This window comes from Psychrobacter sp. NG254 (genome assembly GCF_015277735.1).
GTDB lineage: Bacteria > Pseudomonadota > Gammaproteobacteria > Pseudomonadales > Moraxellaceae > Psychrobacter.
The window spans coordinates 346,028-403,698 of sequence record NZ_JADHDA010000001.1; the positions used below are offsets into that span (position 1 = coordinate 346,028).

The window sequence follows — 57,671 nt, forward strand, 5'->3', positions numbered from 1 at the left end:
ACAAGCTGCCAACTGATAAAGCATTAAATAGCATCACCAGTGGTACTTTTCACTCATTCTGCAATATGCTATTGCGCCAGTATTCAGGGCTGCTCGGTATCAATCCGCGATTTACGATTTTAGACACGGGCGATAGTGAAGATGCCATCGACTTAATTCATAAAGAAAAAAAGTATCCTGCGCAAACCAAAAGCCAGGCCTTTCCACGTAAGAAAACATTGCAAAATATTATTTCTAGCTCTCGGAATAGACGTATTCATATCCGCGATTTAATCGAAAGCAGTTATCCTGATATCGCTGTGCATATTCCTATTATCGAACAATTGGCAGTCGATTTTCATGAGTATAAGCGTGCCAATCATCTCTACGATTTTGATGATATTATTAGTCAGGTCGTGCGCCACTTAAAAACCAATGATACCTTTCGCCAAATGCTACAAAACCAATATCGCTATATCATGGTTGATGAATATCAAGACACCAATATTCCGCAAAAGCAGCTGATAGATTTGATTTGTGAGCCTGAGTCGGTATCGCTGATGGTGGTCGGTGATGACAATCAAAGTATTTATGCTTTCCGCGGTGCCAATTACGAAAACATTCTGTTATTTGGTGAGACCTATCCCGATGCTAAGCTGATTAAGCTCGAACAAAACTATCGTAGTACGCCCGCTGTTTTAGATTATATCAACGCCTTGTCTGAGCAAATCACGCTAGGCTATCAAAAGCAGCTGTACTCTGGCGCATCGATAAGTGGGCATAAGCCAATATTTAGCCGCCTAACCAATGAGACAAAAGAAGCCAAATATATCGCCGATAAAATCATCGAGCTAAAGTCAGATCATGATTACAATGATTTTGCGGTACTGTGCCGCACATCGTTTCAGTCTAACTATGTCCAGCTAGAGTTTATGGAGCGTCATATTCCATTCATCGTAGTAGGTGGTATTAAGTTCGTCGAAAGGCGACATATCAAAGACGTTTTGGCCTTTATTAAAATTCTTTATAACCCCAATGATACGATTGCATGGCATCGTATTTTAACCTTGTTCCAAGGCGTTGGGACAGTCACCGCGACGCGTTTGACCCAAGCGATTAATGCCGATAACAACTCCTTTGAGCCACTACTCACGGCGAAGTTTGCTAAAAAAAGTGCACAGCTTGAGCCTTTATACAATACGCTGACTAAGGCAAATCAGGCTGAATCAGTCGAGACGGTCATTGAGCATATTTTAGATTTCTATATTCCTGTCTTAAAAACGATTGAAGAGAATTGGCGAGAGCGTAACGAGGATTTCCGTGTGCTCAAAAACTTGGCAACAGAACACAGCAGCCTTGATAACTTCTTAGAAAATTTGGCACTCGACCCACCCAATGACTCGGTAGCAACAACCAGTAAACCAGATAATAATGACAGTGATAAAGTCACTATTTCGACCATTCATAGTGCTAAAGGGCTAGAGTGGCCAGTGGTGTTTATTAATTCATTGGTCGATGGTATCACGCCGCATCATCGCTCGTTGGATGACTTTGAGGAGTTAGAAGAAGAGCGTAAATTATTCTATGTTGCTTGTAGTCGAGCAAAGACTAGACTTTACCTAACGGCACCTGATTACTTCGCCAGTTATTCAGGGTATTTTGACAAACCATCACGCTTTATCGCGGAGCTGTCTGCGAATGAGGTCACCGTCAAAGCTTCTAAACAGGTGAGAGAGGAGAATGATGATCCAGTATGGTGGTAATTTTCTTTGTTCATCGATGACATGGCTGAGTCAGGTTTTCTACGACATTACTTAGCGTTGTAATTAGTACGTTACTATAAGAAGAGAAATCAAGAAGAGAAACTCGTGCAGGATTTCAGCCTGTTTTCCTCATTTTTGCTGCCAAGTTACTGCTAAATGCTTTAGCTATTCCTTTTGAAAATACGTTACTACTAAAGGGATAACCAAAAGTATTTAATAGCAAAAATATTTATAAGATTGGGGTTTCATATTTAGCTCAATGCGTTACTATTACCACCTTATTCCGTTAGACCCTCGTATTTGATACTCTGTATTAACACCCTAAGAAAAGGATAGGTTATGCGCTATGAAGTGATCGTTATCGGTGCAGGTATGGTTGGCACGTCAGTTGCGTGGCATTTACAAAAAAACAATTCACAAGTATTGATGCTAGACAAGAAGCTGCCAGGGTCAGAGACCTCATATGGTAATGCTGGATTGATTCAGCGCGAAGCCATTCATACCCATCCTTTTCCTCGTCAATTGACTGAGATGATCAGAGTATTACCGAACCAAGGTACTGATATTCGCTATCGCATCCCAGCGATTCTGCGTTACCATCAAGCGCTGCTACAGTACTGGAAATACTCTGTACCTGCGACTGTCAAGCAAATCGAATCAGAGTGGCAGACACTGATTGAGCATTGCACCAGTGAACATCAAACGATGATTGAAGCATCTGGTGCTGACGAGCTAATCACGCGTGACGGCTGGTTACAGCTGCATCGTTCTGAAGAGACGTTTAAAGAAGCGCAAGTAGCAGCCATTGATGCACGCAACCAAGGTGTTGAGCACAACGTATTAAATCTTGAAGCACTAAAAGCCATGGAGCCTAGTGCCAATTTCGAAGGTTTCGTTGGTGCGATTCATTGGAAAAACTCTTGGCAAGTATCGAACCCAAGCTCGCTAGTCAAAGCGTATGCAAAAAATTTCCAAGAGATGGGTGGCACGATCAAAGAGAGCGATGTAAAAGAAATCGCACAAGACGGCGAAGGCTGGAAAATCATCACTGATAATGACACTTACTATAGTGATAAGTTGGTCATTGCAGCGGGTCCATGGTCGAACGACTTGATCAGACCGCTAGGCTATAACCTGCCATTGTTCCCAATGCGTGGTTATCATCAGCATTTCAAAGTGACGGAAAAAAACACCATCAATCACAGTATGTTCGACATGGACAAAGGCTTTGTGATGGGTCCAATGCAGCAAGGTATCCGTATTACGACTGGTGCTGAGATGACCACCATGGATGCGCCAAAGAACTTTGGTCAATTAAAAACCGTTCTGAAGCTGGCTCGCAAAATCTTACCATTAGAAGACGCAGTAGAATCTGAAGCTTGGGCAGGATCACGTCCTTGTATGCCTGATATGAAGCCAGTTATTGGTCCTGCGGATAAGCATGACAAACTATGGTTCGCATTTGGTCATAGCCATCAGGGTTTCACCTTAGGGCCTATGACAGGGCGTCTGGTTGAAGAAATGATTCATGAAAAGCCATCATTAGTAAACCTTGCACCATTTAGTGCTCAGCGTTTTTCAAAATAAGCGCATATCTGCTAGATTTAGCACAGACTTAAATTAATAAACTGAAGGTATATAATATGATAAAGAAGCTACACAGCACTCAACGTATGAGCAAAACCGTAATTCATAACCAGACTATCTATTTATGTGGTCAGGTAGGTAATGCAGAAGACGATATCAAAGCACAAACCTTGACTTGCTTAGAAAAAATCCAAACCTTGCTAGAAGAAGTGGGTAGTGACAAATCAAAACTACTATCAGTAACGGTTTGGATCAAAGATATGGCAGATTTTGCTGCTATGAATGAAGTCTATGACAAATTTTTTGAAGGCATTCAACCACCAGCACGTGCTTGTGGCGAATCAGCATTGGCACGCCCTGAGCTATTGGTTGAGATGATTGCCATCGCTGCTGAATAATAATTTGTTCGTAGCACCTGTGTTAAATAAAAAGGCTATGATAGCGATATCATGGCCTTTTTATATGAGAGTTAGTATCCTTTCCACACGGCTTGGCGCTTCTCAATAAAAGCATCAATACCTTCGCTCACATCGTTCGCCATCATATTGCAGGTCATCACGTCACTGGCATAGTCATAAGCATCTTCGAGGCTCATATTCAGTTGCTTATAAAACATGTCTTTACCAGTTCTTACCGCTACCGAAGACTTGGCAGTGATCGCCGTTACTAAGGACTGCAAGACTTGCTCTAATTGTTCTGCTGGCGCTACTCGATTGATCAAGCCATATTTTAAGGCAGTATGCGCGTCGATAAACTCACCAGTAATCAGCATCTCAAACGCTTGCTTACGAGGTAAGTTACGGCTGACTGCAACAGCAGGTGTGGAGCAGAAAAGTCCAACGTTTATCCCAGAGGTGGCAAACTTTGCATCATCAGCGGCTATTGCCAAATCACAAGCTGCGACTAGCTGACACCCTGCAGCGGTGGCAATGCCTTGCACTTTTGCAATGACGACTTGCGGCATTTGATTAATGGTTAGCATCATATGACTACATTGCTGGAATAGGGCACGATGAAATGCTTCATCTGAGTGCGCGTGCATTTGCTTTAGATTATGACCAGCGCAGAATGCCTTGCCTGTCGCTTGAATAACCACAACTCTGACTGTAGCGTCTTGAGCGATGTGGTCTAGCTCTGTTTGCATGGCAGACAGTACTTCAACGGATAATGCATTAAATTGTTTTGGGCGATTCAGTGTGAGTGTGACCACGCCACTCTCTTTATTGTCTTCTCTAATAACAAGAAGATCATCTATATCTAGAGTAATGTCAGATTGTGTCATTTATCATCCTTGATAATGGGTAGTTGGGTTTGGTAAGTGATATATACAGCTATCTAAATAGTAGCATGGCTTATAGTCTATACAATAGTTTATTAATATAGAGTGCTCAAAAACAAAAATAGCGCACTCAGGTGATGAGTACGCTATTGGTTTGTCAGTCAGATTTAAGCTAAGACCATACTAAGCTGTATTTATCTTGAGATTAGTATGCGCCTTCGCTATAGATAAGCTCATAGCTGTGGCTATATATTTCAACGATGTTACCGAACGGGTCTTCCATATAAATCATGCGATATGGCTTTTCACCAGGGTAGTAGTAGCGTGGTTTTTCCATACGTTTTTTACCGCCTGCTGCAACCATACGCTCAGCCAACTCTTCAACATTTGGATCTTGAACGCAGAAGTGAAAGATACCAGTTTTCCAGTATTCAAAATTGTTTTCAGGGTTCTCTTGATTCTTAAATTCAAAAATCTCAACACCGATACGGTCGCCAGTCGAGAGGTGAGCGATACGGAAGCTTCCCCAACCTGAACCGAATACTTCAGTACACATCTCGCCAATAGGGCTGTCATCTTCGACAATCTCAGTAGGTTCCATGATGGTATACCAACCCATTACTTCAGTATAGAATTTCACGGCTGCATCTAGGTCAGGGACTGAAAGACCGATGTGCGAAAAGCTTCTTGGATAAACGTTGTTCATGGCTTGTGCTCCTGTTTGCTGTACTCTTGTTTAACGTGAGGCCAGTATACAAATGCACTGCCATTATGTAAAATTATCAAATATTATATAAATAAGTATGAAACGTAATGATAAATATTACATGGCTACGAACTTTCTGTACGCTTGCTGAAGTTGGGCACTTTACTCGTACGGCTGAACGCCTATATATGACGCAGTCCGGTGTGAGCCAGCACATAAGTAAGTTAGAGGAGCAACTAGAGATTGACTTGCTGATTCGACAAGGAAAGCAGTTCTCATTGACCAATGCAGGTGAGCAGCTTTATAAAGAAGCAGGCGAGATATTGCAGCGCTTATCAAATTTAGAACAGCGTATCGGTGAGGATCCACCTTATGAAGGATTGGTGCGACTGATGTCACCGGGTAGCGTGGGGCTTAAGCTGTATCCGCAGCTGTTGACACTACAGCAGCAGCATCCTAATCTAGTGATTGATTATCGCTTTGCACCCAATACTGATATCGAACGAGCACTGGCAAATCATGAGATTGATATTGGTTTTATGACGGATATCTCAGGGGATGAGACAGTTAGCTACAAACCCGTGGCGCAAGAATCACTGATACTAGTGACACCTGCGGCTACAGTAGAGCCAAGTTGGGAGCAGCTCATGGAGCTTGGATTTATTGATCATCCAGATGGTGCACATCATGCAGGTATGCTACTGACCGCCAATTACGAGCAATTCCAGCATATCAATGACTTTGAGAAAAAAGGCTTTTCCAATCAGATAGGTCTGATTTTAGAGCCCGTCAGTAGAGGAATAGGCTTCACCGTGCTACCTGCACACGCAGTGGCTGCTTATCCAAAGCCTGAGCTTATTCACAGTCACTATCTGCCCGTTGCCGTTAGCGAGACGCTATATCTTGCCATAAGACGACAGCGGGCACTCTCTAATAGAATACATACTGTCATTAATGAAGTAAAAAAATGGTTATAGAAATAGAGCAAGGTCAATATAGTATTGATGGATACATGCGCTGACTATAAATTATAAATCTGCATTATGCCATTGATTGACCTAATTTGATGGCCGCCGCAATATTGGCTGCTGTCGTTTCGATATTGTCATAAGCCTGACTCAGCACATTATCGAGAGTATCTATCTTTTGAATACTTGGCATAATGACATCGAACTGGCTGGTTTGCGCAGGTTTTAAACCGTCTACACTGCCGCAGATGGCGATGACAGGCGTATTATTGGCTTTAGCGATATGACTGATACCGCCTGCCACTTTACCCATGGCAGTCTGTACGTCTAGTTTGCCTTCGCCTGTGATGACCAGATCAGCCTCAGCGATATGCTCTGACAAATGAGCCACTTCGGCGACGGTGTTAAACCCTGATTTTAACTGCGCGTTAAAAAACGTCATCATCGCATAGCCAAGACCACCAGCGGCTCCTGCGCCTTCGATATTTTGACACTCATCATAGCCTTGCTGGTCGCACACAGCCGCAAAGTGACTCAGTGCCTTATCCAGTTCGTTGACTTGCTCTGGATAAGCGCCTTTTTGCGGCCCGAACACGGCACTCGCGCCCAATAGTCCGCATAATGGGTTGGTCACATCACAAGCGACTTCAAACACCGTATCGAGAATCCTTGCATTAAGATGACGATTATCAATCCTATGCAGCTGGGCAAGTGCGCCACCACCATGAGTGAGCAAGCTGTCATTGACATCATGAAATGTCATACCCAGTGACATGAGCATGCCAAGACCTGCGTCATTGGTTCCACTACCACCCAGACCGATGATAATACGCTTGGCGCCTTCATCTAAAGCATCCGCAATCAATTCACCGACACCATAACTACTGGTAGTAACAGGATTGCGTTCTGTCGCCTTTAACAAATGTAATCCGCAAGCTTGAGCAATCTCGATAACGGCAGTATTATCCGGTAATAGCAAATATTTAGCCGTGATCGGTCGCATTAAAGGATCATGTACTCTAACGTCTTTCCAACGACCGCCCAATACATAAGACAATACCGCAGAGGTGCCTTCACCGCCATCGGCCATTGGCAATAGCGTATAGTCAGCATCAGGAAATACCTGACTAAAACCAGATTGAATGGCGCGGCAAACATCCAGTGCTTCTAAGCTTTCTTTGAACGAGTCGGGGGCGATTAAAATCTTCATGAATGTCTCTCTGGGTATTTTTGAACGTCTTTCTGGATATTTCAGCGAATGTGTTAAATGAACACTGTTAAATGAATACTAAGGTCAACAGCCAGATAAACACAATACTGGTCACGCCTTGAATACCAGTTGCCATCGAGTGGGCTTTGTATGCCTGTGACACACTCATGCGGCTAAACTGACTGACAATCCAAAAGAAGCTGTCATTGGCATGTGAGATAGTCATAGCACCGGCACCAATGGCCATCACACAAAATACACGACCTAGCTCACTGTCTAGACCAATTTGATCCAATAACGGTGCAACCATTGCAGAGGTAGTGACTAGCGCTACGGTGGTTGAGCCTTGCGCCGTCTTTAGTGCAGCAGAGACGATGAATGGCATAAAGATACCAAGTCCTAATGCAGACAATGTCGTACCTAAATAGTCACCGATTGGTGTCACTTTTAGCATGGCACCAAATGCACCACCAGCACCAGTAATCAATAAGATAGGAGCGGCAACGACCAAACCTTGTGAGATGCTGTCACTGATCTGCTGTGTTTTTTGCTCGGTATTGATCAGTAAAAATGACAAGAACAAACCGATGAGCAAGGCCGTTAACGGATTACCAATAAATACCAAGATATCGGTTACCATACCACTACCAAACGGCGCGCTTGGGAAGTTAGCAACAGACGATAAGCAGATCAATACGATAGGAACGATAATAGGTAAAAACGCCATCGTTGCTGACGGCATATTGCTATAGTCGTCACGCATTTTCATGTTTTCAGGTAATGTTGCTGCTGGTGCATCCAGCGCATCTATATTATCAGGCGTCACATTCAGAAAACGATTAGACCACCACCAGCCCGCCAATACAGCAACGGCTGTCACGACCACACCGACCATAATGACCAAACCTAGATTGGATTCTAATCCTAGATTACCTGCCGCTGCAATCGGACCTGGTGTCGGTGGTACGAAAGTATGTGTTGCGTACAAGCCAGTGGCTAAGGCAATGCTCATCGCCACACTAGATACTTTTAAACGTTCAGCTAAGGTCTCTTTTAAAGAGTTTAAGATGATGTAGCCTGAGTCACAGAATACAGGTACTGACACGACTGCACCGACGATAGACATGGTCAGAGTAGGGAAGCGCGGCCCCAACACTTTGATAACGGTTTCTGCCATGACAATGGCTGCACCAGTTTTCTCAAGTATTAAGCCGATAATAGTACCGAATACAATCACTAGACCGATATAACCTAAGATACCACCAAAGCCATCAGAGATGGTCTTAGCGACAGTATTGAGCGGTACTTGGTAAAAGAGTGCAACCAAGAAAGCAGATAAAATCAACACTAAAAAAGGATGCCACTTTAATTTTGCAGTAGCGAAAATAATAAAAAGAATGGTCAGCACAAGCCAAAATACAATCATCACTGTCTCAATATGGTTTATATCTTAATGAATTATTCATGCGAACAGGCATCAATAACGATACGAAATTTTAAAGGGGCATATTTTATAGTAAATAGACGCGACTAGGAAATAAATTTAAGGAAGAGACGCTGTTATCGGCCATTTTCCAAGCGTATCTGAGGTTCTTTGTGAGACCGTTCTATATGCTGTATCGTTACTTCTATCATTCTTAAACCAAAAAAAACTGGTCATTTATAATGACCAGTTTTAACCGAGCTATGAGTACTAATATCTAAATTATTATTGTTATCAAGATAGTATTTTTAGTGAGGTCTATTTTTAAGCAATCTTATCAAAAAATGCTTTATTATCTCCGGCTATCAAAGTACCAAAACTAACATAGATGCCATGATCATCTAATGTGGCGTACCAATGGTCATCATTGCCACTGGTCAGCAGTTGAAAGTATTTGTCGTTGACGATTCTACCAACCGTATAAACTTCGCCTTCGGCATAGTATTCATTACCTTGGGTACAGATGAGCCTATCATCAGTATGGATATCATTATTTTCTTTCATATTCTTGCGCCCTAGCAGTCCATAAAATAGCAGTAGATTATCAATCCTGCTAATGAGAATAAAGATGATTATATAGGCAGTATCTTGTTGTCTGGTATAGCATTTTTAAGTGAGTTGTTGCATTTAGTTACTACAATATTGCTTGGACAACATCGCTATCCAAGCAATAGGTTTTTTGATAATCCTAAGCTGTTTGGTGATATATAAAATCCTAATTTAGCGTGATAGAGCTGTATGCGTTAATAATATGAATAGCTTATATATAACTCTAAACCAAAAACAGCACGCATAAAAAAACCAGCGACATTGAGTCACTGGTTTTTTTAGAACTGAACCTAACTATCGAGAAGATTATTCTTCAGAATAGTCTTCGCCAGCTTCTTCTTCGTCAGCTAAATCTTCGTTGCTATCTTCAGAAAGAATAGTCACTAAGATGCTAGCAGTAACGTCATGGTGTAGCTGAATATCAACATTGTATTCGCCAACTTGACGTAAAGTGCCTTCAGGAAGCTTGATTTCAGCACGGTCTACTTCTAGACCTGAGTTAGTCAATGCTTCAGCGATATCGCGAGTACCGATAGAGCCGAATAGCTTGCCTTCGTCACCTGATTTAGCGCGCATGATGACATTAACGTCAGTCAATGCATCAGCACGTTCTTGAGCAATAGCTACTTCTTTCGCTTCTTCAGCTTCAAGTTCAGCACGACGTGCTTCGAACTTTTCAATGTTAGCTTTAGTAGCAGGTAGTGCTTTACCCAAAGGGATAAGAAAGTTACGTCCGTAACCTGGTTTCACATCGACGGTTTCACCGAGTTTACCAAGGTTGACGATACGCTGTAACAAAATAATTTGCATGAGTCATTCCTAGTTAATTAACGGTTAACCCTGATGGTTATCAGTGTATGGAAGTAGCGATAAATAACGAGCTTGCTTGATAGCAGTAGCTAGTTGACGCTGATATTTAGTAGATGTACCGGTAATGCGGCTTGGTACGATTTTACCATTATCACTGATATACTGTTTTAGCAATTCAACATCTTTATAATCGATGTGAGTGATGCCTTCAGCAGTGAAACGGCAGAATTTGCGACGGCGATAGAAACGTGCCATGAGTATTCTCCTTTAATTAGTCTTCACTGTTGTCGTTGTCGTCATTATCGTTTTCACGACTGTCTGGACGACGAGTAGTTGCTTTGCGTGCGCGTTTTTCATCGGCATTCTTGGCTAACTGCGACTCTTCAGTGACAGCGTCGTCACGGCGCATAACTAGACTACGAATGATCGCGTCGTTATAACGGAATAATTCTTCAAGTTCAGCTAAAGTTTCACCGTCAGTTTCAATGTTGAAAAGAACGTAATGAGCTTTGTGAATCTTGTTGATTGGATATGCCAATTGACGGCGGCCCCAATCTTCTAAACGATGGATAACACCGTTATTGTCTTGAACTAACTTGATATAGCGCTCAACCATGCCGACCACTTGGTCGCTTTGGTCTGGGTGTACAAGTAACACCAGTTCGTAATGTCGCATTATGACTCCTTACGGATTAGTAGCTATTAACCCTATGTTAATAGCAAGGAGATTTATAAGGTAAGCCCAAATCCTATCAAAAATAATGAGGAATAAGCTTAGTTTATAAAGCGCCGTATTATAACAGTACTTAACAATTAACACAAAGGTTAATCTCTACGGTACTGTCAATAAAATATAAAAAGAAAATACATAGGCTTTGCTCAATAAAAAAGCCGCGATAGTACGCAGCTTTTTTATAAGTATAACGAGCTATATGATTGATAACCGACACTACAGTTATTCAGACTTTGATTTTTTTACCAGTTGACTGCTGTCTGCTTTTACCACTAGGGTTTTGGCAAGTTTGTCATGCCAGCCAATGTTTTCAGGACTTTTCGATGCCATGTAATAGTGAATGGCAATAATCACAAAACCTAAAAAGCTGGTAAATGAAAATAGCAGGTTATAGATAATAAATAACAGTAGCGTACGCGTGCCAATCAGCTTAATAAACGAAGGCAGACGGTGCGTGGTTTGATCGACGACCCGAATACCAGTGATGACTTTACCTAGTGATTGACCACGCATGGTGATAAATACCAGCTGCAGTGCAAATAGACCAAAAACCATTACCTGTGACATCATCAATGTGCTACTAGGAAGGCTTTCCATGAGTGTCATTGAGTACTGGTAAGCGGCGTCCATATCTTGAATGTTTTGGAATTTACTATAATCCACATCCATTTTGGTCAATGCCATTACTAATGGCAGTATGGCCAATATGTACAATAGACCATTAAGCGCGGTTGCCAATATGCGTGACATGATAGGCGCAAGTACCACATTGCCGACGACTTTGTCTGCAGCAATTTTCTTGGCAGTAGTTTTGCTCAACGATACATTGTTATGCGGCGTTTGATGACGATTGGTCGTCATATCGGCTTTCACGTTTTTAGGACGTTCAGGCTTGCCATACAGTCTATCTAACGATACAGACTTATCATCTTTTGCTTTGTTTGTATCTTCAGGGAAGACGGTCACATTATTAATGATAGAGTCATTTACTTCAGGCGTGTTAGCACTGGTCGGTCTATAAACCGTTTGATTATTGGTTAAGTCACCGACGCGTTGCCACTGACCCAAACCATCATGCCACATCAAATCATCCAGAAACACTTCACCAGATGCCAGCATGATATTGAGCTGAGCCAAATCATATGGGCCAGCTTGTACGTTATTTCGAGCAAGGAAAATCTGCATAATTGCCTGCATAGTTAGTCATGTCTTGATACATTATATTAGGGTCTATTTGAAAAAATCAAATAGACCCTAATAGTGGTATCTTTAGTGACTGTGTGAATGACCGTTAGAACTCAATCTAATGGTTTACTTTGCTTCTTCACCAGCTAAGAAGAACCAAGTATCTAGTACAGAATCAGGGTTTAATGAAACTGAGCTGATACCTTGTTCCATGAGCCAGAACGCTAGATCTGGATGGTCTGATGGACCTTGACCACAGATACCGACATATTTGTTTTGCTTACGGCAAGCATCGATAGCCATAGATAACAGCTTCTTAACCGCAGGATCACGCTCATCAAATAGGTGAGAGACGATACCTGAATCACGATCTAGACCAAGCGTCAACTGAGTCAAATCGTTAGAGCCGATTGAGAAACCATCGAAGTATTCTAGGAATTCTTCTGCCAATAGGGCATTGGTTGGTAGTTCACACATCATGATGATGCGCAGACCGTTTTCACCACGTTTCAGACCATTTTTCTCAAGTAGCTCGATGACCTGTGCTGCTTCACCAACGGTACGTACGAAAGGAATCATAATCTCGACGTTGGTCAATCCCATCTCGTCACGTACGCGCTTCAGTGCTTTACACTCAAGCTCAAAGCAATCACGGAAGTTGTCAGACACATAACGACTTGCACCGCGGAAACCAAGCATTGGGTTTTCTTCTGATGGCTCGTATAACTTACCACCTAACAAGTTTGCGTATTCGTTAGATTTAAAATCTGACATACGAACGATGACTGGCTGATCCATAAAGGCAACGGCTAGGGTTGAGATACCTTCAACCAATTTATCAACATAGAAGTCAACAGGTGAGGCATAACCAGCGATACGCTCTTGGATAGCTTGTGCAATTTCACGTGGCAAGCTGTTCATGTTTAGCAAGGCTTTTGGATGCACACCAATCATACGGTTGATGATGAATTCTAGACGCGCAAGACCAATACCTTCGTTTGGCATTTGCGTGAATGAGAATGCACGATCTGGGTTACCGACGTTCATCATGACTTTGAATGCAAGATCTGGCATAGACTCAACAGAGTTGGTCTGTACTTCAAAGTCGATTTGGCTCTCATAAATGAAACCAGTATCACCTTCTGCACAAGAAGCGGTCACGTCTTGACCATCAACCAATAGCTCTGTTGCATTACCACAACCAACGATGGCTGGTACGCCTAGCTCACGCGCGATGATAGCTGCGTGACAGGTACGGCCACCACGGTTAGTGATGATAGCAGAAGCACGCTTCATGACTGGTTCCCAATCCGGATCAGTCATATCTGATACGAGTACGTCGCCTTCTTGTACTTTGTCCATCTCGTTTAGATTGCTAACGATACGTACTTTGCCTGAACCGATACGTTGACCGATTGAACGACCTTCACACAATACTTTTGCGTTGGTGGTGTCGATGATATAACGCTCCATGACATTGCTGTCTTGGCGACTCTTAACCGTTTCTGGACGTGCTTGAACGATAAAGATTTCGTTAGTATCACCGTCTTTAGCCCATTCGATATCCATCGCTTGGCCATAATGCTTTTCGATCGTTACGGCTTGCTTAGCAAGTGAGGTTAGCTCTTCAGTAGATAACGAGAACTGCATACGATCTTGTTTTTCAACATCGACAGTTTTGACTGATTTGGCAGTGCTGCCTTCATCGCCATAAACCATTTTCTTATGCTTGCTGCCTAGGTTACGGCGGATAACTGACGGTTTACCGTTGGCTAGCAATTGTTTTGAGATATAGAATTCATCTGGGTTAACCGCACCCTGTACGACCATTTCGCCTAGGCCGTAGCTTGATGTGATAAATACCACTTGATCAAAACCACTTTCGGTATCAAGTGTGAACATCACACCAGCTGCGCCAGTTTCTGAACGTACCATACGCTGTACGGCAGCAGACAATGCAACGCCTTCGTGCTCAAACCCTTTATGGACACGATAAGAGATAGCACGGTCATTATATAGTGACGCAAATACTTCTTTAATCGCAATCAGAACGTTATCAATACCGCGAATGTTTAGGAATGTCTCTTGCTGACCAGCAAACGAGGCATCTGGCAAATCTTCGGCAGTCGCAGAAGAACGTACGGCAACAGCGATGTCTTCGCCGCCACTCATGACTTCAAATGACTGACGCACTTCTTGCTCAAGATCTTTTGGCAGCTCTTGCTCAATAATCCAAGTACGAATCTTTTTACCTGTTTCTGCAAGTTTTTTGACATCGTCAACATCTAGCGTTTTTAGTTCGCTGTTGATCTTGTCAAGCAAGCCAGTTTCGTTCAAAAAACGGTTAAATGCATTTGAAGTGGTGGCAAAGCCGCCTGGAACACTAACACCCAAATCAGACAAATGGCTGATCATTTCACCTAATGAGGCGTTCTTACCGCCGACCATCTCAATGTCGTCTTTTCCTAGCTGATCAAGATTGATTACAAGTGCTGTAGATTGCGCTGCCATGATAACTCCAGAAAATAAGGTTATTTAGTAAGGATTATAACGGTGGATTATACCGCCATATTTAGAGAATTTCGAGGGGTTTGACCAAAAAACTTGTTAAAAATATACAAATTACGGGATTCGCTACATAATTTATAGCAGCTGTCTTAACATTTGGTTGTCTGAGTATGAGCAAAATACCAGTAATAGTAATAATTAGATAAGCAACTGACTAGGTATTGATGCAGAATTTAGCTGTTTATTAGACCATAATGTTAAGCAATAAATAGTCGTAAAACTGGTAGAGCATTTTTGGTACACCATCAGCATTGGGACTAGTATTGACACTTTTATCTGTCTTTCTGTCTTATCGTTATTTAGCTTATATAGTCAGTCAATCATTTGGTAAAGAACAAATAAAATAAGGTAACGAAACTAAAATCTGTGTTGGTTCTCACGTGTACACGGGTAACATTGATTTCTATTAGGGTGCTAATATGCGTATAATGTAGCGCATGGCTAGGCAGTATAAATGACTATACCTGTAGTATGTGAAAGCGTGCTAATTCCGAATATGCCAACCCTAAAATAAGACAGATTAATACTCAGTCAGAAATATTCCAGTGAAATGAAGATTATTATTGAGTTTTCAACCGAGGTGTCAACGTTATGTACTCAAGCAATCCGTCTGAACAAGTCAAGTCCACTATCCAAAATCGTCATGCACTGAATTTGGACAGCTCTCAAACGGTTAGAACAGCCTTTTTTATCTCAGATGGGACAGCCATTACGGCTGAGACACTTGGCCGTGCCATTTTGAGTCAGTTTGCTTCAATACCCTTTGAGACACGCGTATTGCCTTATGTAGACAGTATTGAGCGTGCAGAAGACGCCGTTGAGCAAATCAATATGGCCTATCAAAGGGACGGATTTTTGCCCTTAGTATTTGATACGATTGTTAACCCTGATATCCGTGAAAAAATTAATGCGGCACAAAGCTGTAATTTGGATATGTATGAAGGTTTGATTGGCCGCGTCGCAGAAGAGACAGGTGTAGAGCCAGATGGACATTCAGGCCATGCCCACGACAATGTCGATTCTGAGACCTATAAAGAGCGTATCGATGCGGTTCATTTCGCTTTGGACAATGATGATGGTGCGCGTACGCGTCATTATAATGCTGCAGATATTATTTTGGTTGGGGTATCACGCTCTGGCAAAACGCCAACATCACTATATTTAGCATTACAGTTCGGTATTCGAGCGGCCAACTATCCTTTGACCGAAGATGATCTGTATGACAACCAGCTACCAAAAGCCTTGCGTGAGCACAAAGACAAACTGTTTGGCTTACTGATCGATACCGATCGCTTAGTAAAAATCCGTCAAGAGCGCCGTGCAGGCAGCCGTTACTCTAGCTATCAGCAATGCCAACAAGAGCAGCGCGCGATACAGGGCATCTATATTACGCACGGTATTCCAAGCTTGGATGTGTCTGAGATGTCTGTTGAAGAGATCGCCACACGTATCTTACAGAAAACCGGTCTCAAGCGCCGTATTGGTTAATTGAGTATCAATAAAAACAGTAACGAAGACATGCTACTTAACACAACATCATTATGCAGAGAATCTTATGATTTCATTTTATCAATCTAGCAAGGCACCGTTATTATTGGCAGGCTTGTTGAGTGCGACCGCTTTATTGAGTGCTTGTCAAACGTCACCATTTGCAAAGGATCCAGTACCTGAGCCGCGTTATATACCAAGTGTGGTGTTGGGAGAGGCGCAGACGTTGACCATCATGCCAAACCGTGTAGCGTGCGAATCCGCATTACCGATGCAGTGCCTGCTTGCCAAATCGAGAGATGGCAGCGTGTTCCAAATCCCTTATGACTGGATTGATGACTTTGCCCCCAGCCTTGGTACAGAATATGTGATCAGCGCCCGCCCACAAATCGATGAAGGACAGCAAAGCGCTACTGGCCATTGGACATTGCAAAACATACTGTCACAACGTATGGTGGGCACGATTTAGTATAGTGAGTCTGATTCATATCTACATAGATTCATTTATTTGTCTCAATATCTATCTAATAAATACAAAGAGGGCATCATGGTAAGTAAAAGTGCAAGCGACGCGACCAATGATACGGGTAAAGACGTTCATACCGAAGTATCCAATAAAGAAAACGGCCGCACGCCCAACCCTGAGCATACCGAAGGCAAAGATAAAAAACAAAGAATTGAACAAACTCATGAGCAAGTCACCGATGATGTCATGCACCATCCTGACCTTATCAATCCGCTCGATGATACCCGTATTGATATCAAATCTGGTTTTGCCAAAGACTCTCGTCGTCTAAAAAGCGATGATCATAAGTATGAGTATGATGTAGTGATATTGGGAGCAGGGCCTGCTGGTGAAGCGGCTGCTATGAAACTCACCAAGTCTGGCAAGCGAGTCGTCGTCGTTGATCCGCGTGATCAGGTGGGCGGCAACTCGACTCACGTAGGAACCATTCCTAGTAAAGCACTGCGCCAGTCGGTCTTTAACTTGATTAACTTTCGCCGTGATCCAATGTTCACCAAAGCGATGGAATATAAACAAGTGCCGCTCAATAGAGTGCTTGCCAATGCGCGTCAAGTGATACGTCGTCAAGTCAATACGCACACGGGGTTTTATGAGCGTAACCGTATTGAAGTGATCCAAGGTTGGGGCAGCTTTGTCGATAAACACACCCTGCGTATTGAAACCGATGACAATGTGTTTGAGACCATCACCTTTAACAAAGCCATCGTAACGGTGGGTAGTCGTCCGTATCGTCCTGACATTTTAGACTTTAACCATCCACGCGTTTTTGATTCTGATAAAATTCTACAAATGGATTATATCGTTAAAAAAATCATCATTTATGGTGCTGGCGTGATTGGCTGTGAGTATGCTTCTATCTTTACGGGTCTTGGTTATAAGGTTGATTTAATTAACAACCAAGATCAGCTGCTCAACTATCTTGATAGTGAGATTAGTGATGCGATTGCACACGATTTTAGACAATTTGGTGTGCTTATTCGCAGTAATGAAGAGATCGATCATCTTGAAACCCATGATGACTGTGTCATTCTGCATCTCAAAAGTGGTAAAAAAATCAAATCAGATGCAATTCTGTGGTCAAACGGACGCTCAGGTAATACCGAAGGTCTAAACCTAGAAGCTATTGGCCTAAAGGCGAACAGCCGTGGTCAGCTAAAAGTTGATGACACTTATCGTACGGACGTCGATAACATCTATGCAGCAGGGGATGTGATCGGTTGGCCATCATTAGCATCAGCGGCTTATGACCAAGGACGCTGTGCAGCTGCCTTTATGGTTGGCGATAGCGATGCTGAACCCGTATCTAGCGTACCAACTGGTATCTATACGATTCCTGAAATCTCATGTATCGGCAAAACCGAGCAAGAGCTGACGGACGAAAAAGTCCCTTATGAAGTCGGGCAAGCATTCTTTAAGCATCTGGCACGCGCACAAATCATTGGTGAGCGTACGGGCGTACTCAAAATCCTATTCCATCGTGAGACGCTAGAGATTCTAGGGATTCACTGCTATGGTAATCACGCCTCAGAGATTATCCATATTGGACAGGCGGTCATGAAGTGTAACAACACGCTTGAGTATTTCGTCAATACGACCTTTAACTATCCAACGATGGCAGAAGCCTATCGTGTGGCGGCATTGAACGGTTTGAACCGAGTGTTTTAAACCGTAAAGATGATTGAATGTTTAGACTGATACGACCATATCAATAAAAAAGCGCCTGCTATTATTAGCAGGTGCTTTTTTGTGAGGTTACTAAGCGGATTTTTTTTGAGCGCTGTGAACTGCTCTTTTTTGCGGTATCCGCTCGCGTAAAAACAATAGGAGAATAAAGTAAAATAGCCATAAACCAGCGAGTGCATAAAACCCAATGGCGACTTGAGAAATACTGGCGCCCATTTGATTGAGCTGTACCGAGGTGTTGATCGCAGGCGTGGTTGGAAAGATCCAGCGGACCACTTGCAGCACTTGAGGCAATTGCTCAGCTGGCCACGGGTAGCCACTCAAGAAAAATATCGGCAGTGAGACAAATATTAAGATCTGCATGCTGCGCTCACGCTGCCTGAACCATAGCCCAAGCACACAGCCAAGGGTGGCCACCGTCGGACAAAAGAGTGCTAAAAACAGCAGTGTACCGAGCATATTTTGCCCGCGTGGATAATGGTGTAGCTCAAATGCCCAGCCATAATAAAAGCAACCAACGATAAAGCTCAACGAGCTCAGCGCTCCGATACGTCCGAGCCAACCACGTATACTCGCAGCATGACGGCGCTGCTCATACCATGTGCCAATCAGCATGGCTGTTGCCATCAAAAGCGTCTGTTGTAAAATAATAACCGAGACCGCTGGCACCACATAGGCGCCATAACCTTCGGTTTGATTATATAGCGGCATAATCCGTAATGGCACAGACTGAGTGTTCTGTGCTGCAGTGGATGCATAAGTCCCCTTAGCGATACTTTTCTTGACTTTAATGCCTGCCGAAACGGTGCCAACTGCTTTAGAGAATCCCAATTGTAGGTTCTTGTTCAAAATAAAGTAGCCGCCGTTGCCAAGCACGCTGACATGCGCCTGTTCTCCTGACAGTACTTGCTGCTCTAAGCCCGCCGGGATAACCATATAGCCTGCGATTTGATCGGACCATATGGCTTCTTTGGCTGCTTGCTCGTTAATCAGCTGCTTAGTATCTAGATAGGGACTGGCGCTTGCATACCGAATGATAGTGCGTGATAGGTTACTGCTGTCTTGGTCAATGATGCCAACTGGCACATGGTTAACTATTTCACTCGAGTAAGGCCAAGGGTAAAAAAAACCGTAAATAATAGGGGCGATAATCAACATCAAGAGTACGCCTTTGTCCCCAAAGACATCTTTAAACGTTTGGATAAAGCTTGTCCAAAACGATTGTGATGCTGGCGGAATGGCCGACTTGGTTGTTCGATGCTGAGTGTTTGATGGTTCAGACATTAGCGTGCCCCCCAGCGTTCAGGATGTGTCAATGCGCGTTTGGTCAATAATGTGGCAAGCAGTAGAGCCGTTATGGTGGCAAACCCTAGTCCATAGACGATGGGTAAGGATACGGCAATAGGCGCTTGCATCTGCAACTGTGCAATGTGAAGCTTAAGGTAATGCGTTAGTGGCAGGGCGTTTGACCAGTATTGTGCGCTGTCACTGATCGCAATATAAGGAAAAGTCACGCCAGCAAAGGCATAAGAAGGCGCTGAAATAAAACCGGTGGTCGATAGACCCATACGCAATGAAAAAGAGTTCAGAGTAAAAATAGCACCCAGCCAGAACGACAAGGTTATTAGACATAACAGGCCGATATAGACTGCGATGAGCGACGTAACGCTCGTGGTTTGATTCGGGTTTGCAAGCCATAATATCAACGCTGACCACAAGCTGTAAGCCAATATGGGCCAACAGTATTTTCCCAATAAACCAAATAGTAGCACCGAGATGCTGACAGAATCAGGCGCTGCGGAGCGTGCTGATAAGGCAGTAAGGTCTCCGCCACCTTGCTTGGTTTTCAGCACTGATGTTGTCCTAGACGAGGTCAAGTCAGGAGTGGCTGTATCGATAAACCGATACCAGCGACCAATATTCTTATCACGTAGCTCGCGACCGATGGTGGTCGCTCCCACGACCATTGCCAATATATGTAGCAGGGCAGGTATCACGGTGGATGCTAGAAACTGCTGATAATTGGTGGCCGCATTGAATAGACTGATACGTTGAATACTGATGGGTGCGTAAGCAGTCATGGCTTGTGATGGGGCAACCCCTTGCTTGACCAATCGTTTTATCTCAACCCCTGCCGATATTGTGCTGGCGACCGCTTGGACACCCGCTTGAATAATGCCAGAGTGCGTACCGTATTGCGCGTTTACTTGCAATATTAAGGGGGCAGGCCTATTGGATAAAATATTACGCGAAAAATCCTCAGGAATAATCACAACTGCATAAATATCACGTTGCAAGATGGCCGCCTCTGCTTCCGCTTGCGAATAGTAAAGCTGTCTAACTGTCAGCGTAGGGCTGGCTTCGAGATAGCGTACAGCCGTATTGGCCACCGTGCTGTTGTCCTGATCAATGACCCCAATAGGCAGATCAGTAATCTGAGTCTGTGAAAATATCCACCAAACCAGAAGCACCGTTGCCAGTGGTATCCATACCACCATGCTAAAGTCCCAATGATTTTTGGTCAGAAAGCGCCGCTCGTAGGCTGCACTGCGTACAAAAGCTTGACCCAATTGACCTAAATGCATGGCTTACTCTTGGTTTTGATTGATAGGCGTGGCATTGATGCGTACCACCACACTCATTCCTGAGCGAATACGGGCATCAGGCGTGGTCGGTCGAGCTTTTACCTCAAACGTACGTACATCAAAACCATCGTCGTTATTGGTTGGGCGCCAAGTAGCAAAGTCAGATAAGGTTGAGGTTGCATAGACAGTGAACGGTTTGCTATAAGGCTTGTCTGCTGACGATAATGCAGGGATTGTGCCCGTAAACGTTTGACCAATCGCGAACTGATTCAGATAAGACTCAGTGACGTTGAGCACCACCCATTGGTCATTGGTATCTACTAACGTTAAAAGCGGCACCCCTTGACCGATGACTTCTCCAGCGCTGACAATGACATTATCAACAACACCAGCGATAGGGCTTTTCAGATTGGCCTCTTTTTTAGCAGCCATTGCTTCATCTAGCTGGGCATCCACTTGCGCCACTTGTGCGGTGGCAGCTGACTTGTCTTCACTGCGTGCGCCTTCCAATGCCAAATCATACTGTAAGCGTGCCGCTTCTGTTTGATCTTGCGTAGCCAAGTATTGGGCATAAGCTTCATCACGCTTTTGCCGAGCCATCAAGCCTTCTTCATACAGGCGATTGACGCGTTGATAAGTGTTTTCTGCCAAGTCGGATGCGGCCTTATTGGCTTGCCAAGCGGCTTTCGCTTGCGCGATTTCCTGCGGGCGAGCCCCGTTTTCTGCTTTGTCCAATTGACTTTGCGCTATTTGCTTGCCAGCCTGTGCTTGATTGATCTTAGCGTTGATTTCAGGCGAGTCCATCTCAATCAATTGTTGACCTGCCGTTACGGTATCACCTTCTGTCACCATGATCTGAGCAATACGTCCGGGCACTTTTGCTGCGATTGATGTTTGCTGCATTTGCATCTGCCCTTGAAGCGTAATGACTTCTGGCTCGTTGTGCTGACTGCTTTTATACAGGCCATACGCAATTGCACCAAGGACCATCAATATAAACAGGGCAAGTAACGCCTTTTTTATACGGGCAGACTTATCAGCTTTAGAATCGCCGCGATTATAAGTAGGCGTAGGTTGCTCTGGTTCAGCAGCAGACACGTCCTCTACAGGATCGACTGAAGCCTGACCTTCCCGAGAGGACACTGACTCGGTTGAATCAGCAGGTTTTTTTGAGTCTTCTGATTCATGTGGAAATTCAGTCATGACAGTGATATTCCTAAAGCAGCAAAGTTGAGAATAAGGGGTTGGTGACTAGGTAGGGCGTGTCTTCAATTCACTCGATAGTCATCTCAATGAGCTAAAAATGGCTAAATCTTGCCAAACATCGTCAAATAGCTGGTTAATATCCCGATATTATCTGCGCTATTTTCCTTGTTTGACGGCAATTTATCTCATTTTTATAACCATTTTTGAATTGAAGACACGCCCTAGTACACTCGAACAGCATAAGGTTTAGTGTTTTCTAGGGCTTCAGAATTCAAAATCGCCCCAAAAGCGACGATAAATGCTGAATAGTATAGCCACAGCATAATGACAACCGCTGCTGAAAGCGCACCAAACTCAGCACTATAATTATTAAAGTTCTGTACATAAAACGAAAATAGTATGGACAAGACAATCCAAAAAACAGTCGCCAGAGCAGCACCTGGTGCCAGTTGTTTTAGTGCCACGCCGTCACGGTTTGGCGCTAGGCGATAGAGGCTCAAAAAGCTGAAAAATATGATAGCAGCCAATATGGGCCATCTGCTCCACAGCGCAATGCTCTTGGCTATTTGGGGGAAGGGAAAGTAGGCTGCCCCCAGAGGAATGATGGCGATAGAGGAGACCGCTATAATCAATACTACCACTGCCCCAAAGGTCAAACTCACTGCTCGAATAGTACCTTGTATAAAGCTGCGCTCTTGAGTGATATGAAAAGCAAGATTGATAAGGATAATCAACGATTTGATACCTTTTGAGCCCGCATAAAGAGCAAGGAAAGTCGATAAAATCAGACTAAAAGTAAGCGCAGATGCGGTACTAGAGACCAAGTCAGTTAGGCGTGAATTGAGAACGTCATAGACAGTATCAGGTATGAATGGCTGCAAAATAGCAATCTGTTCTTGCATTTCAGCGGGTGAAAACGCGAGACCATAAATCAGCACAAACACTGCCATCACTGGAAAAATGGATAAAAAACCAAAAAAACCGACGCTTGCGCAATGTGCCCAAACGTTAGAATTGTTTGCGATACGCCATGTCTCTAGCAAAGTCTTTAGCCAACTGCCTATTAATTTAGGGATCACTTTAGGCATTAGCTTAGGGGTCAGTTTTTTCATAAAACAGGTATTCACAATAGGGTAGATAAGAGTAATGATGTTTATATTAAATCATTGTTCAGTGTATAAAGTTGGCAGTTGAATGTCAGCGGCATTGAGGTACGCATTAAAAGCGAGCGGCGTCCCGCAGCTTTGCATCAGGGCGGCCAATGACTGTACGTAACTATTAGCTGCTTGAGCTTGTTCAGTCCGTGCTTTAAGCGATTGCGTTTGGGCTTGTACCACATCGACCGTGGTATTTATCCCTTCTTGTAGTCCTAAGCGGCGCAAGCGTAGCACTTCTGCTGCCAAATCAACATTGCTTTGTAATGCTTGATAACGTGACTGGGCATTATTGACATCGTGCCAGTTTTTTTCTACCAGCAGTAGCAGGTTGTCACTGACTTCTATCTCAGACAGATCGGCTTGGCGTATCTGAGCATTGCTTGACGCCAATGATGCGGTTTTGTCGAGCCCGCCCCACAGTTTCCAACTGGCAGAAATACCAGCGACCCAGCTCGGGTCTTTTTCAAGCTGACCATAACCATATAGCAATACCGTCGGCTTATAACCCGTATCTGATAGCGCGTGCAGTTGCTGTGCTTGAGCGCGTTTGGCGGCGACCTTCTGTAGACCTGGATGATTATTGAGTGCCAAGTCTTGAAAGTAGCTGACATCTGGTAGAGGGCGACTAGAGACAAACAAAGGCGTGGTCGGTTTAATACGGTAGTCGGTACGTAGCAGTCGTTGTAGCGCAATCATGGCTAGACGCGCGTCATTATTGGCATTGACCGATTCGCTTTTGGCATCAGCAAGCGCAGACTGCGCCTCCAATCTATCGACACGTGAGATAAAACCTTCTTCAAACAAACGCTCTGCCATATGGTCAGTCTGTTGTAATGTGTCATAAGCATCTTCGCGCAGATAAGCGGCAATAATGGCCAATTGTGCCTTAAAGTAGCGCTCTATTAACGTATTATAAAGCGTGTTTGTATCGAGTATGCTATCGGCCACTGCTTCTTGGGTACGTGCATCTGAGGCACCAGTTAAGGCTTCTGCTCGCCCAGCAGTATAAATGGGCCACGCCACGCCAATACCGGCACCTGTCGTTGACCCTGAACGTTTGATGTTATAAGAATCAGGTATCCGCTCACCGACCAGCTCACCAAAATTTGGTAAGTCTGGAATAGCAGGGGTAATACTGTCGACGGTATTATTGACCCCATTAACAACCCCATTTCTAAGAGAAGATAAGTCTATATCTTCGTCTAAATGGTAGGCGCTGGCTGATACACGAGCGAATACGAGCGGGTTATCGATGGTTCTGAGCGCGTCCGTTTGATATTCGCTGGCAGCGATGGCTGCTTGATTGGCTGCCATTTTGGGTGAGACTTGGACTAAAATCTTTTGCGCTTGTTCTAAGCTTAAAAAGCTCGAAACCTCTAATGGATAGCTATTATCGACGGCTTTATGGGTGATAGGGTCGATTAGAGTGTCTAAGGTTTGTTTTTTGGTCGTCTCGTAGCCATTGGGTGCTTGATGATTGGATGGCACCATTGCGTCATTATTGACTTGATTGTCCACATCCACGATTTGTGTGACAGCCATTGATGTCACTTTATCCTGCAACCCAGGGTGGTCTGCCTCAGTATTGGCATAAGTCGCTACAGGTACACTGATAAGCGCAGCGGTCATCATAGCAGTAGGCAGCACGGATAAAGTGAATTTCATAAGTCGTATAAGCCGTTAATTAGAATATCAGGTATGATGAAATAATGTTTAACATCAATCAATGTCACTGCTCACAATATCGAAATTTTTGCTATTACAAGCTGTTTAATAATTATAGGTCATTTCATAATCGCTAACTGACAGGTTTCATTGTCATTTACGCGCTAAGAGCAGTTCATGGATAATAAGGCGTACACTGTAGAGCCACAATGGTGACGGGTCAATGCTTAGTATTCTCACGTTTTCTATTGTGTCTTTAGCCACGCTATGATAGAGATTCGGTCATTTTTATAAATACTTGTTTATAAGTAATATGATAGTCACTATTTATCATGCCTTAAGATATTGGTTATCATGTCTTATGGGATTAGATAAAGCTGTTTTACTCAAATATTTTTATCGAAAATTGCGGTACTTTGTCCATCAATCACTATTCATAAGCAAATAATAAATCATCACTGGTTTGTCATCAAATAGAATAAACAATTTTAGTAAAGGATGCGTGTCATGGCAGGATATATTTTGGCGTTGGACCAAGGAACCACATCGAGTCGAGCAATACTATATGACGACCATGCGCGTCCTATCAAAATGGTGCAGCAGCCAACGACGCTGCAAACCCCAAGCGCTGGGTTTGTGGAGCAAGACGCGCAGCAGATATGGCAAACACAGATCAGCTGTGCTCAGGATGTGATCAATCAGGCAGGCTTGCTCGCTACTGATGTCAGTAGTATTGCAATTACCAATCAGCGCGAATCTATCGTGATGTGGGATAGGAACACCGGTAAGCCATTGGCACCAGCCATTATTTGGCAGGATAGGCGAACGGCCAGCTATTGTAAAACAATGGCCAATCAACACGTCGAAGGGAATGGTAAAGATTTCAGCGAACATCCTCGTAACAGCGCGAGCGTAGAGGATCATCAAACCAATATGGCACAAGACGTTCAGCGCATCACAGGGTTACGGTTAGATCCCTATTTTAGTGCCAGCAAGATTGCGTGGTTGCTCGAAAATGATCCCACGCTTAGAGTGCGTGCCAGTAAAGGTGAGATAGCAGTTGGCACCATTGATAGCTGGCTGATATATAAGCTCACGGGCGGGGAACACGTCATCGATGTGACCAATGCCTCTCGTACGCTGCTTTTTGACATTCATAAGCTGGCATGGTCAGAGTCGCTATGTGACCGCTTTGCTATACCCATGAATATACTGCCCAAAGTACTACCGTCTGACGGAGATTTTGGTAAAACCAAAAAAGGCTTGTTTGCAAAACAAATACCCATTCAGGCCGTACTCGGCGATCAGCAAGCAGCACTGTTTGGACAGGGTTGTCTAAAAGCTGGCATGGCCAAAAACACCTACGGTACAGGCTGTTTTATGCTCATGAATATCGGTCAGCAGCCAAAACTGAGTGAGCATAAGCTGCTAACCACCATTGCATGGCAACGGAAAACATCGCCAACGCGTCCAGACAATTTATCGTTTGATCAAATCGTGCAGTCAGGCAAACGAATGCTGCAACCACCCAAAAAAGAAGTGACTTATGCCTTAGAAGGCAGTGTGTTTATGGCAGGTGCTATCGTCCAATGGCTGCGGGATAATCTAGGCATGATTCAACAAAGCAGTGAGGTCGAGGACTTAGCACGGCAAGTGGACAGTAGTGAAGATGTGGTGCTGCTCCCTGCGTTTACGGGACTTGGCGCACCTTATTGGCGCTCTGATATTAGTGCTAGTATCACGGGAATGAGCCGCGGCACTACTAAAGCCCATATTGCCCGTGCCGCGTTGGAAGCAGTGGCCTATCAGACATATGATGTGCTCATTGCCATGCAAAAGGACAGCCCTCATCCTTTGACGGAACTCAGAGTAGATGGTGGCGCTGCAAATAATGATTTGCTTATGCAGTTTCAAGCGGATTTATTGGACGTTCCTGTGCTGCGTCCAAAAGACACAGAAATCACTGCTAAGGGTGCAGCATTGCTCGCTGGTTTAAAAACGGGACTGTACGATGACTCAACAATGCAGTCCTCATGGCAAGTAGATCGTATTTTTGAGCCAAGTATGTCGGCCGATGTCCGTGAGCAGCATCTTGATAAATGGCAACGTGCTATCGCAAGATCTTTGATGCCCATCTAGAAACAGTATATGTATTCACTGTTATGTCTAGAGAAATAACGCTGTACACCAATGGTTACCCAATGTATAACACCCTTATACAAGTAACGAATAAAGATACAGGCTGTAACGCAAAATAATCGCAATATGGACAGAGTTTACATTAGTAGACTATCTGTATCTGCTCATAAATTCTTATACTCTATTTGGATTCAACGATATAAATTTTTAGTTATAAAATAATTCAATAAATAATAAATAATAAATAATTAAGGATAATACTATGAACAACGACGGCCGCATTACAGATCCTAATAATCGTGTAGTTGATGAAGATTATCTTGAAGTAGGTGATAGAGAGCGAATCATTGACGATAATGAACGTAGATTAACTGGTAGCGATCATACGGTAGATAATAGAGTCATTAGACATGAAGAAGACAATATTATAGAAGATCATGACGCTATCGATCGCAGTGCAGTAAAACATATGTCAAAAGAGGCAAAAGAAGATCTGAACGCAGACATCATCACCGGTGAGCCAGGCTCGCATCCAGTTGGTACAGGTATAGGTGGCGTAGGCGGTGCAGCAGCAGGTGCAGCTATCGGTACGATGGCAGGCCCATTAGGAACGTTAATTGGTGGCGCTATTGGTGCTATCGTTGGTGGCAGTGCAGGGCATGCCGCAGCTGAAGCGATTGATCCGACACACGAGGAAGCCTATTGGCGTGCAGAGCATGCAAACGCTGATTATTATACAGAGGCTCATGACTTTGAGCGTGATCTACATCCAGCCTATGCAGTAGGGTATGCCAACCGCGCTCGTTATCCAGCAGATGCCCGCTTTGAAGATCATGAAGCAGATTTAGAGCGTTCATGGCATGAAGTGAAAGGCGAGTCACGCATGGAATGGAATGAAGCACGTCAAGCATCACGTGATGCATGGAACCGTATATCTTAACTGTTTATTGTCATCAAGTGAACGCTTTTAGCGGGTCGCTTCGGTGCAAAATACTTACATTATCTCAAAACCTTCAAGGCAAAACCTTGGAGGTTTTTTGGGTTATAACATTTACTGTGTATACATATAAATGAATATTATGTATTATAATACTAAAGGTAATAGGTGATCTATGAGTAATCGTACTGGTAGTAGCAAGCAATTTTATATAGCGACAGCCAATTTGCTGAATTTTGCCAATCCTAACAGAATCTATTACGAAAATGCACCAGCTTATGATGACAAAGCTTATAAGCATAAGCTGCACGGTATGACAGAATTGTTATCTAAGGCACATGCAGATATCATTGCAGTGCAAGAAGTGTGGGACAGTGAAGCACTTGAAGCCTTGGCGATATCATTAGGTTTTAAAGCAGAAAATGTCGTGATTCCATTGGCAAGTAATGATAGTGCAAGTCCATATACTCAAGGAAAGGGCGCACAGAATACACCAGCCGTTGGTATTATTAGCCGATTTGAGCGATTAGAGACCAGTATACTAGAGAGCATTGAGCCCAAAGCGGTAATCGATATTCCTGACATCGGCCCTTATCAACGTTTCAATCGTCCGCCGCTAGTAGTACGTGTAGATGCGTATGGTCAACCAATCACCATCGTGACAGCCCATCTGAAAAGTAAGCGTGCTTTTTTCTTACGAGATGAAAACGGTCACTTGTTAGAAGATATGGATGATCCAAATATACGAGTTCGTGCCAAGCTCCGCAGCTTATGTATGCGAGCTGCGGAAGCTGCTTCTATTCGGATGTCTATCATGGAGCGGTTGCACCACACACGTGAGCCACTGATCTTATTGGGTGATATGAACGATGTCACAAACAGTGTGACTACCCAGTTAATGACTGAGACGGGTGAGGTCAACTACGATAAAGGGTTGCGTGATGTCGCACTTTTTGATGCAGCTCGTATTCAGGCTCGTTATGGTTGGATGAAAGATGTAGCTTATACCCATATCTATCAAGGTATACCAGAAGTTATCGATCAGCTGTTTGTATCAGAAGAATTTTTGCCTGATAGCAAATTCTCGCTCGGTCAAGTTGAAAGAGTAGACTATTTTAATGACCATCTGAAGTGGGATTATGCAGATAGAGTGACTGATCATGGTATTATAAGAGCGAAAATCAAAATCAACGACTAACGGTCTATTGATAGAGTGTTAGTTGACGGAAATTATGACCCGATACTGTGTTTTTAACCCATTTATGCCCCTTGCTTGATAGTGTGCAAGCGTTTATTATGCCTCTTCTGTAAAAGTGGTGGTCATTATCCAAGCGATACATTTTGGCTTAGGATAGACACCATACAGTGAAGATTGTATTTATAACATAGGGCGCAACATTAAGAGACTTACAATGAGTGATAACAAAGACGAAAAAATTGAAGACGTGTTGGTAGATTCTGAATTGGCAAAAAAACTTGTACCTAATAAGTTTAAATTTACTAGCCAACAAGGTCGTGCTCGTCGTCAAAAGCTTTTGGCTGGTGCCAAAAAGTTGAGTGAAACACAAGCGATTAACGACATTACGTTAGCAGCTGTGTGTGAAGAGGCGGGTATACCAAGAGCTTCTGCTTATCACTTCTTTCCTAATATTGAAGCAATATTCTTAGCACTGCGTTTTTTGAATGCGATTGAAATATTAGAAATGGTAGAGACGGTCGATATTGGTAATTATGACAGATGGCAAGGGTATCTAACGGCACTGATTGATCATTGCATCACGATATTTCATAATGACAAGACCAAAGCCAAGCTGATCTATGACACTAATACGCCTGATTTTGAAGGTGACAGTTTTGGTGAAGATATGGATCATCAAATTATCAATCTGGTATACAAGCGTTTATCAGAGCGCTATGAGATGCCAAACTTCGATGACATCAAAAACACATTGTTGATTGCTTATAGCATTGTTAATGCGATATTTACCTTGTCTTATCGTCGTCATGAAACCATCACTGAAGACTACATTCAAGAAGCAAACACGGCGTTTATCGCTTATCTACGTTGCTATCTGCCAGAAAAATTACCGCGTAAAAACCGCTAGTTTTTACGATAGCAGACATAAAAAAGCCGACAGATTTGTCGGCTTTTTTATGTCTGCTGTTTAGGGCGTGTTGTACAAACAGTCAATGAGCATTTATGTGCGTTCGCTATCAGTATGATGACAGCTGTTCTAACGGTTAGGCGTTAAATCTTGTCCGCGGCACACATCATCATTTGGGTCTAAAGGTGCATATTTTTTATAGTAGCTAACTTTCAATGCTTCAAAATCAATATTGGCTTGTGAGTCATGTGTATTGACGTAAGTTTCGCGTGCTTGTTCCAGCCAGCGATCGGCCATGCGAAAGTGCATGGCTGATTCGCGCCAACCACGCACGCATTGGTTGGTTGCCGCCCAAATCAGCGCCACTTCACTAAAGGCCATTTCTCGCGGTGCTGACTCTATACCGCCACTGTCTTTTAGCGTACTCAAAACAGCCCACAGATCAGGGCGCATCAAAGCTGAGGTAGAGGGAATGTCTTGATGCAGGGCAATGTCTTGCGTTGTATCTGTCTCTAACGCCTGCAATATAGACTCAGCCCTCTCTATCGCCACAGTACCAGCCGATGACCGACTGTTCATGCTGTCTTGATGAATGGCATAGTTGAGCCATGCTTGCGCTTTATAAGCAAGATATCGCTGCTTTGCTGTCTTATCTGCTTGTTGATAGGGCTGTAGCTGTTCGACCATACAGTTGAGAGTACGTTGCTGTGTGCTTTGATGTTTATAAGAAGGTGCTTTAGCCTGATTGTCGTTGTGACAATAATCCATGATGCTTGTTTTATGGACAATCTGAGCGTCGTTTGTCTTCGCAGAAACAGGCGATACGATACTGAGTAATGTTATTGCCGATAGTGCAGCATATATTGGCGACTTATTAGAAATGGCGCTAATGGCGGATGTAAACATGAGGCAAGCCTTATATTAAGGTAATAAGTATTGATGTTTATTATCATTATGAATGACGTCATGGCTGATTGAGCGAAACACCATACAGCCATGAATACATTGCCATAAAATGCTTATGACAATGCTTATGTAGTGTCGCCAAATTATAAGGCAGAGGCGCTGGCTAGACGATTGTTTTTGCGTGGGTCTTCACGTTTGAATAAATCTTCATCAAACTTGAAGCGCAGTCTAAAGTAAGCGCCTTCTCGGGTGCTGTCATCATAAGCGATGTCTTCATCTTCAAAGCCCATAAAGTTATAGCCAAGAGACAACCATAGATTGGTCATTGGACTGTAGCCCACTTCGGCACCAAGCATATAAGACATATCATTGGCTTGTTCGTTCCAATAAGTACCTGCCTGCATGCCAACATCCCAGCGCTCGCTAATATCGTAGAGACCGCGACCATAAACAGCATGTGCTGTGTTATCACTAGAGATGCCATCTGCTGTATATTCTGTATATTTACCAGCATAACGCCCAGATAATGTCAGTGGACGCGTTGGATGATAGTTGCCATTCCATGACCAAATAGTCGTGTCTTTTTGATAGGTGTCATCGCCCGTATTGTTGTCGTCTAAACGATACTCAAGCTTTGCTAGCATATCCAATTGATTGCTATCATAGTCGCGATAAGCCGCGCCTAACTGAAAACGGTTGATGGTACGGTTACCATCATCATAGTCCACACGTGAATAGATGTCTTTGGCAAGTAAGGTAATCTCATCAGTATAACGATAAGCGATACCAGCGCTACCAAGCACTGTGTCGCTTGTCTCGCCCCAACGTTGCTCGAAACGTCCTGACGCTTTGTAGTTTTCTTTTGCAAGATATTCAACACCGATACCTGCTGCGGTTGCCGTGTTGTTTTCTTCACCTTCGAGCGATTCAACACGTTCGAACAAGGTGTTTAAGGTCAGACCTTCTTGGACATACCATTTGTTCTTTAGACCAATAGCCGCTTCAGCTTCGCGCGCGCTAATGGCATCATTCATGCGGTATTCGCTATATACTTTACCGTCTTTCATATAAGTAGCATCAAAACCAAAAACAGTACGCTGACGTTCATCCGTGTCATCAAGGCCGTAAGTGCCAGATAAACTGTTGATCAAGTCATGACGGGCATATAAGCGGCCCAAGCTGCCGAGTGGTGTTTCGCCACCGACAGACGTGGCGTTACGTGAGCTGTTTTCGATATCTTGCTCATATTCTGCAAATACTAAAGAGTCATTTAGCTTTGGCAAACGAGAAGTGATACGAGCACGAACCGTCGTACCTTCGATGTCTTCATCCGCACTGCTGATACTGCTTAATGCTGACTGATTGATGATGTCATCGTTGAACAAAGTATCGTCTGTGACATCTACAACATCAGTGACCGCTTGGGTGTTGCGTGAGGCCGCGGTAGCGTCTTGTTTGTAATAGCGTATACCAATTTCACCAACGACATTTTCAGTAAAGCGATGCTCGATACTGGCTTGTACGCCTTCACGGCTTGCTTCGGTGCTATGTTCTTCTGTACGTACGCCTTCTAAGGTTAACGCTGTTTTTTTACTGTTTAAAGTATGGGTAACTTCTACACCAGACTCAGTGCGTCCCGCAGTAAGCGGTGAGGCACCAGTGACAAAACCTTCGTCAGCATCATTGTAATAAGCTTTGGCGCGCGTGTTTTTCTTATTGTCAAAATCAAGCTCGATACGAAGTGCATTGCCTTCGACGTCGCTGTCATTTAACTCTGTGGTGTTGATTTGGTTACTTGCTTGAAAATTTGGGTTTTCAGCTTTGTTCATCGCATATTCTGCGACCAGCTTTAGCTTGTCATTGAATTTAATGACGCTATTCAAGCTAGCAAGCTCTTCTTTATTCAGTGGATCATCACTATTGACATAGCTACCGCCAATAGAGACTTTATCATTTAACTGCTGCTTGGCTGCGATACCACCAACCAGATAGTCTTCACCACCTTCATCCACTTCTACCGTGACACGGATATAGACAGGATTGCCTTCGATGTCTTGGCTGGCAATAGGACTCTTTAAATATAGGCTACGGCTAATCGGGTCAATCTCATAATCAGCAAAACGTGTCAGTGTCTCACGACTGACAATCAGTCCAGAGTTATTTGCGTCACGTGTGATGACTTCGATGGTTTCTGAATTTTCTAATACCGCGTCGAAGTTTTCAGCCAATGGGTAAGGGCCTGAGATGCCAAGACCACGAGTCTCATTAACACGCTGGCTGGTACTGGTCTCTGCCAAAAAAGCAGTAACGCGAGTATTACTGTCTTCAAACTGGGCTTTTAAACCTGTTAAGGTACGATTGTATTGACCGAGTTTGATGCCTTCATCATTATCAATCTGTGTCTTTAGATCGCCATACATGGCGAATGAGCGACCTTTATCCAAGCGCACATACAGCTTGCTGGTAGACTGAGCATCAAAACCTTTGGCTGATGAGTCACCGTAGACTGGATAGTATTCGCCAGGATCGATATCGCGGAACAGGCGCTCGCCTTTTTTATCACTGTCATATGCTAATGTCAGCAGATAGTCGCCGCGTACTTTGCCCTTGAGGAACATTGCAGCACGACCAGTCGCTGAATAGTTTTCATCGCCAGAAATCTCATTGAGCTCTTGCTCAAATGCGCCTTGAGCATCAGTGATGCTGCTGCCATCAAAGTCTTTTAGCGAGATAGCGCCTTCTACAATACCCACAGCAATTAATGGACGCAGCTGAGCGGTAAACTGTAGAGGGATTATTTGCTTGCTACTGCCAGTATCGATAACCAGCTCGCCTTTACCTGGTGCGCTAGGGGCGGTCACAGGTATCAATAGCTCACCGCCTGATACGATAACTTGGGTACCGACCTTGTCTTTACTGCCATCTTTCAGATTGACACGCCCGATATTGGTATCGATAGTAATCGGGGTCGAGGCGATGTATGGACGACCATCACGATCTTTTAGGCTTATGACGACTTGGTATTCGCTGACACCGTCGGCAGCTACTAGCTGTGTTTGAGTACGATAGTCAATCGCTTGCAAGCTATCTGGTGTCAAGACCTTGATGGTTTGTTCAGAGATGACTTTACCATTGATATCAGTGGCCACACCGCGCAATGTATTGTTACCACGTTGTAAGTCAACGGCATAGTAATCAAAAGCGGTCACATTTTGCTTTTCTTGCTCAGCCGTTTTGCCGATCTGTTGCGCTGATACCGCTTTGCCATTGGCATATAATGTGAATATTGATCCAAGTGGTGCTTGTACCTGTACCATTTGCTTATAAGAGCTGAGCTGTTGGCCTTCATTTAGGTTGATAAAAGCGACATCATTATTAGCCACTTCTTTTAGATATTCTTCTAGCTCTTTTTCTACTGGCGGCGCTACGGTTGTAACCGCCATATCGACATGGTTAGTTGCGGCATTGACCATGTCATTAACGATAGCAGAGTCGCAACTATTACCCAGATCTAAGTCACCATTGATGTTACAGCCACTGGCATCGACATTATCAGTCGTGTCAGTATTATAGTCAGGCTCTAGTGTCAGCTCAGTTTTGATAGCTTGCTCAAGGGTATCGTTCTTAGCACCTACTGATTTGCTGCGAGCCACAAGCTCAGAATTTAGACGTTCAGTGCTATCCGCCATACCAGCAACGATAGCAAAATCCGCACGATGCAATTCACCATATTTTAAATCAACAAAACGGCTACCGGCATCACCTGCATTTCGATTGCTTTGGGTGACCATCTCAGTGGCATGTGGGATAGTAGTACGGTCAACTTTCAATACGTGTGTCTTTGCACTGACACCATAAAAGTTATACTTACCTTCAGGATCGGTCACCACAAAGTTACCGTTTTCCATGTAGATACGGACGCCGGCAACACCCAGCTCGCCATCTTCTTTTTGTTGAATACCGTCGCGATTGATATCGTGATAGACCTTACCGATGATAATACCATCCGTATTCATCACGCCGCGCTCTACATCAATTTTCCACTGTGCTTCTCTTGAGCCGACACTTTGACCTTGGTCGTTATTAGCAACAGCAGTCGCACGGTTGATACCATCACCGCCTAATGATGAAGCACCAATCAACACGCGATAAGTAATTTTTTTACTTTCGCCGATTGCCATATCACCTAGGTTTAGTACCTGATATTTACCGTCTGCCTTAAACTCAGTGGTCTGTGCTTGATTGATATCAAGGTTAGTGGTTGGGCTAACACGCACACTGCTCTCGACGTAATCAAAACCACGGGGTAGAGCATCTTTTAGCTGTACATCGTAAGCAGTCGAGTTGCCGCTGTTGGTAACATTGATGGTATAGCTGACATAATCACCGAGTTCCGCACTTTTGACATCGCTTTCTTTGGTGACAACCAAACTTGCACTATCATCAATGATACTGATTTGCGTATTTAAATCATCGATACGGACGGTAAAGTCGCTATCCGTTGGTAGCTGATCAGCACCCGTGCCGACAGAAGGATCAATACAAGCCTCCAAACTGGCCGTCAAAGTATCGTTTACCAATGTCTGAATAAACTTATCATTGATAGCATTGGCGTTGTTTTGGGTCGGTGCAGACAGACGATATTTGCCTGTGTTGTTACCAGTTTCGATGCCTTTGAGAGAGTAGGTGTCACCTGTCATCGGAGACTTAACCGTGATCCATACCTGATCGGGCTTATCAGTTTGCACGTTACATTGAGCATAGCTTGCGTCAATATAAACGTTTTCATCAATTTGTGAAGTGGCTTTGGTTCCATCAAATTGAGGCGTGGTAAATTTGATTTCCGGCTCAATAATGACCAGTCTGTCGATAGCCTCAACTGCCGCGACTGATGGATCTTCTAATACAACTGCACCGATTTTTACATCAGCAGTGTCACCATCGCTGCCATTAATATCTGATAAAGCTTGCACGATAAGCTGAATGCTTTCACTCTGACCAAGCTTAATTTGGGTACTCAAGTTGTCCAGCATGATTTGTCTATCTGCTGAATCAATTTGGCCGTTTTTATTAAGGTCTTGATAGACTTTTAAGTTAGAGATGGTTGGTGATATCGCAAACGTGAGCTCAACCGTTTGATCACTGTAGCTTGTGTTGCTCAGTACATTGGTCCAGCTGACCTCTGTATTGGGTCTGACAGTGCGTAGAGGCTGCTGAGTCAAGCTAATGCCGTACTCAGGTAAGGCCGAGGCTTTTAACTGCACTTGGTTTGAAGCCGTGCTTATAGATACATCAGTTTCGTTATCAACACTATAGCTGGCTTGAGCTGTGTTATTGATCAACTGTACCAGTGCATCTGGCGCAGCAAAGGCCGTATTTGATTGCATAAGCAACATTGCAAATGACAGCGCAGAAACTTTGGCTGTGCATGATGTGATGCTTTTAGACGTATTGATTACAGTAGATGTCATAATAAGTCGCTTATCCAATAAAACATGAAAGAGTAGTAACGCTCTAGCTTGGCTAACATAAAATGATTAAAGCAAGCTAGAGCATTGGCCTATAAGCAGCTGTTACTACTTATAGATTTTTAAATTAACGAGCGTTTTTAATCTTAACTTTAAAGGTTAAAGTAGCAACGCCTTGCGGTACTAATGTTGAAGCTGTCGTACTCACAGCAGTAGTGCTGGTAGAAGCTGCAGTAATAGAAGATCCAGTTCCAGTAACACTAGAAGCAGGTGAACCAGTCACCAAATCTGCACCAGCTGAGAAGTTAGACAATAAATCCGAAACCGTTAAGCTTGTGATATTAAAGCCAGAAGCCGCTGCTGGAGTGGTGGTTTGTATAGCAGAAGAGGTATTAGTCGCATTGATACGATAAATGATACATTGATCAGGTGCTGCACCACTGATCGCGTCTTTACTGAAGCTAGCAGCAGCAACTGTACCTGTACAAGTGGCATCTAGAGCTTGGAACTTCTCTAAATTTAACCCTTTCACATTAGTCGTATCTGTCACTGGTGCAACAGTAGGGGCACCATTACCACCCGGTGTTAAAGTTACGATAGTAGTTTCGTTGCTACCAACAGCAGCAGCTGTAGAAGTTACTTTATAATTAATAGCAACTGTGCCACCTGGTGCTATACCGCTAGGTAGCGTCGTACTATTGATGGTGTATACACCACTCACAGGGGTAAGCGTAATCGGCGTTCCTGATACGCCACCTGGTGCAGTATAAGTGATGGTAACAGGGGTGGTAGGAGCAACGGCTGTATTCAGACCACCGTCAGCGATAGTAAAAGTTAATGGATTAGTATTAGTACCTTCAGCATCCTGACCGTTGTTAATGATATTGGTCGTATGGGTGACTTGCCCCGCTGTGTCAGAAGTAGGTGCAATTTCTCTCGTCGTTGGATTGTTCAATACAATCGCACGATTGCTAAAGCTAGTAACGCCCGGTGTATCTTCACCAACTCCGCCAGCGACATCAGCACTAGTAGGAACTCTGGTTCTATCATTAGTAGTCACTGTGCTGTCTAGAATATCGTAATTGGTGTCAGCCACTGGAGTAACAGGTAACGCGCCAACATTACCGACAAACTTATCATAAACGGCCACGTTGTTAGTCGCAGTAGAGCCAGCAGCAGTATAGCTAGCTTTGGCAACATTGACTTTAAACGTGACAACTTGATTTGCGCCAACTGCTAAGCTTGGTACCGCGATATCAATAATTTGTCTACCTTCAGCATCTTTATTAGTACTAGTAACAGTCGCACTCGATGCTGTCACATTACCAGACAATGTCATACCTAAAGGAAGTACATCTCTGATAACGAAGTTATCTGCGATAGCGCTATAAGCTGTGTTAAGGTTAGTCACGGTAATGATGTAATCAATCTGCGGATTAGTAACTGACAGATCTACATTGCTAGTCGCTGTTTTTGCGATCTTAAAGGTAGGCAATCTAACGATGTTTTGGTTTTCATTAACCAATGTAGGGACTTTGCCACTTGCAGTCGCAGCGGTAATAAAAGTACTAGTCGCTGTCAATGTACCAACGGAAATGTCGCCACCTAAATGAGTATTAGGTGTCGTTACTGTATAGCTAAGATTAGCTTTGAAGCCTGGTGGTAATTTAATAGTACCGCCATTGCTAAGGGTACCACTTACAGCTTGTCCACTAGATAAATCACTAGCTACTGCTGCAGTACCATCAGCTTTTACGATAGTATAGGTAATGCCGTTTGTACCTGCAGTGCCTAGCGCATAGTTTGGAGTGGCAGTAGTGATAGTAGTATCGTTATTACCGGTAGTATTAATCGTATAAGTATCAGAAACGTTACCTTCATTGGTTAATGTATGGTTAAACGTAGCACCATTGCCTGGTGTAGTCGTGATATCTTCGTTTTTGTCATCGGTAGCACTCGCGCCATTAATGGCGACTAATGAGAAGTTAGCTGTCTCACTGACATTGACAGTCACAGTATTAGAAGTAACGGTTGGCTGAGCAACAGTACCAACACTATAGCTTGCGGTCGCGACGTTATTGATCGGGGCTGCACCACTACTCGTAGCTCCTGATGTCGTAGCAGCATTGGCAGTAGTGATACCCATTGCCGCCACAACACCAACAGCTAGTACTGAATATTTAAAAGAATTTGGTTTCATGCGGTAGATCTCCAAAGAGTTAAATTGGCAAAGTTAAGGGTTATTTGTTGACGACAGTGTTAAGAGCAACGGCAGCTGATTTTTTCGCTGGTAGTAACTTGATATTCCAACGTAGCGTACGGTATTCAGAGTAGGGTACTTTAACCATCTTGCCATCTAACTTTTTCATCAAAGGCATATCAGCATAGTTTTTGCCATCGATACTGGCTTGTGCGCTAGCAGGGGTTGCCTCACCTGTGAATGTCATGTTTGCAGGGATAGGTAGTGTCACCATCAGATCATTAATATCATTATTAACGGTGTTGGTATAAGTTGCTTTGTATTGAATGACAGTACCAGCTGGCGCTGTACGTACTGGTGAATATGCTGTCTTGCCATCCGCATTTTTGATGACTTGATTGGCAGTCAGTTCCATTTTTAGAGCATCATCAGCATGTGCGACGTTCAATAAAGAAATAGAAGCAGCAGTTGCTAATAAAATACCGTGTAAGAGATTAAAACGTTTCATATAAAATCCTTTCTTAGAACATGACCGTCAGTAAAAAGCAAACGTCGTAAATAGTAATGGAAGGATATGCAATCTAATATAATTTTCATTTTTAGAAGGCATCTGTCTCCCTTTTTTCTATTGTCACGTAATCAATACAATTATTCATCACAAAGATGACAACTGGCATTTTGAAGTATATAAACGGTAAAAGCCCTGTCTGACTAGACAGGGCTTTAATTAGATGGTTAAAAGATAAATGTAATCAAACGAATATTAGGTACCAGAGGTAGTGCCATACTTGGTATTGAAATACAAAGTTGCTTTTGAAGCTGTAGTGCTCGAAGATGTATTACTTAAAGTAAATTTGTCAGAGACAATAGTTCCATTTTGTCCGATTGGCGCTGTTTGATTGGTTGTCTTAAATACGTCCGAAGGTACTCCTAACGCTTTAGGGAGATAAAACTCAGATTTCACTTTAACATTTTGTAATACATCAGAAATTTGTATGTCTGACAAACTAATGTGCCCGCGATTATAAGCTTCGATTTTATAAGCAATGCATTTGCCTGGAATTATGGTGTTATTAGGGGCAGATGTACTAAAGCCTGTACTTGGATCTGAAGTGTTTGTGACAGATGTATAATCGAGACTACTATTACATTCATGCACATACTGGTATTTAATAAGTACCAATGCAGTGTTGTTAGCTTGTACTTCACCAAAGTCTAAATTGTTATATACGTAGATATCATTAGTCAGTGTTACTTCTCTGATATTAGCAGTAGTATCTATATCATAAATCCAAGAGGTTGGCTCAGTTTCTACTAAGCATACTCTTGTTGGCAATGCACCTGATTGAACAACAAAATTGTATTTACCTAAGCTTGATACTGTTTGAGGATTAGCTGAGCTTGTGACAATTTGGGTGCCATTGCAGTTGGTTAAAGCAACTTGTAACCCGCTATCGAATATTCCAGATTCATTGCTATCTAAGATGCCATTGAAATAGGCACTGTTTCCAATGAAGGTGCTAGTAATATTCTGTTTGGTAGAATCTGCAGCAGTAATACCACCGTTATCATTAAAAACGGTTCCTGAAAAGCTGTAAGATTTTGGCGTGTTAGTGATGGTACAGGTTACTTCGTCTCCATAATTCAAGCTTGATAAGGTAAATGAGCTTGCAGTACCTGACGGCATAGTGGTCGTACTGCCAGTCGTTGCATTAGTACAGGCATAACTAGTGCTATAGTTACTAGCATTACCAGTTATTATATTTTCAGATATAGTGTAGGTGGTACTTGGGGCTAATTCCAATGGGGTAACAGTGCTTCCGTTAGTTATGGTTGAACCTGTCCCTGTTGTTGTAAAAGATGCTGTAGAGCCTTGAGTATCGGGAGTGAGTTTTCCACCAGCGACTTTGATATTGAATTGGTCACGTTTAGTATCACTGTCGTTAAAACGAGTACCTTCTAATTGTTTTTTCACAGTTAACTTAGGTGGTGCAAGACAAAAGTAGAAGTCTGAGTAGCCCACAACATGGTCGCCAGTAGATAATGTCGTAGATGCACTAGAATAAGCATTACCATGAGTTATAACAAAAGGTGTGTTTAAAGACTGAGAGCCCCAATCAATATTAAAATTACACGGGCTAGTAGGATTACAGTTTAGCCATTGATTGCCTGTAATAGTTTTGCTTGCGTTTGATAGTGTGTAGTTTGCAGTAAGTATATTACTAAAAGCACCACCAGCACTAAAAATCGATATGGACTCAGTATATTTCCCATTTTCATTTGAGTCTAAATCTTGCACAACAAACCCATACTTCGATACGGGCTTGTTAATAGTAGCAGTCAGTTTGTGGTTTATATTAAGGTACTGGCTACTATGACGCATATTAATAGCGCTTGTAGTTACGCCGGTAAAACTACTGGCTTCTGGATAACCAGCAACTAAAAAATTAGTATCAGAAAAAGACAGTTTGAATTCAAGATTATTGTTGAAACTATAAGTAGTGCTAGTGTTTCCTGCACCTCCTGTCCAACTCAATGCCACTTTATTAGCTGCTGCAGGTGCAGGGCTAAAAGTTTTGGACCCTACATAGTACATTGCATGATCAGCGGGGCAAGTGGGACTAGCTTCTGCAGCAAAAGAGACACTACTGATTGATAGCAACATCATAGCAACTATCAATACTGGAATCTTATGCATAGGCTCATCTAATAGAGAGGAGGATTTTGCTAATTTTAAAGAGCGTTGATAACGTTGCATGATGCTGTCCTGAATATCATTATTTACCAGATTGTATAATATGTAACTTTTTTTATACAAAAAAATTACTTTTTATAATATCTAACAGAGCATGTAAATGCTATTTCAAAACTACCAATGGTAGTTTTTACATGACAAAGTGTAAAATAGTCTTAATATAATCCGCATAAACAAATACAATGTATTCGTCAAGGAGTATTTTTCAAAAAACTAATCATTATTTATTTAAAAAATACTTGTTATTTCTCCATTTCTCTACAGCCATAAACAATCACGCCATAAACGCTTATAATAGAGTGTTGCAGTTATTTACTGACGGAAGATATAGGGAACACACTATGGGCTGTGTGGCAATGGTGTCGATTTGATGCACTTGCTGATTCACAGTGGCACTATTTCGTATGATCAGGTTTGTACAATCGAGTTTGTATGATCGAGCTATATATTAATATCATCGCATAAATCAAAGGAATGCTTGGACATAGCAGGGACGTGGCAAGTAAACCAATACCTCATCACATATTATTTAACAAAGCTCTGCCTGATAGACAGGCATGACTGATATAAAAGGATTCACAATAATGAATTACTACAAGGATGCTGACAGCACCGAAACCAAAGAATGGTTAGAAGCTTTTGAGTCAGTGGTTAAACATGCCGATAAAGACCGCGCGCAGTTTTTACTAAAAGCGTTGTACAACATGGCGGTACAAGAAGGCCTGCCGTTCAATAGACTAGATACGGCCTACATCAATAGTATCGCAGTAGAAGACGAGCCAATGTACCCAGGCGATCTAGGCATGGAGCGTAAGATTCGTGCACTGATTCGCTATAATGCGCTTGCCATGGTGATGCGTGCGAATAAAAACGATGACGATTTGGGTGGTCACTTAGCGACATTCGCGTCTAGTGCCACGCTATATGAGACAGGTTTTAACCATTTCTTCCGCGCTGCTAGCGATCATTTCGGTGGGGACATGATTTATTATCAAGGTCACTCAGCACCTGGTATCTATGCCCGCTCTTATCTAGAAGGTCGTCTGACAGAAGATCAGCTTGATAATTTCCGCCGTGAAGTCGGTGGTAAAGGCTTATCAAGCTATCCGCATCCTTACCTAATGCCGGATTATTGGCAGTTCCCTACCGTATCGATGGGCTTAGGCCCAATCATGTCGATCTATCATGCTCACGTGCATCGCTATATGGAAAACCGCGGCTTGCTCGAGAAAGAAGGTCGTAAGATTTGGACGTTCTTGGGCGATGGTGAAACAGATGAGCCAGAAAGCTTAGGGGCTATTTCTCTCGCTGGCCGTGAGAAGCTGGATAACCTAATATGGGTAGTCAACTGTAACTTGCAGCGCCTTGATGGTCCAGTTCGTGGTAATGGTAAAATCATACAAGAGCTAGAGTCAGTATTCCGCGGCGCAGGCTGGCGTGTGATTAAAGTCATTTGGGGCGGTAACTGGGACAGTCTACTGGCCAATGATAAAACAGGTGTGCTAAAACACCGTATGGAAGAAGTGGTCGATGGCGAGTATCAGTTGTACGAAGCGCGTACGCCTGAGTTTACTCGCAAAGAGTTCTTTGGTAAGTACCCAGAGCTAGAAGAGATGGCTGATGCGCTGACTGATGAAGAGATTTCACGCTTGAACCGTGGTGGTCATGATCCTATGAAGGTTTATGCAGCCTTTAGTGAAGCCATGAAAACGAAAGGTCAGCCAACCGTTATTTTGGTCAAAACCGTCAAAGGTTATGGTTTATCTGCCCAAACGCAAGCAGTCAACAAATCGCATCAAGTGAAAAAACTGGATCAAGAAGCATTGGTCTATTTCCGTGACCGTTTTGATTTGCCATTCACTGACGAGCAGCTAGAGACACTACCATTCTACCGTCCTGAAGAAGGATCGGCAGAGATGAAGTATCTCAAAGGTCGCCGTGAAGCGCTAGGTGGTCATCTGCCTAACCGCCGTAGTGGACATATTCCACTGAATATCCCTGAACTGTCTATGTTTGATCGAGTATTAAAAGGCAGCAATGGTAAAGAGCAATCGACGACCATGGTATTCGTCCGCTTACTATCAGCCATGCTAAAAAACAAAGACATCCAAGACCGTGTCGTGCCAATCGTACCGGATGAAGCACGTACTTTCGGTCTAGAAGGCATGTTCCGTCAGTTGGGTATCTACTCAGCTGTGGGTCAAAAATATACGCCAGAAGACAGTGAAGCATTGATGGGCTATAAAGAAGCCATCGATGGTCACATGTTAGAAGAAGGCATCAACGAAGCAGGTGCAATGAGTACTTGGATTGCATTGGCAACCAGTTACTCTGTGAACGCGCTACCGATGATTCCGATGTATATCTACTACTCGATGTTTGGTTTCCAGCGTATTGGTGATTTGGCTTGGGCGGCAGGTGATTGTCAAGCACAGGGTTTCTTGTTGGGTGCAACGGCTGGCCGTACCACGCTTAACGGCGAAGGCTTACAGCATCAAGATGGTCATTCACAAATCTTGTTCAATGTCGTTCCTAACTGTGTGACTTATGATCCTTGCTTTGGTTATGAGCTAGCGGTTGTGATGCATGATGGTTTACGCCGCATGTATGGTGAAGGTGAGCGTGTTTATTATTACCTAACGCTAATGAACGAAAACTACGAGCAACCTGCAATGCCAGAAGGAAGCGAAGAAGGCATCAAGCGCGGTATGTATTTGCTTGAAGACAATGGCTCAGCACAAGTACAGCTATTGGGTTCTGGTGTGATTTTACGTGAAGTACAAAAAGCGTCAAAAATCTTAAAAGATGAGTTCAACATCACCTCTAACGTCTGGAGCGTGACCAGCTTTAACGAGCTGACTCGTGACGGTATGGCCTGTGATGACTACAACCGCTTGCATCCAATGGATGAAGAGAGAGTGCCATGGGTGACTGAGCAATTGGCACCGCACGAGGGTATCGTCGTCGCTGCGACAGATTATATGCGTAACTATTCAGAGCAGATTCGTGCTTGGTTACCAGACAACCGTCCTTACACCACGCTAGGAACTGACGGCTATGGTCGTTCTGATACTCGTGAAAACCTACGCAGCTTCTTCAATGTTGATGCCGCTCATATCGTGGTTGCCACGCTCAAGCGTCTAGCAGATGAAGGTGAAGTTGAGATGCGTCTGGTAAAAGACGCGATTTCAAGCTTAGGTATCGATGTCGATCAGCCACCTGCATGGCAACAGCAGTCTTATTCGGATCATTCTCCAGATGCGCCAGCACCAGGTAACGTCAATCCGACGCCTGTGCCTGAATTCGTGGCTGAAGATGATGAAGAGATCAGCAATGAAGGCCGTGCTGAAGATCAAGCCGATGCGACTTTACTCAATGACGGCGATGTCAAAGAATAATAACCATAAGACAAGGAAATAAACCATGGACATTAAAGCCCCCGATTTGGGTGTTGATAGCGCCGAAGTTAGTGAAATTATGGTAGAAGTGGGTGATGTCATCGCAAAAGATGACAACATCATTCTGTTAGAATCTGACAAAGCCTCAGTAGAAGTACCAAGCTCTGCTGCTGGTAAAGTGACCAAAATTAGCGTTGCGATCGGTGATCAAGTCAGTGAAGGTATGGTACTGATTGAGCTTGAGAGTGTAGAAGACAGCGTAGAAAGTGATAATAGCGCTGCTGACGACAATCAAGAAGCGAGTGATACAGAAGTTGCTGCTAAGTCAGAAGCAAAAGCTGAGCCAGCTGCAACTGAATCAAAGCCTAGTGCAAAGCCTGCGTCTAACGCTGGCAAAGCCACGACTCATGCATTACCTGATCTAGGCGTCGATGAGGCGCAAGTTTCTGAGATTATGGTCAGTGTTGGTGACATCGTGACTGCGGATCAATCAATCCTATTGATTGAATCTGATAAAGCATCGGTAGAAGTGCCAGCGCCAGTCGCTGGTAAGATTGAAAAGATACTGGTCGAAACAGGTGATATGGTTGCCAATGGTCAGGACTTTATCATTATTGTCAGTGATGCTGCTGATGAAGGTGAGTCTACATCAGATAGCTCTGAGCCAAAGCATTCAGCACCAGCCAAATCAGAAGAGAAAGCTGCTGCTAAAACAACTGCTGAGCCAAAACAGGCAGAAAAATCTACAACGCCTAATACGGTCGTTAGTAAGCAAGCTGGCAAGTTGACCGAAGCACAGGTTAATGAAAAGTTGGTTGATGTTTATGCAGGTCCAGCCGTGCGCAAGCTGGCACGTCAGTTGGGTGTTGACATCACTCAAGTGAATGGCTCAGCATTGAATGATCGTATCTTAAAGGAAGACTTATTTGCTCACGTCAAAGAGAGTCTGACCACACAGAAAGCCGCACCTGTTAGTAGTAGTACTATCAGTTCAGGACTGCCAAAACTGCCAGATATGAGCAACACTGAGATTTGGGGTGAGACGGATACACAGGATCTTAGCCGTCTACAGAAAGTCTCGATACCTCAGCTCAACTACAATACGCTGCTGCCACAAGTCACACAGTTTGATCTGTCGGATATTACCGAGACGGAAAAACTACGTAGCGAGCTAAAAGGTGGCATGAAGGCAGAAGGTATTGGTTTTACCATTCTAGCGTTCGTTGTCAAAGCAACTGCTCATGCCTTGACTCAGCATCCACGTTTTAACAGCCACTTAAGCGATGATAATACTCAAGTTATCTTGCGTAAGAGCGTTAATATGGGTATCGCAGTGGCGACTGATGATGGACTTATTGTACCTGTCATCAAAAACGTGCAAGACAAAGGTCTGAAGCAAATCGCTATTGAGATCGGCGAGCTTGCGGTAAAAGCGCGTGATAAGAAACTCAGCACCAAAGATTTACAAGGCGCGAGCTTTACGATATCAAGCCAAGGTAACTTGGGTGGTACGGCCTTTACACCACTCGTTAACTGGCCACAAGTGGGTATCTTGGGTGTGTCTGAGGCTAGCATGCAGCCACGTTGGAATGCCAAAACGCAAAGTTTCGAGCCACGTCTGATGTTGCCGTTATCATTGTCTTATGATCATCGTGTGATCAATGGCGCGGACGCAGCTGTGTTCACGCGTTATATCGCAACGCTATTGGCTGACCCACGTCATATCTTGATTTAGATTGGTTTATGGGTTGCTAAAACCCTGAATAAAAAAGACTGCCTAAGGGTGGTCTTTTTTATGTGTATAGTCAGAGAACCGCTAAATGGCTACAGCGTTACCCTCTCTAGATGTACTACTTGTACAATCTTCGGTCGGCTGCCTTGTATCCATTTTAGACTTCTTTGACTATATATCATAGGCAGCGAAAGCGCACAAAAAAGCCAGCTATCAAGCTGGCTTTTGTTATTCAGAATATTTTTACTGTCTTAGAACTGTTTTACAAATGCTACGCCGTATACCCAAGGGCTGATATCGACTTCGCCAAGCTCAACAGTATTACCGTTAGACTCAACACTTGCGTCTGTTTTGATGTCCATATAACGAGCATCAATACGGAAGTATTCAGTTGGAGCAAATGGGATATCAAGACCAATATGGCCTGCAACGCCCACGCTGTCATCAAGCTTTAAGTTCTCGAACGCATCACTATAGATTTTTTCTTTGAAAAAAGTCGTATAGTTCACACCAACACCTACGAACGGCTTGACGTTCATTGGCATGTTATAGCCATCAAAGTGGTATTGTACAGATAAGGTCGGTGGTAGATGCTGAGTTTTGGCATCAATAGTGGTATCGCCAGCAGTTAGAGTAATGTCATGATGGAATGGCGTCGCGGCTAGTAATTCAATACCAATGTTGTTGGCAACGAAATATTCGCCGCTAACGGTTGGTTGAATATCGCTGTCGACGTCGACCCCAATAGTGCCATCTGCCAATGTACCGTTATTGCTTTTTGGCTCAACCATATGAGCGCCAGCAGCAACAGACCAAGTACCTGCAGGTACAGCAAATGCGGTGGTCATAGTCAGTGCAGCAGCAGTAACTAAAACTAGGGATTGGAGTTTCATTATTTAATTCCTTAACATGACAGGGAGTGGTTAATCAGTTTTTAATGAGGGATGACATTAGAAGCTGATACATAATGCTATAATAAAAATCAAAATGGTAACATTATGACGATATTGTAATACAAAAATCACTGCTTTTGGTAAGGTTTTGAACATAAAGTAGCAATGCTTGCGTAATAAATAATATGGATACGTACTATCATCGACTAAGACTAAAAAGTTTTTTAATACTGAGTGATTCTTAGAGGTACTTTATCCGCATCATTTAGGGTTTTTTACTCACAATCTAAAAAAGGCGTAATACATTATGCTGGGTTATTGTAGTAACTCTCCTCTACGCTGTGAGCAGGCACGGGCTACCAAGATATTGAATCAGGTGGATTCTTGTTGTCATGAATGTGGGTTGTTTTTAATACCTGCTAAGGACATCAGTCAACAACTGCGTGCTGATGAGCGGTTTTTGAGATTGTCCATGTTGATTGCTATGTCTGTCATGCTGTTGTCAGTGAATATCTATTACTTAGTGTCTATGTAATATGTGATAGCTGATAATGATCTGCTGACACTGTTTGAATTGAGAGCGTGTCCTAGTAAGGGTTATGTTCGCTTTATTATTTTATTCATATAACGCCGGTATTTCACCGCATAGGGATAGCATGCTGCTGCAATCTATACAGCGCTTACGTCATTTTGTTTATGATATTTTGCAAAATGAAGAACATGACACCTTGTTCAGTCGTTACGTGGATTATTTTCTGATATTTCTGATCATGACCAATGTGGCTGCTGTGATAGCTGAATCAGTCGATCAATGGTATTACCCGTATCAGAATTATTTTACTTGGTTTGAAAATTTTTCCATCGTTATATTCTCGATCGAGTATCTACTGCGTTTATGGAGTGTTGGGGAGGCTAAGCCCGATCACACCACTTGGAAACAGCGTTGGAACTGGCTCAGAAGCCCATCTGCACTGATTGATTTGATTGCCATTGTCCCTGCTTTTTTAAACTTTTTTGTTAATATCGATTTGCGTTTCTTACGTATCTTACGCTTGTTCCGTATTCTTAAGTTGACCCGTTATTTTGCCTCTATGCGTATCCTGCTCGTGGTGATTAGTAAAGAGCGCGGCTCGTTTCAAGCGGTTATTTTTATCTTGATTATTATGATCGTAACCGCCTCTAGCGGTATTTATTTGGTTGAAAACCATGCACAGCCGGAGGAGTTTGAGTCGATACCTAAGGCAATGTGGTGGGCTGTGGTGACTTTAACGACCGTGGGTTATGGTGATGTTACACCGATCACCAACGCTGGCAAGATACTGGGTGCCGTTATTACGATATTGGGTGTGGGTCTTGCAGCACTGCCTGCCGGTATTTTGGCAACAGGGTTGGCAAATGAGCTGGCCCAGCGCCGTGAGGAGCTTGAACAGCATTTTCGAGAGCAGCTGATTGATAGTGATTTTGATTTGGTACAAAATCAGATGATGATTGATAAGATTCGCCGTGAGCTGGGACTCGACAAAGAGCAAGCACAAAATATCGTACTACAAGTGCTGCGTGAGCAAGAGCTTGAGCGGCGCGAGAGAGAAGTTGAGGTACGTCAAAAGAATTTTTGCCCGCATTGCGGTGAGGGTTTATGATGGCAGGTATAGTCGTCTGTAGTTGCCTATAGTAGGCAGGTCTTTTGCTAAGTCTATTGACTACGTTTTTGACTGGTCTAGAACCTGTGGGTTGAATGCTAAAAACAAAAAGATGCGGTTCAGTCATAAAGCTGAACCGCATCTTTTTTATATACTGTTATTGATGAGCGCTATATGCCCTGAGGGATAGGTAGGGCACGTGCAAGCTCATGAGCCACTTCTTTGGCGCCCTCTGATAGGTCATCAGCTGTCAGAGGTAAATTCTGTAGCGTCAAATGCCAGTCATCAACAGCTCGGCGCAGGTGTGCCACCCAAAGCGTCGTACAATCACGGGATAGTTGCTTTAGATTGACTTCAAAACATCGATTGCCTTCATCATCACTCAGATGAATCTCACCCTTGATGACTCTAGAAAATGGATGACCATGGTAGGAGTTGGCAATTAAAGCAATGTGAGTGATGTGCAGTGGAATTTTTTCAAGCTCCAGTCTGATCTGCTCTTGATCAAGCGGCGCAAGATACATGGCTTGCTCGCCGCGATCTTTGCCATTTAGACTGTCCCCTTGATGCTTGACTGATTCGGCTTTGTCACGCAATTGCTTGAACCAAACGATATCGCTGATGACGCAATTGTCATCATATAAGACACAAGCCAAATCAATATCCATTGCGCTTTTGTTTTTCTTAAAACGTTTAAACAACCCTTTTGGCTCAATTTTAGTAAATTCATAATTGAGCGCAAAAAACAAAGTTCCCGCATCCAAGCCCAGCCCTCTGAGACTGTCTGAAAGCAATGGTAATGGGGCGGTGGTCGGCATAATATTCCTTTTTAATGCTTATTTAGTTCTTAGTTTTTAAGTTCTGAGCTCTTAACGACTGTCATCATATCAGCGCTGCTTAGATTGAGCATTATCATCGTTATTCATTGTTCAGTGTTGGCGATTTGTCCAATACGGCTTCATAGAGCAGGGCAGGCTTGGCATCTAATAAACCACTACCAAAACCGCGTAACCACCAGACCAGCTGTGAGGTCAAATTGATCGTCGCTTTTATCGTTAGAGTATTATCATCATTTGATAGGACAATTTGATCGTCACTCAGCTTACTTTCAGTGAGGCTTTTGCCTGCTTGCTTGGTAAATTGTAGCTCAACGGCTGTGTTTTTACCACGTTCAGCCAGTGTACCAAATAACGGGTGACTAAAGCCCATGCTGCCTTCATCTAGATAAGTATCTAGTTGAAAATCTTTGGGTGTCTGCGCTGCGCTATCGAGAATCTCAACGCTGTCAAATCGATGCAGTGCAAAGGTGCGAATGATGGATTCTTGGTCATCAGTACGAGTGGCTAGCAGATAGATAATTACCCCGCGCTGGATAATGGCAATGGGGTTTAGGGTATATTCGCTGGCTTGTGATTGATTGCCACGGGTATAGCAGGCACTGATTTGTAATTGATAAAATAGCGCGTGATAGATATTGTCTTTGCTGTCCAAATCTATATCTGGGGCGATAAGCGGCTGCGTGGCAGGTTCGATACTCACTCTGTCTATCCACGAGTGAGTTACCTTGCTGTTTTTGAGCTGTCGCCGCGCTAAGTCAAACCAAGGAAACAGCTCATCTAAGATAACAGGCGGTAATAGTTGCGTCAGATTGGCTTCAACCATATTGAAAGCCACGGCTTGTGATAGGTTCATATGTGGCAAGCTCTGGAGCGGCGCATCATCACACCAACGCCATCCTTGTGGGTTGGCATTGTTTTTTTCGATAGGAAAGCGTTTGGCCAGTGCATTCAAGTCACGTTGTACAGTACGCAGACTGATATCAAAACCTGCCATCATCAGCTGGTCATAGATATGCGTGGTGCCGACCCAGCGGTTGCGTTGTAGCTGAGACAGTACTTGCCACTGCCGAGCAGTCGTCGCTGCACCGTGGCGATTATCATTGCTGTCCTTTGAGGCACTGTTATCCGCCGTTACTGGCGTGTCCGCTTGCTCATGAGACTCTGCTTGAGTTTGAATATTATCGGCGCCAGTAGGGATTACAGTCATTGGGAGATAGCCTTTATAAAGTCACAAGTCGATTCTGACAGTTCTAACAGTTTTTTATGCGGGATAGTCATTCCACTATAAAAGTATGACTGCGCTACCCTCGCTTGAAGTATTCAATATATAGTCAAAGAAGTCTAAAATGGATACAAGGCAGCCGACCGAAGATTGTACAAGTAGTACATCTAGGGAGAATAACGCCGTAGCCGTTTAGCAGTTCTCTGTCTATACCTCTACGCTCGGTTGGCCTTGTCCTACTTTTAACTTGAATCGACTATAGAAGCGTTTATCATCGCAGAACAGCCGCATCGCGTTTAGGGACGTTCGTCTGCGTTTATATTCTATCAAATGTTGAACGCTTTAATGTCATAAGCGAGCAGGTTGCGTCACTAGATGTCGTCTACTATTATGTCAACAGGTCTATTTTTTTCTTGATGATCGATACTTTTCTCAATACTAGAGTACTGTTCAGCATCAGAAATTTGCTTGTCATCAGTTTTGTCAGGGTCTTTTTTTGTCTTTTTAAGCGTGTCTTTTTTGCGCTTAGGTGCCTTTTTTTGGTGCTTTGCTTTAGGCTTTTTCTTTGATTTCTTATTCTTTTTTCCATCATCGATGTCATCACCACTATTTTGGTTTTCATCCCAGAGCATCAGACGACTTAGTACTTTGCCAAATAATGTGTCTTTGCGATAGCGGTCTTTTTTATTCGTTGTGTCGATGGGTAGACCTGTCATCAATGTCAATGCTTCACTGAGCGTATAGACGCCATAGATGTGAAAGTTGCCAGCTTTCACTTCTTCAATGATGTCATCACGCAGCATCAGCTGCTTAACATTGGCCATTGGAATGACCACGCCTTGCTCACCCGTTAGGGCTTGTTCGCGGCACGCATCAAAGAATCCTGCGATTTTGGCATTGATACCGCCAACCGCTTGTACTTCACCCAATTGATTCATCGAGCCCGTAATGGCGAGGGATTGGTTAATCGGCACGTTCGCCAAGGCAGACAGTAGCGCACAGCCTTCGCTGACGGTAGCGCTATCACCATCGATTTGGGCGTAACTTTGCTCAAACGCGAGCGACGCACTAAAGTTCAGCGCGTGGTGTTGGCTAAAGAGCGCACGTAAATAGCTGGTCATGATGAGCATACCTTTAGCATGCAGGCTGCCACCTAAATCCACATCGCGCTCAATATCTAAAATCTCACCAGCGCCGATATTGGGTTGAATGACAGCAGTCAGACGGGCGGGCATGCCAAACTCACTGTCCGCATAGCTGACGACGGTTAAAGCATTGACCTGCCCAACAGCAACGCCTTTTGTCTGGATAAGCTGCTGACCATTTTTGAGCTCATCCCAGTACAGGTCACGAAGATAGCCTGAGCGCTCATCCATATCATCGATTGCTTGTGTAACGTGATCAGCTGTCACCAACTTTTGATCATCCAAGCGCGCATGGCGGTTTGACTCATGTAGCAATTTAATAAGTAAATCGCTATGCAGGCTCAAACGGTCTTGCTCTTCAGCTTGTAAGCTTAAATGCTCAAGCAAAGTGGCTTGTGCGCTACTGTCAAAGGGGTACAAGTCGGCATAATCGATGATGTCTGCCATTTTTGCGACCAGTGCCAACTCATGCTCGCTAGTGCGTGACACGTCGTCATGAAAGTCAGCGCGGACTTTGAACACTGCATCAAACTCAGGCTCAAGCTCTAACAGCTCATAGTAAAGATCCGCTTCACCCAACAAAATAACTTTGATGTCTAGCTCAATCGGGGCAGGCGATAACGACAAACTGCCAGTCAACGTCAGCATCTGCTCAAGGCTAGAGAGTTTTATTTTGCGAGATTGCAGCGCACGCTTTAATCCTTGCCATGCATAAGGGTGCTCAAGCAAGTGGCTGGCCTCTAACAGTAAATAACCACCATTGGCACGGTGCAGCGCCCCTGCTCGAATCATGCTGACATCGGTTGTCACCGTACCCAGTTGCGTGATCTGCTCGACATGCCCCAGCAAGTTGAGATGGGTTGGTAAGTCTTCGAACACCACAGGCGCGCCACTGTCTGGCGTGTGACTCACAATAATATTGACCGCATAGCGACTGGGTGTGGTGGCAAGGGCTGCAGTCACAAACTCTTCATCATCACCATTGACGATACGCTCGACATGGGTAACCATGTCAGAAAATACCGTTTTAAGATACTCGATGACTAGTGGATGCGCGGTGAATTGCTCATAAATAGGCGTAAATAGTGGCTCTAGCGCGCGCTGGGCAATACTACGATGTAATGCCTCTATGGCCTCATTGGCCTCATCTTCTAACTGCTCAAGTGCAATCGTTAATTGACTGAGCCGTTTTTGCATATGGTTTTTTTGTGCAAAGTTACTCAGTTCTGCTTCATAGTCACTGTTGCCATAGTTGCTATCACCAAAGCTACTATCACTAAAGCCACTATCACTATCAATATTGGCATCATTATTCAGATCTAGAGTATCAGTCTCATGGCGATCTTCTGCCGTTGAGGTACGCCCATGGCTATCAGTAGAAGCTTTATAATCATTAACATCACTCTCTACCGCAAGCTTGCTAGGATGAACGAACACAGCTTTGTTATCAAAAGGGCGGAACGTCAAGGCCAAATCGTATTGTTTACCCTCAGCGTTGAGAACATCATAAGCCTGACTTTCTTTTTGATGCGTGTTGTTTTTAATGGCTTCAATTTTGCTTTGATATTGATCACTTCGAAAGCGTTGGCTTAGGCGTTTTTTGGCGTGTTGCCACAAGTGGTTGACTTGCTGTTGCAGTAGGGATGCTTGACCGGCAGACAGGCGCAACGCCAATGGAGTGCGTGGATCCGTAAAATTATGCACATAGACCCAATCATCAGGTGTCGTCTCATCAGCAGCAATGCGGGTCAGTAAACGGCTAATGATGGTGCGTTTACCCAAACCGTTCTCGCCTGCAGCAAATACATGGTATCCACTCGCTTTTATATCTAGAGCCGTATGCAAGGCTTTAAGCGCACGCTGTTGACCAAAGCCAACATCTAAGTCAGGTGCAGTACGGGTATCTGTTGGCAGATCATCAGGATCGCTATAGCGCTTTAGTTGCTCAGCTGAAATGGCACAGTTTTGCTGAACCTCAACGAATATAGGATGCGGCGTCTGAGCGTCATCTTTCTTAGCCTCTGATGAGTCAGTAGTAGGTGAGGCTACATAGTTAGCGTCTTTTGATACATCAGATAGGGGCGTGTGTAAATGTTCGGTCATAGGCGTTAAGGCATCATCTTAAAGGTATTAAAGGAGTCGGTATTCTATCGAGCTTGATGTTTCATATTTATTCTAAGTGTCTATAATATAGTGAATCAATCAAGACATACTACAAGATATGTTTATGTTTTAACCATACTATTATGCGTATTTTGTATTATATCTATAAAAATCACTAGTATGGCCAGTACAAACAAGCCCGTTAATCAGGATATTCGATGCTATCAAAGCAGAATAACGCCTCATGATAGGCGCAGATAGTATAAGATGTCGCACATTGGCGCAATCTGCAACTATTCAATGAGCAGACTGCATGATAAAATAGTCGGTTCACATGTCAAAACTGGATAACTTGTTGTATGTCAGCTTCCGCTAAAACCACATCTTCTGCTAACACAGGTACTATCCGCATTGATCCAACCGGCTTTGTAAAGCTTGGGTCACAATTGCCAAAGCTGGCCAATATCTTGGCACAAGCCGTCAATGAGCTGGGCCTACCGTTAACCCAGATGCAGCAGCGCACGTTATTGTTGTACTTAGACCAGCTTTTGTTGTGGAATAAAGCGTATAATCTGACCGCAATTACAGATCCAGAAGAAGCCCTGATCAAGCATGTGATTGATTGTTTGTCTATTATAACGCATTTACCATCAGGCTCGCTGCTGGATATCGGCACAGGTGCAGGATTGCCTGCGGTAATTATTGCGATTTGTCAGCCTGATCGCCAGTGCACGGCACTTGATAGTAACCAAAAGAAAATCCGTTTTATCAAGCAGATCAGTAGTGAGCTTGGTTTGAGTAATATGCAGCCCATTGCTTCGCGTATCGAAGCCCATGAGGCTAGCTATGCTGTGGTGACATCTAGAGCCTTTGCCAGTCTGATAGACTTCGTGGAAGTGGCACAGCCAAGACTGGCGGATGGCGGGTACTTATGTGCGATGAAAGGTAAAGCGCCAAGCGAGGAAGAACTGCAAGCGTTAGAGGGTGATTGGCATATCAAAACCATCAAGCTGATCGTGCCGCGCCTACATGACAGCCGTCATTTAATTGAAATGTCCAGTCGAATTGCCTAAGCTATCAATGCTTTTAAGTGATTGAGTAGTCATGAAACATGGACAGTTTTTTGTGAAACACAGTTTACGTCTCGGGCTAAATGACATAGTATCTAACAGCATTAACATTTATCGCAGCTGAGTTGATCGTAAGAAAAGAATCAGTAATAGACCCCAATGAAATCGAGTGAGTGTATGGAAATCATCGCAATTGCGAATCAGAAAGGCGGCGTGGGTAAAACCACAACAGCGGTAAATCTGACCGCCAGTTTGGCTGCTAAGCGCAAGCACGTACTGCTGATTGACCTAGACCCACAAGGCAATGCGACCAGTGGTACTGGTGTCGACAAAAACGAGCTAGCGCTGACGATAGCAGATGTGCTACTCGACGGTGTATCATTGTCTGAGGCTATCGTGACCAGTCCAGCTGGGTTTGATGTCATTGGTGCCAATCGCGACTTGGCTGGCATGGATATCACCTTGATGAGCAAGACCGACAGCCATGAGCTGTTTAAAACGGCGATGACAGCATTGGTTAATGATCAAGTTGCCCAGCAAAAACCCGCCTATGATTATGTGATTATAGATTGTGCGCCAAGCTTAAACTTGCTGACGATTAATGCCTTGGTCGCCACTGATAGTGTGATTATCCCTATGCAGTGTGAGTACTATGCACTTGAAGGCTTGGCAGATTTGTCACAGACGATTGAGCGTTTAACAGAGCTTAACCCCAAGCTGTATATTCGCGGTGTCGTCAGAACCTTATTTGATGCACGTAATACGCTTGCTCGAGATGTCTCTGCTGAGTTAGAAGCCCATTTTGGGGAAATCATGTATAAGACGCATATTCCAAGAAATATCCGCTTAGCCGAAGCGCCCGCACATGGGCTGCCAGTTATCGCGTACGAGAGATGGTCAAAAGGCGCACGCGCTTATCAAAAGCTGGCTGCTGAAGTGATGAAACAAAGCAGTTAGTTTTGATAATTTTTTGATAAAAAGAATTCGATAAAAAAGTATTTAACAGCATATTCAGTAAGCCGTATCAGTAATCAATTGGCTTTTATTTTAGTGTTAGAGGATAGGCAATCATGGCGAAGAAAAGAGGGTTGGCGGCTAATCGAGGTTTAGATGCCTTGCTTGGGTCAATCAAAAAAGAAAAGCAAATTACCGCCTCTGCATTGCAAGATGACATGGCAGCGCGCGACAATGCTTTGCTTACTGCTGCGCCAGATACCGATATGCCAAACGCTAGCCAATCAGCGACAACAGATCGCACGTCAGACAATGATAAATCAACGGTTCGTTCAATTGCTGCTGATAATGACGTCAGTCAGCGAAAAACTCGTGCGCCGCGTGCGACGAGTAAGAGCAGCATGCATAAAACTGGCGCTAACAAAAATCGTGTTAGTGGCGTTGATGCCAGCACTGAAGATCAAATCAGCTTGGTACAAATTGATGTTACTCGTCTACAGGCAGGTAAATACCAGCCACGCCGTGATATGAGCGAGACCGCCCTTGCAGAGTTGGCGTCTTCTATTAAGCAGCATGGGGTGATGCAGCCTATTGTTATTCGTCCGCTACTGGCAAACGAGGACAAAAGCGAGGCATTTGTTACCCATGAGATTATTGCAGGGGAGCGTCGCTGGCGCGCGGCAAAAATGGCAGGAAAATCTGTTATCCCAGCCATTGAGCGTGCCTTGTCAGATGAGCTAGCGATCGCTCTAGCATTGATTGAAAACATTCAGCGTGAAGATTTATCAGTGATCGAACAGGCGGCGGCATTACAACGTTTTCATACAGAATTTGGCATGAGTCATGCGATGATTGCTGAAGTTGTTGGTAAGGCGCGTACGACAGTATCGAACCTATTACGCCTAAACCAATTGCATGATACGGTAAAGGATCATTTGGCCAGCAGTGCATTAGATATGGGTCATGCACGCACGCTGCTTGCGCTATCTTCTGAGCAGCAGCCTATTATTGCCCAAAAAATCATCGATGGCGGCA

At 43.8% G+C, this 57,671-nt stretch carries 42 protein-coding genes (2 of these 42 running past the window's edge); 18 read left to right on the forward strand and 24 right to left on the reverse strand.

Translation table 11 applies throughout. The annotated features are described in order from the left end of the window. From IP510_RS01395 to IP510_RS01405, 3 genes are all read left to right on the forward strand, one after another. Positions 1-1,742, forward strand: the 3' portion of a protein-coding gene (locus IP510_RS01395; RefSeq protein WP_194363009.1) for an ATP-dependent helicase. The gene continues 439 nt to the left of window position 1, outside the view; 1,742 of the gene's 2,181 nt are visible here — the last part of the coding sequence; its start codon lies beyond the left edge, outside the window; it ends in the stop codon at positions 1,740-1,742. Between the two features lie 339 nt (positions 1,743-2,081). Continuing rightward, positions 2,082-3,329, forward strand: a complete 1,248-nt coding sequence (locus tag IP510_RS01400; protein ID WP_194197409.1) for an NAD(P)/FAD-dependent oxidoreductase — start codon at positions 2,082-2,084, stop codon at positions 3,327-3,329. Between the two features lie 59 nt (positions 3,330-3,388). Continuing rightward, positions 3,389-3,727 carry a RidA family protein gene (locus IP510_RS01405; protein WP_194197603.1) on the forward strand — a complete coding sequence of 113 codons (339 nt, stop codon included), beginning with the start codon at positions 3,389-3,391 and terminating at the stop codon, positions 3,725-3,727. Between the two features lie 71 nt (positions 3,728-3,798). Here IP510_RS01405 and IP510_RS01410 read toward each other — a convergent pair whose 3' ends face one another. Further along, positions 3,799-4,611 carry an enoyl-CoA hydratase gene (locus IP510_RS01410; protein ID WP_194363010.1) on the reverse strand — a complete coding sequence of 271 codons (813 nt, stop codon included), beginning with the start codon at positions 4,609-4,611 and terminating at the stop codon, positions 3,799-3,801. A 202-nt stretch (positions 4,612-4,813) separates the two neighbouring features. Beyond that, a complete protein-coding gene (locus tag IP510_RS01415) occupies positions 4,814-5,314 on the reverse strand; it encodes a lactoylglutathione lyase family protein (protein WP_194197411.1) in 501 nt (166 codons plus the stop codon). 107 nt (positions 5,315-5,421) lie between these two features. Between IP510_RS01415 and IP510_RS01420 the strand changes: the two genes are divergently transcribed. After that, positions 5,422-6,291 carry a LysR family transcriptional regulator gene (locus IP510_RS01420; protein ID WP_194363011.1) on the forward strand — a complete coding sequence of 290 codons (870 nt, stop codon included), beginning with the start codon at positions 5,422-5,424 and terminating at the stop codon, positions 6,289-6,291. Between the two features lie 64 nt (positions 6,292-6,355). Here the strand turns inward: IP510_RS01420 and IP510_RS01425 are convergent, their stop codons facing one another. The 8 genes from IP510_RS01425 to ppsA form a co-directional block, all read right to left on the reverse strand. Beyond that, positions 6,356-7,492 carry a glycerate kinase gene (locus IP510_RS01425; RefSeq protein WP_194363012.1) on the reverse strand — a complete coding sequence of 379 codons (1,137 nt, stop codon included), beginning with the start codon at positions 7,490-7,492 and terminating at the stop codon, positions 6,356-6,358. A 67-nt stretch (positions 7,493-7,559) separates the two neighbouring features. Then, complete coding sequence (locus IP510_RS01430; RefSeq protein ID WP_227669408.1) at positions 7,560-8,918, reverse strand: GntP family permease; 1,359 nt, start codon at positions 8,916-8,918, stop codon at positions 7,560-7,562. 321 nt (positions 8,919-9,239) lie between these two features. Beyond that, positions 9,240-9,479, reverse strand: a complete 240-nt coding sequence (locus IP510_RS01435) for a hypothetical protein (protein WP_194363014.1) — start codon at positions 9,477-9,479, stop codon at positions 9,240-9,242. Positions 9,480-9,830: 351 nt separating this feature from the next. Then, positions 9,831-10,334 carry a 50S ribosomal protein L9 gene (gene rplI, locus IP510_RS01440; protein ID WP_194363015.1) on the reverse strand — a complete coding sequence of 168 codons (504 nt, stop codon included), beginning with the start codon at positions 10,332-10,334 and terminating at the stop codon, positions 9,831-9,833. A gap of 24 nt (positions 10,335-10,358) precedes the next feature. After that, on the reverse strand, positions 10,359-10,589 hold the full coding sequence (gene rpsR, locus IP510_RS01445; RefSeq protein ID WP_010198808.1) for a 30S ribosomal protein S18: 231 nt from the start codon (positions 10,587-10,589) through the stop codon (positions 10,359-10,361). Between the two features lie 16 nt (positions 10,590-10,605). Next, the gene (gene rpsF / locus IP510_RS01450) at positions 10,606-11,010 is read right to left on the reverse strand and encodes a 30S ribosomal protein S6 (protein ID WP_045446907.1); all 405 of its coding nucleotides are present in this window, start codon (positions 11,008-11,010) and stop codon (positions 10,606-10,608) included. Between the two features lie 279 nt (positions 11,011-11,289). After that, positions 11,290-12,264 carry an RDD family protein gene (locus IP510_RS01455; RefSeq protein ID WP_194363016.1) on the reverse strand — a complete coding sequence of 325 codons (975 nt, stop codon included), beginning with the start codon at positions 12,262-12,264 and terminating at the stop codon, positions 11,290-11,292. A gap of 114 nt (positions 12,265-12,378) precedes the next feature. Further along, on the reverse strand, positions 12,379-14,763 hold the full coding sequence (gene ppsA, locus IP510_RS01460; protein WP_194363017.1) for a phosphoenolpyruvate synthase: 2,385 nt from the start codon (positions 14,761-14,763) through the stop codon (positions 12,379-12,381). Between the two features lie 648 nt (positions 14,764-15,411). On the opposite strand from ppsA, the gene IP510_RS01465 reads away from it, so the two are divergent. The 3 genes from IP510_RS01465 (at position 15,412) to sthA (ending at position 18,499) form a co-directional block, all read left to right on the forward strand. After that, positions 15,412-16,308 (forward strand): pyruvate, water dikinase regulatory protein, encoded by an 897-nt coding sequence (locus IP510_RS01465; protein WP_227669409.1) that lies wholly within the window; start codon positions 15,412-15,414, stop codon positions 16,306-16,308. A gap of 67 nt (positions 16,309-16,375) precedes the next feature. Further along, a complete protein-coding gene (locus IP510_RS01470; protein WP_194363018.1) occupies positions 16,376-16,777 on the forward strand; it encodes a DUF4377 domain-containing protein in 402 nt (133 codons plus the stop codon). A gap of 78 nt (positions 16,778-16,855) precedes the next feature. Then, positions 16,856-18,499, forward strand: a complete 1,644-nt coding sequence (sthA, locus tag IP510_RS01475; protein WP_194363019.1) for a Si-specific NAD(P)(+) transhydrogenase — start codon at positions 16,856-16,858, stop codon at positions 18,497-18,499. A gap of 90 nt (positions 18,500-18,589) precedes the next feature. Here the strand turns inward: sthA and IP510_RS01480 are convergent, their stop codons facing one another. The 5 genes from IP510_RS01480 to IP510_RS01500 all read right to left on the reverse strand — a co-directional run bounded on the left by IP510_RS01480 (position 18,590) and on the right by IP510_RS01500 (position 25,130). Then, on the reverse strand, positions 18,590-19,801 hold the full coding sequence (locus IP510_RS01480; RefSeq protein WP_194363020.1) for an ABC transporter permease: 1,212 nt from the start codon (positions 19,799-19,801) through the stop codon (positions 18,590-18,592). Continuing rightward, entirely contained in the window at positions 19,801-21,102 is a 1,302-nt protein-coding gene (locus tag IP510_RS01485) for an ABC transporter permease (protein ID WP_194363021.1), read from the reverse strand. The genes IP510_RS01480 and IP510_RS01485 overlap by 1 nt, the downstream gene beginning before the upstream one ends. Positions 21,103-21,105: 3 nt before the next feature. Further along, positions 21,106-22,305, reverse strand: coding sequence for an HlyD family secretion protein (locus IP510_RS01490; protein WP_194363022.1), 1,200 nt, complete (start codon positions 22,303-22,305; stop codon positions 21,106-21,108). A 224-nt stretch (positions 22,306-22,529) separates the two neighbouring features. Continuing rightward, positions 22,530-23,420 carry a YihY/virulence factor BrkB family protein gene (locus IP510_RS01495; protein ID WP_194363023.1) on the reverse strand — a complete coding sequence of 297 codons (891 nt, stop codon included), beginning with the start codon at positions 23,418-23,420 and terminating at the stop codon, positions 22,530-22,532. 51 nt (positions 23,421-23,471) lie between these two features. After that, positions 23,472-25,130, reverse strand: coding sequence for a TolC family protein (locus IP510_RS01500; protein WP_194363024.1), 1,659 nt, complete (start codon positions 25,128-25,130; stop codon positions 23,472-23,474). 507 nt (positions 25,131-25,637) lie between these two features. Between IP510_RS01500 and glpK the strand changes: the two genes are divergently transcribed. From glpK to IP510_RS01520, 4 genes are all read left to right on the forward strand, one after another. Beyond that, complete coding sequence (gene glpK, locus IP510_RS01505; RefSeq protein WP_194363025.1) at positions 25,638-27,269, forward strand: glycerol kinase GlpK; 1,632 nt, start codon at positions 25,638-25,640, stop codon at positions 27,267-27,269. Positions 27,270-27,738: 469 nt separating this feature from the next. Beyond that, complete coding sequence (locus IP510_RS01510) at positions 27,739-28,209, forward strand: hypothetical protein (RefSeq protein WP_227669433.1); 471 nt, start codon at positions 27,739-27,741, stop codon at positions 28,207-28,209. Between the two features lie 172 nt (positions 28,210-28,381). Further along, positions 28,382-29,404, forward strand: coding sequence for an endonuclease/exonuclease/phosphatase family protein (locus tag IP510_RS01515; protein WP_194363027.1), 1,023 nt, complete (start codon positions 28,382-28,384; stop codon positions 29,402-29,404). 214 nt (positions 29,405-29,618) lie between these two features. After that, the gene (locus IP510_RS01520; protein ID WP_194363028.1) at positions 29,619-30,311 is read left to right on the forward strand and encodes a TetR/AcrR family transcriptional regulator; all 693 of its coding nucleotides are present in this window, start codon (positions 29,619-29,621) and stop codon (positions 30,309-30,311) included. Between the two features lie 129 nt (positions 30,312-30,440). Here the strand turns inward: IP510_RS01520 and IP510_RS01525 are convergent, their stop codons facing one another. From IP510_RS01525 to IP510_RS01545, 5 genes are all read right to left on the reverse strand, one after another. After that, on the reverse strand, positions 30,441-31,217 hold the full coding sequence (locus IP510_RS01525) for a hypothetical protein (protein ID WP_194363029.1): 777 nt from the start codon (positions 31,215-31,217) through the stop codon (positions 30,441-30,443). 143 nt (positions 31,218-31,360) lie between these two features. Then, a complete protein-coding gene (locus IP510_RS01530) occupies positions 31,361-36,604 on the reverse strand; it encodes an SdrD B-like domain-containing protein (RefSeq protein WP_227669410.1) in 5,244 nt (1,747 codons plus the stop codon). A 208-nt stretch (positions 36,605-36,812) separates the two neighbouring features. After that, on the reverse strand, positions 36,813-38,885 hold the full coding sequence (locus IP510_RS01535; RefSeq protein WP_194363031.1) for a beta strand repeat-containing protein: 2,073 nt from the start codon (positions 38,883-38,885) through the stop codon (positions 36,813-36,815). Positions 38,886-38,925: 40 nt separating this feature from the next. Continuing rightward, the gene (locus IP510_RS01540) at positions 38,926-39,393 is read right to left on the reverse strand and encodes a hypothetical protein (RefSeq protein WP_194363032.1); all 468 of its coding nucleotides are present in this window, start codon (positions 39,391-39,393) and stop codon (positions 38,926-38,928) included. A gap of 255 nt (positions 39,394-39,648) precedes the next feature. After that, on the reverse strand, positions 39,649-41,643 hold the full coding sequence (locus IP510_RS01545; RefSeq protein ID WP_194363033.1) for a hypothetical protein: 1,995 nt from the start codon (positions 41,641-41,643) through the stop codon (positions 39,649-39,651). 581 nt (positions 41,644-42,224) lie between these two features. On the opposite strand from IP510_RS01545, the gene aceE reads away from it, so the two are divergent. After that, on the forward strand, positions 42,225-45,038 hold the full coding sequence (gene aceE, locus IP510_RS01550) for a pyruvate dehydrogenase (acetyl-transferring), homodimeric type (protein ID WP_194363034.1): 2,814 nt from the start codon (positions 42,225-42,227) through the stop codon (positions 45,036-45,038). A 25-nt stretch (positions 45,039-45,063) separates the two neighbouring features. After that, positions 45,064-46,773, forward strand: coding sequence for a 2-oxo acid dehydrogenase subunit E2 (locus IP510_RS01555; RefSeq protein WP_194363035.1), 1,710 nt, complete (start codon positions 45,064-45,066; stop codon positions 46,771-46,773). A gap of 248 nt (positions 46,774-47,021) precedes the next feature. Here IP510_RS01555 and IP510_RS01560 read toward each other — a convergent pair whose 3' ends face one another. Continuing rightward, the gene (locus IP510_RS01560; RefSeq protein ID WP_194363036.1) at positions 47,022-47,663 is read right to left on the reverse strand and encodes an OmpW/AlkL family protein; all 642 of its coding nucleotides are present in this window, start codon (positions 47,661-47,663) and stop codon (positions 47,022-47,024) included. A gap of 307 nt (positions 47,664-47,970) precedes the next feature. Between IP510_RS01560 and IP510_RS01565 the strand changes: the two genes are divergently transcribed. Then, positions 47,971-48,198, forward strand: coding sequence for a hypothetical protein (locus IP510_RS01565; protein ID WP_194363037.1), 228 nt, complete (start codon positions 47,971-47,973; stop codon positions 48,196-48,198). Positions 48,199-48,319: 121 nt separating this feature from the next. Further along, on the forward strand, positions 48,320-49,303 hold the full coding sequence (locus IP510_RS01570; RefSeq protein ID WP_194363038.1) for an ion transporter: 984 nt from the start codon (positions 48,320-48,322) through the stop codon (positions 49,301-49,303). 170 nt (positions 49,304-49,473) lie between these two features. On the opposite strand, the gene IP510_RS01575 is transcribed toward IP510_RS01570, so the two are convergent. The 3 genes from IP510_RS01575 to IP510_RS01585 form a co-directional block, all read right to left on the reverse strand. Beyond that, on the reverse strand, positions 49,474-50,121 hold the full coding sequence (locus IP510_RS01575) for a TerD family protein (RefSeq protein ID WP_194363039.1): 648 nt from the start codon (positions 50,119-50,121) through the stop codon (positions 49,474-49,476). A 100-nt stretch (positions 50,122-50,221) separates the two neighbouring features. Then, on the reverse strand, positions 50,222-51,349 hold the full coding sequence (locus tag IP510_RS01580; RefSeq protein WP_194363040.1) for a helix-turn-helix transcriptional regulator: 1,128 nt from the start codon (positions 51,347-51,349) through the stop codon (positions 50,222-50,224). 386 nt (positions 51,350-51,735) lie between these two features. Further along, positions 51,736-54,612 (reverse strand): ATP-binding protein, encoded by a 2,877-nt coding sequence (locus IP510_RS01585; protein WP_194363041.1) that lies wholly within the window; start codon positions 54,610-54,612, stop codon positions 51,736-51,738. A gap of 359 nt (positions 54,613-54,971) precedes the next feature. On the opposite strand from IP510_RS01585, the gene rsmG reads away from it, so the two are divergent. The 3 genes from rsmG to IP510_RS01600 all read left to right on the forward strand — a co-directional run. Then, positions 54,972-55,685, forward strand: coding sequence for a 16S rRNA (guanine(527)-N(7))-methyltransferase RsmG (gene rsmG, locus IP510_RS01590; protein WP_194363042.1), 714 nt, complete (start codon positions 54,972-54,974; stop codon positions 55,683-55,685). A gap of 174 nt (positions 55,686-55,859) precedes the next feature. After that, a complete protein-coding gene (locus tag IP510_RS01595; RefSeq protein WP_194363043.1) occupies positions 55,860-56,639 on the forward strand; it encodes a ParA family protein in 780 nt (259 codons plus the stop codon). A gap of 113 nt (positions 56,640-56,752) precedes the next feature. Continuing rightward, positions 56,753-57,671, forward strand: the 5' portion of a protein-coding gene (locus tag IP510_RS01600) for a ParB/RepB/Spo0J family partition protein (RefSeq protein ID WP_194363044.1). 239 nt of this gene lie beyond the right edge of the window; 919 of the gene's 1,158 nt are visible here — the first part of the coding sequence; its start codon is at positions 56,753-56,755; its stop codon lies off the right edge, out of view.

What these genes read in the sequence shown, in the direction of transcription:
- IP510_RS01400 (WP_194197409.1), top strand. Translation starts at nt 2,082, where the DNA reads ATGCGCTATGAAGTGATCGTTATCGGTGCAGGTATGGTTGGCACGTCA.
- IP510_RS01410 (WP_194363010.1), bottom strand. Translation starts at nt 4,611, where the DNA reads ATGACACAATCTGACATTACTCTAGATATAGATGATCTTCTTGTTATT.
- IP510_RS01415 (WP_194197411.1), bottom strand. Translation starts at nt 5,314, where the DNA reads ATGAACAACGTTTATCCAAGAAGCTTTTCGCACATCGGTCTTTCAGTC.
- IP510_RS01420 (WP_194363011.1), top strand. Translation starts at nt 5,422, where the DNA reads ATGATAAATATTACATGGCTACGAACTTTCTGTACGCTTGCTGAAGTT.
- IP510_RS01425 (WP_194363012.1), bottom strand. Translation starts at nt 7,492, where the DNA reads ATGAAGATTTTAATCGCCCCCGACTCGTTCAAAGAAAGCTTAGAAGCA.
- IP510_RS01430 (WP_227669408.1), bottom strand. Translation starts at nt 8,918, where the DNA reads ATGATTGTATTTTGGCTTGTGCTGACCATTCTTTTTATTATTTTCGCT.
- IP510_RS01435 (WP_194363014.1), bottom strand. Translation starts at nt 9,479, where the DNA reads ATGAAAGAAAATAATGATATCCATACTGATGATAGGCTCATCTGTACC.
- rplI (WP_194363015.1), bottom strand. Translation starts at nt 10,334, where the DNA reads ATGCAAATTATTTTGTTACAGCGTATCGTCAACCTTGGTAAACTCGGT.
- rpsR (WP_010198808.1), bottom strand. Translation starts at nt 10,589, where the DNA reads ATGGCACGTTTCTATCGCCGTCGCAAATTCTGCCGTTTCACTGCTGAA.
- rpsF (WP_045446907.1), bottom strand. Translation starts at nt 11,010, where the DNA reads ATGCGACATTACGAACTGGTGTTACTTGTACACCCAGACCAAAGCGAC.
- IP510_RS01455 (WP_194363016.1), bottom strand. Translation starts at nt 12,264, where the DNA reads ATGCAGGCAATTATGCAGATTTTCCTTGCTCGAAATAACGTACAAGCT.
- ppsA (WP_194363017.1), bottom strand. Translation starts at nt 14,763, where the DNA reads ATGGCAGCGCAATCTACAGCACTTGTAATCAATCTTGATCAGCTAGGA.
- IP510_RS01465 (WP_227669409.1), top strand. Translation starts at nt 15,412, where the DNA reads ATGTACTCAAGCAATCCGTCTGAACAAGTCAAGTCCACTATCCAAAAT.
- IP510_RS01470 (WP_194363018.1), top strand. Translation starts at nt 16,376, where the DNA reads ATGATTTCATTTTATCAATCTAGCAAGGCACCGTTATTATTGGCAGGC.
- sthA (WP_194363019.1), top strand. Translation starts at nt 16,856, where the DNA reads ATGGTAAGTAAAAGTGCAAGCGACGCGACCAATGATACGGGTAAAGAC.
- IP510_RS01480 (WP_194363020.1), bottom strand. Translation starts at nt 19,801, where the DNA reads ATGTCTGAACCATCAAACACTCAGCATCGAACAACCAAGTCGGCCATT.
- IP510_RS01485 (WP_194363021.1), bottom strand. Translation starts at nt 21,102, where the DNA reads ATGCATTTAGGTCAATTGGGTCAAGCTTTTGTACGCAGTGCAGCCTAC.
- IP510_RS01490 (WP_194363022.1), bottom strand. Translation starts at nt 22,305, where the DNA reads ATGACTGAATTTCCACATGAATCAGAAGACTCAAAAAAACCTGCTGAT.
- IP510_RS01495 (WP_194363023.1), bottom strand. Translation starts at nt 23,420, where the DNA reads ATGAAAAAACTGACCCCTAAGCTAATGCCTAAAGTGATCCCTAAATTA.
- IP510_RS01500 (WP_194363024.1), bottom strand. Translation starts at nt 25,130, where the DNA reads ATGAAATTCACTTTATCCGTGCTGCCTACTGCTATGATGACCGCTGCG.
- glpK (WP_194363025.1), top strand. Translation starts at nt 25,638, where the DNA reads ATGGCAGGATATATTTTGGCGTTGGACCAAGGAACCACATCGAGTCGA.
- IP510_RS01510 (WP_227669433.1), top strand. Translation starts at nt 27,739, where the DNA reads ATGTCAAAAGAGGCAAAAGAAGATCTGAACGCAGACATCATCACCGGT.
- IP510_RS01515 (WP_194363027.1), top strand. Translation starts at nt 28,382, where the DNA reads ATGAGTAATCGTACTGGTAGTAGCAAGCAATTTTATATAGCGACAGCC.
- IP510_RS01520 (WP_194363028.1), top strand. Translation starts at nt 29,619, where the DNA reads ATGAGTGATAACAAAGACGAAAAAATTGAAGACGTGTTGGTAGATTCT.
- IP510_RS01525 (WP_194363029.1), bottom strand. Translation starts at nt 31,217, where the DNA reads ATGTTTACATCCGCCATTAGCGCCATTTCTAATAAGTCGCCAATATAT.
- IP510_RS01530 (WP_227669410.1), bottom strand. Translation starts at nt 36,604, where the DNA reads ATGCAATCAAATACGGCCTTTGCTGCGCCAGATGCACTGGTACAGTTG.
- IP510_RS01535 (WP_194363031.1), bottom strand. Translation starts at nt 38,885, where the DNA reads ATGAAACCAAATTCTTTTAAATATTCAGTACTAGCTGTTGGTGTTGTG.
- IP510_RS01540 (WP_194363032.1), bottom strand. Translation starts at nt 39,393, where the DNA reads ATGAAACGTTTTAATCTCTTACACGGTATTTTATTAGCAACTGCTGCT.
- IP510_RS01545 (WP_194363033.1), bottom strand. Translation starts at nt 41,643, where the DNA reads ATGCAACGTTATCAACGCTCTTTAAAATTAGCAAAATCCTCCTCTCTA.
- aceE (WP_194363034.1), top strand. Translation starts at nt 42,225, where the DNA reads ATGAATTACTACAAGGATGCTGACAGCACCGAAACCAAAGAATGGTTA.
- IP510_RS01555 (WP_194363035.1), top strand. Translation starts at nt 45,064, where the DNA reads ATGGACATTAAAGCCCCCGATTTGGGTGTTGATAGCGCCGAAGTTAGT.
- IP510_RS01560 (WP_194363036.1), bottom strand. Translation starts at nt 47,663, where the DNA reads ATGAAACTCCAATCCCTAGTTTTAGTTACTGCTGCTGCACTGACTATG.
- IP510_RS01565 (WP_194363037.1), top strand. Translation starts at nt 47,971, where the DNA reads ATGCTGGGTTATTGTAGTAACTCTCCTCTACGCTGTGAGCAGGCACGG.
- IP510_RS01570 (WP_194363038.1), top strand. Translation starts at nt 48,320, where the DNA reads ATGCTGCTGCAATCTATACAGCGCTTACGTCATTTTGTTTATGATATT.
- IP510_RS01575 (WP_194363039.1), bottom strand. Translation starts at nt 50,121, where the DNA reads ATGCCGACCACCGCCCCATTACCATTGCTTTCAGACAGTCTCAGAGGG.
- IP510_RS01580 (WP_194363040.1), bottom strand. Translation starts at nt 51,349, where the DNA reads ATGACTGTAATCCCTACTGGCGCCGATAATATTCAAACTCAAGCAGAG.
- IP510_RS01585 (WP_194363041.1), bottom strand. Translation starts at nt 54,612, where the DNA reads ATGACCGAACATTTACACACGCCCCTATCTGATGTATCAAAAGACGCT.
- rsmG (WP_194363042.1), top strand. Translation starts at nt 54,972, where the DNA reads ATGTCAGCTTCCGCTAAAACCACATCTTCTGCTAACACAGGTACTATC.
- IP510_RS01595 (WP_194363043.1), top strand. Translation starts at nt 55,860, where the DNA reads ATGGAAATCATCGCAATTGCGAATCAGAAAGGCGGCGTGGGTAAAACC.